Origin of the sequence: Hymenobacter translucens (assembly GCF_020685205.1) — a bacterium.
In the GTDB taxonomy this organism is placed as follows: Bacteria; Bacteroidota; Bacteroidia; order Cytophagales; family Hymenobacteraceae; genus Hymenobacter; species Hymenobacter translucens.
This window is the reverse complement of sequence record NZ_JAJERB010000007.1, coordinates 171,596-228,312: the sequence shown is the minus strand read 5'-3', so window position 1 is coordinate 228,312 and position 56,717 is coordinate 171,596. Positions and strand designations below refer to the sequence as shown.

The following is a 56,717-nucleotide window of genomic DNA, read 5'->3' as shown; positions in this document are numbered from 1 at the left end:
ATCCGCATCGACTTGGGCGTTACCTCCAGGTACTCATCCTTCTGGATGTATTCCATGGCTTCCTCGAGCGAGAACTGACGCTTGGGAATGATCTTGGCGTTTTCATCCGAGCCCGAAGCACGCATGTTCGTCAGCTTCTTGCCTTTCTGAATGTTGATGGTCAGGTCGTTGGGGCGGGTATGCTCACCGATAACCTGGCCGGCGTACACTTCCTCGCCCGGATCAACGAAGAACTCGCCACGGTCCTGCATCTTGTCGATGGTGTAGGCGGTGCCGGCACCGGTGTCCATCGAAATCAGCGAACCGGAGATACGGCCGGGAATCACGCCCTTGTAGGGCTCGTAGCTCATGAAGCGGTGGTTCATGATGGCCTCACCGGCGGTGGCGGTCAGCACGTTGTTACGCAGGCCGATCAGGCCGCGGGCGGGGATGTTGAACTCCAGGTGCTGCAGGTCGCCCTTGGGCTCCATGATGGTCAGCTCGCCCTTGCGCATCGTTACCAGCTCAATCACCTTACCGGCGGTTTCCTCCGGCACGTCGACCACGAGGTGCTCGATGGGCTCGAGGCGGTTGCCGTTTTCGTCCTCGCGGAACAACACCTGAGGCTGGCCTACCTGCAGCTCGAATCCTTCGCGACGCATGGTCTCGATCAGAACCGACAAGTGCAGAATGCCGCGGCCGTACACCAGGAAGGTGTCCTCGCGGTCGGTTTCCTTGACGCGCAAAGCCAGGTTTTTCTCGGTTTCCTTGAACAGACGGTCGCGCAGGTGACGCGAGGTCACGAACTTGCCTTCCTTACCGAAGAACGGCGAGTTGTTGATGGTGAACAGCATGTTCATCGTCGGCTCGTCGATGCTGATGGTGGTCAGCCCTTCGGGGTTTTCGGCGTCAGCGAGGGTATCACCGATGTCGAAGCCTTCGATGCCGGTTACGGCGCAGATTTCGCCCGAGCTAACCTCGGCTACTTTCGTGCGGCCCAAACCTTCGAATACCTGCAGCTCTTTGATCTTAACTTTCTTGATGGTGCCGTCGCGCTTCACGAGGCTCATGTTGGCGCCTTCCTTGAGCGTACCGCGGTGCACGCGGCCGATGGCGATACGGCCCACGAACGATGAGTAGTCGAGCGAGGTAACCTGCATCTGAGGCGTGCCGTCGAGCACCGGGGCGGGCGGAATCGAAGCAACTACCGCGTCGAGCAGCGGGATGATGCTGTCGGTTTTGGTTTTCCAGTCGGTGCTCATCCAGCCCTGCTTCGAAGAACCGTACAGCGTCACGAAGTCCAGCTGGTCTTCGTTGGCGCCGAGGTTGAACATTAGGTCGAATACCTGCTCGTGCACCTCGTCGGGCCGGCAGTTTTCCTTGTCTACTTTGTTGACGACCACGATGGGCTTGAGGCCCAGGTCGATGGCCTTGCCCAGCACGAAGCGGGTCTGGGGCATGGCGCCTTCGAAGGCATCTACCAGCAGCAGCACGCCGTCGGCCATCTTGAGCACCCGCTCTACCTCACCGCCGAAGTCGGCGTGACCAGGGGTGTCGATGATGTTGATTTTAACGTCCTTGTAGCGAACGGACACGTTCTTGGAGACGATGGTGATGCCCCGCTCACGCTCCAAGTCGTTGTTGTCGAGGATCAGATCGTCGAACTGCTGGTGCTCGTCGAAAAGCTTTGAGGCGTGAATGATTTTGTCCACGAGCGTGGTCTTGCCGTGGTCAACGTGCGCAATGATTGCGATATTCCGGATGTTCTGCATACTAAGGGTTTTGCGGGCGCAAAGGTAGACAATTCCCCGCGCAAAGCCCGCCTTAATCAATTATTACTGAGCAAAGAACACTGAGCAAGGGGCATTTAGCTCCCTGAGCCGGTAACTTATTGCCGGGCCGCAACCCGAACCGAACCCGGGCCGCGTATGTTTTGCCCACAGCAGCACCCTGCTGCTCAGCTTTTTCATCCGCCTTTATTTTTTCACTGATGCGCTCCTCCCTTCTTGTACTTCTGCTCTCGGTTCTGACCCTGGGCTCGGCCTGCTCCCAGAAAAAGCAGGGCGCCACGGCGGCTTCCACCTCGGCCTCAGCCGGCAAGCAGTATCCTACGGCTAAGCCCGTCACCCACCAGCCCAACGAGTTTCCGGTCCGCAAAACCGACGCGCAGTGGAAAGCCCAGCTCACGCCTGCCCAGTACTTTATTCTGCGCCAGCAGGGCACCGAGCCGCCGTTCAACAACAAGTACCACGACAACCACGAGAAGGGCAACTACTACTGCGCCGCCGACCACAACCTGCTGTTTTCCTCCGAAACCAAGTTTGAGTCGGGCACCGGCTGGCCGAGCTTCTGGGCCCCGGCCACCGAGGGCAGCCTGAAGGTGACTACCGACGACAGCCACGGCATGAGCCGCGACGAGATTGTATGCGCCCAGTGCGGCGGGCACCTCGGCCACGTCTTCAACGACGGCCCCAAGCCCACCGGCCTGCGCTACTGCATGGACTCCGACGCCATGATATTTGAAAAGGCGAAGTAACTGCGCTGATTACTCTTCCGGTCGGCTGTTCTGCCCTCGGGCGGGGCGGCCGACTGCTTTTCGGGTCTGGCCGATGCCAACCCCACCGTCGGGCTGTGCGTTGTAGCTCCGCGGGCAGACGATGGTCCGCGCTAACCTGAAGTGCCATGAACCGCTACGTTTCTATTTCGACCCGTGCCCTGCTGCTGGGCGGCGCCCTGCTCAGCACCGGCTGCATGTCGTCCCAGGACCAAAGGGCGGAAGTAGACCGGGTTCCGGTTCCCACGGCCATCAACTCCGACGCCCAGCGCCGGGCCGCGTACGACAACGGTACCAATGCCGGCGGGGCCGTACCTGACGCCACCCCGGGCCAGGTTCCGATCCGGGAGCAGGCCAGCGGCACGGGTGCCCGGCAGCGCATCGAGAGCGTGAATACCAACGACCCCAACACCACGACGCCCGAAACCCGGGTCCGCCGCCTGCGCGACTCCCCGGTTGATACCCTGCGCCGCCCCTAAACTACCCCCTAACGCAACCGGCCCGCTCAGTTTCCTGGCGGGCCGGTTTATTTTTGGAAGCGTCGGCAGGCTACGCCCCGGCTTCACCGGCGCTGCCGGCCTCCGGGCTGGTGGCCGGAGTCGTGGGTTTGGCCGCCGGGCGACTCCGGCGGCTCGGGGATGCAGGAGCAGCTGCGGGGGCTGAGGCAGCGGGCCGGGCCTTCTGGGCGGCACCGTTGGCGCTGCCGGCAGCCGGGCGGGCCGGGCGTTTGCGGGCAGCCGGGGCCGCGGGCTTGGTATCACCACCGGTCGAAACGCTGTCGGACGAGGAAGTGGGCGTGGCGCTGTAGTGGCGCACGATTGTATGCAAAGCTTCCTCAAACATGCGTTCCGTATCCACGTCGAGGCGGCGGGTCGCTTCACGCACTACTTCCTTCAGCTTTGCTTTCGTTTCTTTGCGAATGTTTTTCACCATCTCGCTCATGCGCAGGTCCAGCTCCCGCTGCAGCTGCTTGGCCGCCGACTTCAGGGTCTGCTTCTGATTCGCCTTTTTGTCGTCGCGCTTTTTGGTTATCGACGCCGACGCCTTGCCGGCGGCTTTATCCGCTTTGCGCTGGGCTTTCAGGGCCGGGTCTTTCTTGGGAGCCTTGGGGGCTTTTTCGGCTTTGGCCGGTTTGGCGTTTTTCATGCGTGCAGAGAGTTGGTGATACTACGGCCGACAATTTAGCTTAAACTTTCGTCGGCGGGAGCACGACAGTAGACGTAGTTGCCAGCCAAAAAGATTTACTAACCAGCTGTTTCCGTTTTCCATCCATTTCAACTCTTTTTTCAGTGGTTAATCAACGGAGCTATTTTCTGAAAGCCCGCTTTTTACCCATTCCTTTTTGCTTTTCCTGCCCATGCCTGCCGACTTTAAACGCTATACCGTAACTGCCGCTCTGCCCTACGCCAACGGACCTGTCCACATCGGGCACCTGGCCGGCGTATACCTGCCCGCCGACATCTATGTGCGCTACCTGCGGGCTGCCGGGCGCGATGTGAAGTTTATCTGTGGCTCCGATGAGCACGGCGTGCCGATTACCATCCGGGCCCAGAAGGAAGGCGTGACGCCCCAGCAGGTGGTCGATAAGTACCACGCCATCATCCGCGACTCCTTCGCCGACTTCGGCGTCTCGTTCGATATCTACTCCCGCACGTCGTCGAAAACGCACAGCGAGGTTGCCAGCGGCTTTTTCCGGAAGCTCTACCAGGAAGATAAGTTCATCGAGCAGACCTCCCAGCAGTACTACGACGAGAAAGCCGACCAATTCCTGGCCGACCGCTACATCGTGGGCACCTGCCCCAACTGTGGCAACGAGAATGCCTATGGTGACCAGTGCGAGAAGTGCGGCTCCTCGCTCAGCCCCACCGAGCTGATTTCGCCCCGCTCCATGCTCAGCGGCAACCAGCCCGTGCTGCGCGAAACCAAGCACTGGTACCTGCCCCTCGACCAGTACGAGCCCTGGCTGCGCGAATGGATTGTGGAAGGCCACAAAGCCGACTGGAAAGCCAACGTGTACGGGCAGTGCAAGTCGTGGATTGACCAGGGCCTGCACCCCCGCGCCGTGACGCGCGACCTCGACTGGGGCGTGCCGGTACCGGTAGCCGGCGCCGAGGGTAAAGTGCTGTACGTGTGGTTCGACGCGCCCATCGGCTATATCTCGGCCACCAAGGACCTGCTGCCCGACACCTGGGAAACCTACTGGAAAGATCAGGACTCCAAGCTGGTGCACTTTATCGGCAAGGACAACATCGTCTTTCACTGCATCATCTTCCCGGCCATGCTCAAGGCCCACGGCGACTACATCCTGCCCGACAACGTGCCGGCCAACGAGTTCCTGAACCTGGAAGGCGACAAAATCAGCACCTCGCGCAACTGGGCGGTGTGGCTGCACGAGTACCTGCAGGAGTTTCCGGGCAAGGCCGACGTGCTGCGTTACGTGCTCTGTGCCAACGCCCCCGAAAACAAGGACAACGACTTTACCTGGAAGGACTTTCAGGCCCGCAACAACAACGAGCTGCTGGCCACGCTGGGTAACTTCGTGAACCGCGCCGTGGTGCTCACCCACAAGTACTACGAAGGCCGGATTCCGGCGCGCGGGGAGCTGACGGAGCTGGATGAGCACGTCATCCGGGAAATGAGCGAGTACCCCGGCCGCATCGGTCAGCTCATTGATGGTTACCGGTTCCGCGACGCGCTGAATGAGCTGATGAACCTGGCCCGCCTCGGCAACAAGTACCTGGCCGATACCGAGCCCTGGAAGCTGATCAAAACCGACGCTCCGCGCGTTGCGACCATCCTCAACATCGCCCTGCAGCTCACCGCCAACCTGACCACGCTGATGGAGCCTTTCCTGCCCGCCACGGCCACCCGCCTGCTGGGCATGCTGAACCTGGAGCCCCGTCCGTGGAGCCAGGCCGGCAACTCCGAGGTGCTGGCTTCCGGCCATCAGGTTGGAGAGGCCTTTTTACTGTTCGAGAAGATCGAGGATGCCACCGTGGAAGCCCAGGTGCAGAAGCTGCTCGACACCAAGAAAGCCAACGAGCTGGCCGCCGCCGTGGCTGCTCCCGCCAAGGACGACATCAGCTTCGAGGAGTTTCAGCGCATGGACCTTCGCATCGGCACCATCGTGGCCGCCGAGAAAGTGGCCAAGACCAAGAAGCTTCTCAAGCTGAGCGTGGACCTGGGCCTCGATGAGCCCCGCACCATCGTGTCGGGCATTGCCGAGCATTTCCTGCCCGAGGCCCTGGTAGGGCAGCAGGTGCAGGTGCTGCTCAACCTGGCGCCCCGCGAAATCAAGGGCATCCAGAGCCAGGGCATGCTGCTGATGGCCGAAAACGCCGACGGCACGCTGAGCTTAATGCAGCCCAGCAGCGCCGTACGCCCGGGCTCGGGCGTCGCGTAAGTTCGGGCCACGCATCAAACCTAAAAGAGCCAACTGCTGCGAAGCGGTTGGCTCTTTTAGGTCTAGCTCGTTTGGGTTTGCGCCGTTCCGGAGAGGGAAGGGGAAAGGCTATTTCACGTTTACCACGTTCATGGCCCGCTCCAGGCCCAGGGTGCCAAAGGCCAGCACGGCGTCGGCGGCTTTCTCGATGCGCAGGGGCAGGTCAATCTGCTCATCGGCCGAGAAGGGGTTGAGCACGTAGTCGACCTGCCGGCCTTTGGGGAAGTTGGCGTCCACGCCGAAGCGCAGGCGGGCGTACTCGTCGGAGCCCAGGGTTTCCTGGATGTGCTTGAGGCCGTTGTGGCCCCCGGCCGAGCCCTTGCCCTTCAGGCGCAGCTTGCCGTAGGGGAGGGCCAGATCATCGGTTACCACCACCATCTGCTCTTTCTCCAGTTTCAGGGAGCTCAGGTAGTGGGCGGCGGCCTTGCCGCTCAGGTTCATGTAGGTGGTTGGCTTCACCAGCACGAAGGTTTTGCCCTTGTGCTTGATTTCGGTTACGAAGGCGTGCCGGCCGGTCTCGAAGCGGGCGTCGTGCTTGGCAGCCAGGTAGTCGGCCACCATAAAGCCAATGTTGTGGCGGGTATCGGCGTACTCGGGGCCAATGTTGCCCAGACCCAGAACCAGAAATTTCATGCGGCAAAGGTAAGAGGCCCGGCGTTGCGCCGGGAAGTTCGGAAAAGTAGAAAAAGCAAGAAGCCGCTGCGGACCGCAGCGGCTTCTTGATTCAGAGTCAGAAAGTGACTTCCGGTGAGGAAGACTATTTCTCGCTCATCTGGCCTTTCAGCGCACGCGGGATGGCTACCGTTGCGATGGGGGCCAGGGAGTTGGTCAGGATCGTGTAGTTCTTGGGCTCCACGCGGTTCACCTTGATGGATTTGCCGAGCTCCAGGTCCGAGATGTCAACCTCCACGTAGTCGGGCAGGTTTTCGGGCAGGGCCTTTACTTTCACTTTGCGCAGCTTCGACACAAGCTTACCGCCGGCCAGTACGCCGGGCGAAACGCCGATGAACTTCACGGGGATGTCCATCTTCACTTCTTTGCCCTCCTGCAGGAGCAGGAAGTCAACGTGCAGCAGCATCTCGTTTACGGGGTGGAACTGGGCATCCTGTACGATGGCACGGTACACGGTACCTTCTACGTTCAGGTCGACAACGTGAACTTCGGGGGTGTACAGCAATTCGCGGAAGAGGATGGCCGGGGCCGAGAAGTGGATCTGCTCTTCGCCACCGTACAGTACGCACGGCACGTAAGAGTCCAGACGCAATGCTTTAGCATCCTTCTTACCGAGATTCGCTCTTTTAAACCCTACAATCTCGAGGCTTTTCATAAGCTTGTGTTTTTGGAAAAAGTAAAATGTGTTTTGTCCAGCCAAGCTGACAATCAGCCTAAACGGGCCGCAAAGATAGGCTGATTGTTTGGCAATAGAAAGCCAGGGCTATATAAACCGCGATTAGGCTAAGCGCCCGGTCTGCTAGCGCGCAAATATCCACCCCACGAGCACCGCGAAAAACAGACAGCCGCCGAGCCCGAGCCCAATCAGGCTGAGCAGCAGCCGAAGAAGCCCCTGGCCAAAAGAGCTGGCCGACGAAACCCACTTCAGCAGAATAAACGCCGCCGCTACCAGCAGAATGGTCAACAGGCCGACAATAACCGAAAGGGTGCCCGAGCCCTTCATGCCGAAGCAGACAGTTCTTAGATGAACAAAGAGCTGATGCTTTCGTGCGTCACCACGTTGCGGATGGCGCGGGCGAACAGGTCGGCCAGGGAGATGACCCGGATTTTATGATTTTCCTCTTTCAACGGAATCGTGTCGGTGATGACCAGCTCCTCGAGCACCGACTTGCGGATCCGCTCGTGGGCCGGGCCCGACAGCACGCCGTGGGTAATTACCGCCCGCACCGACTTGGCCCCGCGCTCCATCAGCAGCTCGGCGGCTTTGCAGATGGTGCCGGCCGTGTCCACGATGTCGTCGACGAGCACCACGTTCATGCCCGTCACGTCGCCGATGACCTGCATGGAGGCAATTTCATTGGCCCGCAGGCGCATCTTGTCGCAGACTACGATTTCAGCGCCGAACTTCTTGGCAAACGCCCGGGTCCGGACCACGCCGCCCACGTCGGGGGAGGCGAAGATCAGGTTGTCGAGGTTCAGCGACTTGATATAGGGGCCCGATACCGTGGCGCCGTCCAGGTGGTCGACGGGAATGTCGAAAAAGCCCTGGATCTGGCCCGCGTGCAGGTCGCAGGTCATCAGGCGGTCGGTGCCCACGCTCTGCACGAAGTCGGCCACTACCTTAGCCCCGATGCTGACCCGGGGCTTGTCTTTGCGGTCCTGGCGGGCGTAGCCGTAGTAGGGCATCACCACCGTCACGGACGCGGCCGAGGCGCGCTTGGCGGCGTCCACCATCAGCATCAGCTCCATCAGGTTTTCGGCCGGGGGGTTGGTGCTTTGAATCAGAAATACCGCGCAGCCCCGCACGCTCTCGTTGAAGCTAGGGCCCAGCTCGGTGTCGGCGAAGCGCTGAATGCTGAGGTCCCCGAGCTGGGTGCCGTAGGAGGCGGCAATCTGCAGTCCCAGGTCGTGGGAAGCGTTTCCGGCGAATATTTTTACCTGCTGAGCCATATCAAATGAAGGAATGCTGGTGAGTGAAAACGCCAAAAACGCGAAGGGCGCCGATTCCCCACAGGAGGAATCAGCGCCCTTCGCGTCAAGTAGTTGTTGTCCGACCAGGGCTCGAACCTGGACTCTCCTGAATCAAAATCAGACGTGTTGCCGGTTACACCATCGGACAAAATCCCTCGGGCAGCGATGCCGTTTGGGTCCGCAAATGTACGACCGAATGAATCCGGCGCAAATTTCCGGGTGAAATTTTTTTCCGGGCCACCAGTGCAAATCGGGCTTCGATGAGCTGAGGAGCTGAGAATCAGGTTGGATCCGGTCGGCAAACTTTCCCGAACCCGGTCTTTGGCAAAGCGCGGATTAAGCCGTAGTTTTGCGGCCTGAAAACCTTGCACTCATCCCTATAAAATCCCGCAATGGCGAATAACGGCAAAATCACCCAGGTAATCGGTCCCGTCGTGGACGTAAGTTTCGCGGGAGAGGACACGCGCCTCCCCAACATTCTCGACGCGCTGGAAGTAACCAAAGACAACGGCCAGGTCGTGATCCTGGAGTGTCAGCAACACCTTGGTGAAGACCGGGTGCGCACCATCGCCATGGACTCGACCGAGGGCCTGACCCGCGGCGCAGTAGTTCGTGACCTGGGCTCGCCCATCGCCATGCCCACCGGCGAAGGCATCAAAGGCCGCCTGTTCAACGTGATTGGCCAGGCCATCGACGGCATTCCCCAGCCCAAGAGCGACGGACCGCTGCCGATTCACCGCCAGGCTCCCCCGTTCGAAGACCTCGCTACCTCGTCGGAGATTCTCTACACGGGTATCAAAGTAATTGACCTGCTCGCTCCCTATGTAAAGGGTGGTAAGATTGGTTTGTTTGGTGGTGCTGGCGTAGGCAAGACCGTACTCATCATGGAGTTGGTAAACAATATCGCCAAGGCCTACGCGGGTCTGTCGGTGTTTGCCGGCGTGGGTGAGCGTACCCGCGAAGGCAATGACCTGCTGCGCGAATTCATTGAGTCGGACATCATCAAGTACGGCGACGAGTTCAAGCACTCGATGGAAGCCGGTGGCTGGGACCTGACCAAGGTTGACCAGAACGAGCTGCTGAAGTCGCAGGCTACCCTGGTGTTCGGCCAGATGAACGAGCCGCCCGGAGCCCGTGCCCGCGTTGCCCTGTCGGGTCTGACGGTGGCCGAGAACTTCCGCGACGGTGACGGCACCGGTGCCGGCCGCGACATCCTGTTCTTTATCGACAACATCTTCCGCTTCACCCAGGCCGGCTCCGAAGTATCGGCTCTGCTGGGCCGGATGCCTTCGGCCGTAGGTTACCAGCCCACGCTGGCCACCGAAATGGGTGCCATGCAGGAGCGCATCACCTCGACCAAGCGCGGTTCTATCACCTCGGTACAGGCCGTATATGTGCCTGCCGATGACTTGACTGACCCGGCTCCGTCGACGACGTTTGCTCACCTGGATGCTACCACGGTACTGTCGCGTAAAATCTCGGAGCTGGGTATCTACCCCGCCGTGGACCCGCTCGACTCGACTTCCCGCATCCTGTCGGCTGACCTGATCGGTGACGAGCACTACAACACCGCCCAGCGCGTGAAGGAAATTCTGCAGCGCTACAAGGAACTGCAGGACATCATCGCCATCCTGGGTATGGACGAACTCTCCGAGGAAGACAAGCTGGTCGTTTCGCGTGCCCGTCGGGTACAGCGTTTCCTGTCCCAGCCCTTCCACGTGGCTGAGCAGTTCACCGGCCTGAAAGGGGTTCTCGTTGACATCAAGGAAACCATCCGCGGCTTCAACGAAATCATCGACGGCAAGCACGACCGTCTGCCCGAGGCGGCCTTCAACCTGGTGGGCAGCATCGAGGACGCGGTAGCCAAAGGGGAGCGTCTGATTGCCGAAGCCAAGTAAGCCGCAAGCTTCCAGCTTCAGGCTGCAAGCCTTGTTTAATTTTCTTTAACCGAACAAAAGCTTGAAGCGTGTAGCTTGAAGCTTGTAGCTCCAGAAAGATGCATTTAGAAATCATCACGCCGGACCGGAAAGTATTTGCGGGCGAGGTTGTAGCGGCGCAGTTTCCTGGTACCGACGGGCTGTTTGAAGTGCTCAACAACCACGCTCCCCTCATCAGCGCCCTGCAGCCGGGCGAGGTAGTGGTGACCAGTGCCGCCGGCCGCGAGGCTTTCCGCATCAACGGCGGCGTGGTCGAGGTGCTTCGCAACAACGTGATTGTGCTGGCCGAAGGCGTCGTAGCGTAAGCTGCTTCCTCTCTTAATTTTGTAAAGCCCCGTGACCTTTGCTGGTCACGGGGCTTTCGCATTTCAATCAATTAGGATTTGATGCATAGACGGCTATTTTTAAACGTGTTTTCTTATTTCTATCAATTCTATATTTTATCATCATGTATAAACTTCTTATTCCGCTTGGTGCCGCGTTGCTGCTGACCGGGGCCGGACACGCCCAGAACCGACCCGTCGAATTTCAAAAGTATCTGAAAGCCAACGATACTACTGCCATGCGGACGATGCTGGCCCAGTGGCAGCAGCAAGAGCCTCAGAGCCCGGATGTGTACGTGGCCCGGTTTAACTACCTGCTCAGCCGAGCGGAGCACATTGAAATCCGCATGGGTGGAAATGCGACGGGGCCGCTGAAAATGGTGGCTGAAGACAAACAGGGCCGGGTGGTCGGGGGAATTGGATCGGCCTACGACCCCAAGCTGCTCGGGCAGGCCCAGGCGGTGCTGCGCGAAGGAATCAAGCTGGCGCCCAACCGGCTGGACATGCGGTACGGACTGGCCAAATCCTACGAAGAAGGGCGGGACCCGGCCAGCGAAGTTGCCGTTCTTAAAGAAGCTCTGGCCGACCATGCTCGTTCGGGGCAGCCCTGGCAATGGTTTCATAAGGACCTGCCCGCGCCCGAAGCCGAGTTTGTGCCCGCCACGCTGGAGCAGTACGCCACCTTTTACCTACAGCAGGATGGCGACGCGCCCCTGGAAACGGCCCGGCAGCTGGCCGAGCTGATTGAGCAGTATTACCCGGCCAGCTCCCTGGGTCATTTCAACCTGGGCGTGTACTACAGCTTCAAAGGGCAGCGGGAGCGGGCCTACGCGTATCTGCAAAAGGCCGATGCGCTTCATCCAGATGATCTTTCGACGGTAGCCAACCTGGTGAAGCTGGCCATTGACCTAAAGCGCAAGCCGGAAGCAGAGCAGTACCTCGCCCGGCTGCGGAAGCTGCCGGATTCGAAAGAGGCCGTGGCGGATTTAAGCCAGCAGCTCAGGAAGCTGAAGTAGGACCCGGGCCGAGGAATGTAGCCCGGATGATTTAGCTTGCGGCATCAAAAGACCCGGCTGCCGGAACCCACCTCCGGCGCTGGTCCACCGTACCCACCTGCATGCATATCCGTCCCAAAATCACCCCGATTTACCAGTCTTCCGTTTTCAAGTTCGACGACCTCAACGAGCTGGAGCAGTACTTCGGGGAGCCCGGCAGCCGCTACCTGTACTCCCGCAACGGCAACCCCAACTCCGACGAGCTGGCCGAAGCGGTAAACAAGTTGGAAGGCGGCGCCGGCGCCGTAGCTACCGGCTCGGGCATGGCCGCCATTGCTGCCGCGATTCTGGCATACTGCCAGGCCGGGGACCACGTGCTCTGCGCCGCCGACATCTACGGGGGCTCTTCGTCTTTGCTGAACGCCGAGCTAAGCCGGCTGGGCATCAGCGTCAGCTACGTGCCGTTCGAGCAGCTCTACGACCTGGCCTCTTTCGTGCAGCCCACGACGCGCCTGCTGCTGGCCGAAACCATCAGCAACCCCCTGCTGCGGGTAGCCGACCTGCGCCGCCTCGCCGCCGAATGCCACGGCCACGGCCTGAAGCTGGTCGTCGACAACACCTTTGCCTCGCCCATCCTGACCCGGCCCCTGGCTCTGGGTGCCGACGTTACCCTGCACAGCGTTACGAAGTATATTTCCGGCCACAGCGACGTGACGGCCGGGGTGGTGGTGGCCGCCGATGCCGAGGTAGCCGCGCGGCTCCGGCAGATCGGGGTGTTCTATGGCTTTACGCTGAGTCCGATGGAAAGCTGGCTGGCCGTGCGCGGACTGAAAACCCTGCGGCTGCGGATGCGGGAGCACAGCGCCAACGCCCTGGCCATTGCAGAGTTTCTGGAACAGCACCCCCGGGTGCGGCAAGTCAACTATCCGGGCCTCGCCTCCCACCCCCAGCGGGAGCTGGCTGCCGGACAGGGGGGAGGGTTGTTTGGGGGCATGATGTCGTTTCTGCTGGCCGATGAGGCAGACGCCGTAAACTCCCTGATGCGCCGCAGCAAGCGGTTTCCTTTCGCGCCGTCCCTGGCTGGCGTCGACTCGTCGCTGTCGTATCCGCTGGGCACTTCGCACCGCTCCCTGCCGGCCGAGCAGCAGCAGGCCCTGGGCATCACCGTCGGGCTGGTGCGGCTAAGCGTGGGCATTGAGCCGGTGGAAGAGCTGCTGGCCGATCTGGGGCAGGCGCTGGCGTAGAAAAGCCGGAAAATAGCTGGTCGGGTCAACTTCCCGGCGGCCGGACCGTTTCGGGGCTACGTTCCCTTGCTTATCCGCCATGCGCCGCCAGCCCTACACCCTGCACTTCAATCCCAAGCTCAGCCTCAACGCCGACGACAAGCACGTTCGCGACGGGCTGTCCACTGTTTCCATCACCGGCGACAACCTGTGGGTGAGCTGCGACGAGCGAACCACCATCGAGCGGCTGCGCCGCACCGGCCCCCACGAGTTCGGGGAGCATTGCTCGTACAAGCTGACGGATCTGCTGGATTTGCCCGGTGATGCCGACTGCGAAATCGACATTGAGGGAATGGCCTCCGCCGGCCACTACCTGTGGATTGTGGGCTCCCACAGCCTCAAGCGCAAGGAGCCCAAGGAGGACGATGAGGATACGGCCAAGCAGATTCAGAAGCTGGCAAAGATAAAAGCCGACCCCAACCGCTACCTGCTGGCCCGGATTCCGCTGCTGCTGAACGCCGAATCCGGCAACTACGAGCTGCACAAAACGGCCCCGCACCCTACCAAGTCGGGTGAGACACTGCGGGCCGCCCAGCTGCACGGCAACGGCGAAACCAACGAGCTACTCGACCGCCTCGCCCACGACCCGCACTTGAAGGTGTTTGCCAAGATTCCCGGCAAAGACAACGGGCTGGACATTGAGGGCCTGTCGGTGACCGATGCCGGGCAGGTGTTCGTGGGACTGCGCGGCCCGGTGCTGCGGGGCTGGGCCCTGGTGCTGGAGCTGCACCTGGTGGAAGACAAGCCCGGCCGCCTGCGCATGGAAAAAGTGTCAGGGGCCGCTGAAACCTACTACCGCAAACACTTCCTCGACCTGGGCGGCATGGGATTGCGGGAGTTGCGGCAGCGGGGGCACGACATGCTGCTGCTGGCCGGCCCCACGATGGACCTTGACGGCACCATTGCCGTGTACTGCTGGCCCAATGCTACCAAGCAGACTACCGATACCCTGGTTTCGAAAAAGCGGATGAAGCGCCTGTTCGACGTACCGCACGGGCACGGCCCCACCGCCGGCAAGGACAAAGCCGAGGGCATGACCCTCTTCGACGACAACCGCGTACTGCTGGCCTTCGACAGCCCCACCGACGCGCGCAAAAAAGGCGCGGATCAGGTGGTAGTGGACGTCGTGCGCCTGCCCGAATAACGCTTTATCCCAGGGCTTCCCGCACGGCCCCCGCCACCCGGCGCAGGTCGGCATCGGTCATGGCGGAGCCGGAGGGTAGGCAGAGGCCCTGGTCGAACAGCCTTTCGCAGACCGCGCCGCCGTACATGGGAGCTTCGGCAAACAAAGGCTGCAGATGCAGGGGCTTCCAGAGCGGGCGGCTTTCGATGTTGCGGGTTTCCAGGTGGAGGCGCAGCTGCTCGGGCGTGCCGCTGGTCTGGGCCGGGTCGAGCAGCACCGTGCTCAGCCACCGGTTCGACTTGCCCCCGGTGGGCTCCGAAGGGCCAAAGCACAGGCCGGGCAGCTCGTTCAGGTGCGTGCAGTACCAGGCGTAGATTTCCCGGCGCTTTTTCACGCGGTCCTCAATCAGCTCCATCTGCCCCCGCCCGATGCCGGCCAGGATGTTGCTGAGCCGGTAGTTGTAGCCGGTTTCGGAGTGCTGGTAGTAGGGCGCCGGGTCCTTGGCCTGCGTGGCCAGAAAGCGGGCTTTTTCCACCAGCTCCGGCTGATTGGAAACCAAGGCGCCGCCCCCGCTGGTGGTGATGATCTTGTTGCCGTTGAACGAGAAAACTCCTACGTCGCCGAAAGTGCCCAGCAGCCGGCCCTCAAAGCGGGCACCCAGTGCCTCGGCGGCGTCCTCCAGCACCGGAATCCGGTATTCGGCGGCAATGCGCAGCAGCTCGGGCAGCCGGGCCGGCATGCCGTAGAGATGCACCAGCAGCAGGGCTTTGGGCGTGCAGCCCCGGGCTATCCGGTCGGTAATGGCTTCGCGCAGCCGGTCGGGGCACATGTTCCAGGTCTGCGCCTCGCTGTCGACAAACACCGGTCGGGCGCCCAGGTAGGTAATCGGGTTGGCCGTGGCTACAAACGTGAAGGACGGGCACAGCACCTCGTCGCCGGCACCAACGCCCAGCAGCAAAAGCCCCAGGTGAATAGCGGCCGTGCCCGACGACAGCGCCACGCAGTGACTTACACCGGTGTACTCGCACAGATCTTTCTCAAACCCGGCCAGGTTGGGGCCGGCCGGAGCCACCCAGTTGTCTTCAATGGCCTTGTGCACGTAATTCAGTTCGTGCCGGCCCAGGTGGGGTGGGGAAAGAAAGAGCCGGTCGTGGTCCTGACTACGCATTCGTTTTTAATTAAGAATTAGCAATTAGTAATTAAGAATTGATGCCGGTGAATCATGGTATCGAAGGTGTTGGAGCGAGGATGGATAAAGCTGTCCGTAACAGCCAGGGCAAACAATGGCGGGGCCAATTTCTGATTCTTAATTCTTAATTGTTCTAGCCGGGACGCCCACGGCGGTGCAGCCAGCGGGCAGGTCGCGCACAGCCACGGCACCGGCGCCGAGGATGGTGCCCTCGCCTATACGCACCCGGTTGATGACCGTGGCATTGGTGCCCAGGTACACGCCCCGCTCCAGGTGGGCTTCCCCACCCACGTTAGCGTGGGGCATCAGGGAGCAGAAATCCTCCAGTACAGCATCGTGGCCAACCGTGCAGCCCAGGTTGAGCAACACGTGCCGGCCCAGCCGGACGTCGGTGGTCAGAATGCAGCTTTCGGTGATAATGGTGCCGGGGCCGATGGAGAGGTGCTGAAACGGGCGGTGCGCGACGCGGGGGTGAATCAGCACCGGAAAGCGCAGCTGGGGCGACGTAAGGCGCTCTACTACGGCCGCGCGGTGCTGGCTGCTGCCCACGGCCACGGCCACAAACAAGGGCTGGGTGATGGCGTTCAGGTCGGCGGCGGTGCCCAGGTAGGGCAGATCGTGGATGGTAGGCGTAGCCGGGGCTTTATCGTCATAGAAGCCCACGACCTCCCAGGTGGCGCCGGCTTCGTTGAGGTGGCGGATCAGCGCCAGCACTTCCCGGCCCAGACCGCCGGCCCCGAAAATGGCCAGCCGACGGTGCGGCGTTTCAGCGGAGTCGGCGTACTCGGAAAAGAAAAGCTGGGTCATGCAACAGGGTCGGTAGGAGGGTGGGGAGCGGAGCCACGGAAGGCCTCGGTGGTTGCCTGGCCGGGGGCGCTGATGCCCCGGGCTCCCAGCACCCGGCCCGCCGTGCGCACCAGGATACGTAAATCCAGGCCGAACGACACGTTATCGACGTACCAGACGTCGAATTCAAACTTCTGCTCCCAGGAAATGGCATTGCGGCCGTTCACCTGCGCCCAGCCGGTTATGCCGGGTCGGACGAGGTGGCGGCGGGCCTGAACCGGCGAATACAGGGGCAGGTACTGGGGCAGCAGCGGACGGGGGCCCACTAAGCTCAGGTCCCCGCGCAGCACGTTCCAGAGCTGGGGCAGCTCGTCGATGGACGTGGCCCGCAGCCAGCGCCCCAGCGCGGGCAGGCGTTCCGCATCGGGCAGTAAAGCCCCGTGCGCGTCGCGGGCGTCGGTCATGGTCTGCAGCTTGTAAAGCCGGAACAGCCGGCCGTGAAGGCCCGGCCGGAGCTGGCGGAACAGCACCGTGCCGCCGTTCTGAACGGCCAAAGCCAACGCAGCGGGCAAAAGCAACGGCAGACTCAACAGCACCAGCGGGGCGGCCATCACTACATCGAGCAGGCGCTTGCCCCGGCGGCAGTACCAGGAAGAAAACGGATGAGCCATGCAGAAGGAGAGGGCGTGAAACAGCCTGAAAAAGCCAAAATTATCCTTTTTCTGTCGGGTAAGCTTTAGCTTGCAGCATCGGCTTCAGCTTAAACATTTTCGCGAAGCCAGGCTTACTTATCTGCTATGCTTGTTTTTCCCAACGCCAAGCTTAATCTGGGCCTGTACGTTACCAGCCGGCAGCCGGACGGCTTCCACACGCTGGAATCGGTGTTCTTGCCGTTGCCGTGGTGCGATGCCCTGGAAGTGCTGCCCGCCGAGACGACCAGCCTGGCCCTGACCGGTATTCCTATTCCCGGCGAGCCGGCCACCAACCTCTGCCTGCGCGCCTACGAGCTGCTGAAAGCGGATTTCAACCTGCCCCCCGTGCAACTGCACCTGCACAAGGTGGTGCCGATCGGGGCCGGGCTGGGCGGGGGCTCCGGCGACGCGGCCTTTACCCTCAAAGCCGTCAACGACCTGTTCAGCCTGGGTTTAGCTGCCGACCGGCTTGAAAGCTACGCCCGGTGCCTGGGCAGCGACTGCGCGTTCTTTGTGCGCAACCAGCCGGTGTTTGCCTATGGCAAAGGCGACGTCTTTGCGCCCGTCGAAGTAAACCTGTCCGGCACTGCCTGCCTGGTGGTGTACCCCCGCCTGCACATCAGCACGCCGGAGGCCTACAGCCGCATTCGTCCCCGGCCCCCGCGGCACGACCTGCGCGAAAGCCTGCGGCAGCCCCTGGAAAACTGGCGCGAAACCGTCAGCAACGACTTCGAAGACGCCCTGACGCCCTATTATCCGGTGCTGGGCCAGCTTAAAGAGCAGCTCTACGCCGCCGGCGCCGCTTACGCCAGCCTGTCGGGCTCCGGCTCGGCGGTGTACGGCCTGTTCCCGGGCCTCGACCAGCCGCCCACGCTGGAGCTGCCGGCCGAATACGTGGTCTGGAGCGGGAAGCTATAGCCTGTGTTGGTGCCTGGGCTTTTCAACGTCCGGTTTAGAGTGCCGCTTCAGAGTACACGCCGGCGTTATATCACCGCGTCAACCGGTGCCGGCTTGCGGCGGCGCTGGTACCACTGGTCGATGACGGGGTGAATCAGGACGCTGAACAAAATGACGAGTGTACCCAGGTAAAAGCCGGTCGACATGTTTTCCTGGCGGAAGCCGGGCACCTTAAACCAGTACAGCACCACGGCCAGCAGAATGCCGTACACTGGCTCCAGGTTGATGGTGAGGTTAATGACAAAGGCCGACAGCCGCTTCATCAGCTCCACCGACGTGGAGAAGGCATATACGGTACATACGCCGGCCAGCAGCAGCAGCCACACCCAGTCGGCCGGCTCCAGGCTTAGTTGCAGACCTTTTCCCTCGGTGAAGTAGCGGGAATAGACGGGAAAGAAAAGCACGATGGACAGGCAGGCGCCCAGCATCTCGTAAAACGTGAGGCGCAGGGGCGGGTGCTTCTTGACCAGCTGGGAGTTGAACACGCTAAACAGCGCCGAAATCCCGGCCGACAGAATGGCCACGCCCAGGCCGGCCAGCTGATCGAACTCCGCCTGCGACACCAGGTAAAGCCCTACCATCGTCAGCAAACCCAGCAGCACTTCGTAGGCCCGCACCCGGCGCCACAGCACCAGCGGCTCCAGCAGGGACGTCCACAGGGCCAGCGTAGCCATGCCGGCCAGGCACACGCTTACGGAGGAAAGCCGGGCCGCCAGGAAAAAGGTTATCCAGTGCGCGGCCACCAGCGCCCCGATGCCCAACAGCCGCAACGCATCCGCCGTCGGAATGCGCCAGACCTGCCGCCGGGCCGTCAGCAGCACCGCCAGCCCGGCCGTGGCCAGCAGGGTGCGCCAGAATACCAGCTCCACCGGCGGCACCGAAATGAGCTTGCCCAGAATGGCCGTGAAGCCCCAGAGCAAAACGATAAAGTGCAGACGCAGGTAGTCTTTCAGCAAGGAGCAGGGAATGATGAAGGGACGGGCTGAAGCGGGGCGTCACAGCGGTTTTCCGCCCTGCCTAGCCCGGGCCCTCCTAGCGGGGAATAAAGCGGTAAAGAACCAGTCCGATGCCGGTAAAGACAATATTGGGAACCCAAGCCGCCACCATGGGCGACATCTCGCCGACCTGGGCAAAGTTGCGGCTCATAATCACGAAGATGATAAACACGAAAGCCAGCACGAAGCCCAGGGCAATCTGCCCGCCCACGCCGGCCCGCGACTTGCGCGCGCTCATAATAACCCCGATGACGGTGAGAATTACGATGGCGAACGGGTAGGCGTACCGCTCGTGCTTTTCGCTTTCGTACACCTGGGTGTCGTCGGCGCCCCGGTCGAGCTTCTGCTGGATAAAGCGGCTCAGCTCGGGCAAGGTCAGCGTTTCGGACAGGCGGTAGGTGCTGGCAAAGTCCTTGGGATAGAGGTTCAGGGTGGTGTCGCGGGCGGGCAGAACCCGGAGGGTTTCCTTCTGGCCGTTAAAGGTGCGCACCAGCTGGGGCGCCAGGCGCCAGGCACGTTTGGTCGAGTCCCAGGTGATGACCTCCGAGGTGAGGCGCCGCTTAAGGTTGGTGCTGTCGATGGTTTCCAGCGCAAACCGGTAGCCGATATTGTTGGTGTTGTCGTAGCTCTCCATGTACACGTAGCTCTTCGGGCCCACCTTGATGTGGACGTTGCGCCCGTCGAAGCGGTAGGGGAGCTTGATGTAGGCTTTTTCAAATGCCACCCGAACCTTGTTGGCTTTCGGAATAACCCAGCCGATCAGCCCGAAGCTGACGACGGCAATGATAACGGCGCCCATCACGTAGGGCAGGAGCAGGCGCTTAAAGCTGACCCCGCTGGCCAGAATAGCCACAATCTCGGTGCGGGCCGCCAGCCGGGCCGTCACGAACACCACCGCAATGAACACGGTGATGGGGGAAAGCAGGTTGGCGAAATACGGAAACAGGTTGACGTAATACTCCAGAATAATTTTCCCGGCCGAGAGGTTGTGCTGGATGAAGTCGTCGTTTTTCTCCGTGAAGTCAATCACGCAGATAACCGTGACCAGCACCACCACCGTGAACACGAAGGCCGTGAGGAATTTCTGAATGATGTACTTGTCGATCAGCTTCATTGGTTAGCTATTAGCCATCAGCTGTCAGCTGTCAGCCATGTTCTTGAATCAAGCTAATAGCCAACAGCTATCAGCTAACAGCTTATAAACGGGTGGAGACCTGCTTTACCATCTTGTCTTTCCACTCCCGGAAGGTACCGGCCAGAATCTGTTCCCGGGCCTGCTTGACGAGCCAGAGGTAGAAGGTAAGGTTGTGAATTGAGGCAATCTGGGGGCCAAGCATTTCCTTGCTCTGAAACAGGTGCCGAACGTAGGCGCGGGAGTAAAACGTACTTACGTACCCGCCCAGCTCGGCATCAATCGGCTCGAAGTCCAGTTCAAACTTCTTGTTCGTGACATTCAGCACGCCCTGGGTGGTGAACAGCATGCCGTTGCGGGCGTTGCGGGTGGGCATCACGCAGTCGAGCATGTCTACGCCCAGCGCAATGCTTTCCAGAATGTTGGCCGGCGTGCCCACGCCCATCAGGTAGCGGGGCTTGTCCTGGGGCAGGATGTCGCACACCAGCTCGGTCATCTCGTACATCTGCTCGGCCGGCTCGCCCACGCTCAGCCCCCCGATGGCGTTGCCCGGGCGCTGCTGGTTGGCAATAAACTCGGCCGACTCCACCCGCAGGTCCTTGTAGGTGCTGCCCTGCACAATCGGAAAAAGCGTCTGCTCGTAGCCGTAGTGCCCCTCGGTGCTGTCGAAGCGGTTGATGCAGCGCGTCAGCCACCGGTGGGTCATCTGCATCGAGCGTTTGGCGTAGTCGTAGTCGCAGGGCCAGGGCGTGCACTCGTCGAAGGCCATCATAATGTCGGCCCCGATGGTCCGCTGAATGTCCATCACGCCCTCGGGGCTGAACAGGTGGGTGCTGCCGTCGATGTGGGAGCGGAACTTCACGCCGTCTTCCTTGATCTTGCGCGTGTTGCTGAGCGAGTACACCTGGTAGCCCCCGCTGTCGGTCAGGATGGGCCGGTCCCAGCCATTGAACTTGTGTAGGCCCCCGGCGGCGCGCAGCACGTCGAGGCCCGGGCGCAGGTAGAGGTGGTAGGTGTTGCCGAGGATAATCTGGGCCTGCACGTCATCCTTCAGGTCGCGCTGCTGCACGGCCTTGACGGTGCCGGCCGTGCCCACGGGCATAAAGATGGGCGTCTGAATCGCGCCGTGGGCCGTATGCACCACGCCGGCGCGGGCCTTGGAGTTCGGGTCCTGGGCTATTAAGTCGAAAGTCATTGTTGGGAGAGGAGCTGGGAGTTAGGAGCCGCTGCGCAGGAGCTAGGAGGAAAAAGAAAGTAAAGGGGAGCTAGTCATTAGTATTTATTCTAACTCCGGGCTCCTGGTCTCCTGCGCAGCAGCTCCTCCCACAAAGGTACTTCCCCCATTCCGAATGCCTACTTTTGCCCGCTGATTCACCTTCCCCGCTTTGCCTTTTCATTTTTCTCCCGCTATCTGGCTGCTGCTGGCGCTTCTGCTGGTGCAGCTTGGCTACGCGGCGTACTATTTTCTTCCCTTTGCCCTGCGCCCTACGCCGGCCGACGAGCTGCCCGATGCGGACCGCGAGCCCGTGTCGGTACTGGTGTGCGCCCGCAACGAGCTGGAAAACCTGCGGCGCCTCATGCCCCTGCTGCTCAAGCAGGACTACGCGCCGGGCTTCGAGATCATCCTGATCGACGACCGCTCGTTCGACGACACCCAGCTTTACGCCCAGCAGCTCACCCAATACTACCCCGACCGCGTCCGGCTCGTGACGGTGACGAGCACGCCGGACGGGCTGGCTCCGAAAAAATATGCCCTCACCCTGGGCATCCGGGTGGCGCGGCACGCCCGCCTGCTGTTCACCGATGCCGACTGCATTCCGGCTACCAATCATTGGATCAGGTACATGCAGCGGGGCTTCAATCAGCCCGCCGACCTCGTCGTGGGCTACTCGGCGTATGCGGCCGAACCGGGTTTCTTAAATAAACTCATCCGGTATGAAACCCTGCTCACCGGCGCACAGTATCTGTCGCTGGCGTGGCGGGGGCAGCCGTACATGGGAGTGGGCCGCAACCTGGCTTACACGCAGGCCTGCTTCCGCGCTACCAAAGGCTTTGCTTCGCACATCCGCAGCCTCAGCGGCGACGACGACCTGTTTGTGCAGGACGCCGTGCAGCTGGGCCGGCGGGTGGCCGTGGAGGACCGGCCCGCGGCCCACACGATCAGCGAGCCAGCGTCGAGCTGGGGCGGGTGGTGGCGGCAGAAGCGGCGGCACCTCTCGGCGGGGCGTAGCTACCGCCGGGCCGATCAGCTGCGGGTGGGAACCTTTATGGGCGCAAATCTGCTGTTCTATTTAGTGTCCATCCCGCTGCTGTTTTCCCGCCCCGATTGGATACCTTTGGCCGCCCTGTGGGGAGTGCGCACGGCAGTCGTTTGTGCTGCTACTACACCCCTTGGGCGTCGGCTCGACGACCAGCTGCCGGTGGCGCTGGTACCCGTGCTCGACGCTGTTTATTTTTTTCATTATCTAGCTTTGGGAATTTCATTGTTCCTCTACCGCACCCTCCGATGGAAGTAAACAATCAGGAAATACAGAAACAGTTCTCGGCCAAAGCCAAGCATGACTTTAAGCTGATCCGGGCGGCTGTTGAGCAGGGCGACGAAAAAGCCTATGCCGAGCTGATGCAGATTTACAAGAAGCCGGTGTACCATGTGGTCCTGAAAATGGTGCGCAACCCCGACGACGCTGAAGATCTAACCATCGAAGCGTTTGCCAAGGCTTTCCGCAACCTGCACAAGTTCAATCCTGAGTACGCCTTCAGCACCTGGTTATTCCGCATCGCTACAAACAACTGCATCGACTTTATTCGCAAGAATAAGATCAAGACGATGTCCATCGACTCGGCTATCAAGATTGATAACGGCGACGAAATCACCATCGACTTCCGCGACCAGAACCTGAACCCGCAGGAGTCGGCCATCAAAAACCAGAAGATCGAAATCATGCAGCACGTCGTGTCGCGGCTGCCGGATAAATATCAGCGTCTCGTCACGCTGCGCTACTTCGATGAGTTGAGCTACGAGGAAATTGCCACTGAGCTGAAGGCGCCCCTGGGCACTGTGAAAGCCCAGCTGCACCGCGCCCGCGAGCTGCTCTTCGACATGGTGAAAAACAAGAAGCACATCATCTAACCGGCTGATTGCCTGTTGTTGACAGTAAACTACCCCGACCTTTGGTCGGGGTAGTTTCGTTTTCGGCCGCTGGAGCGCTACTTCTGTGGTCCGTGGCCGCGCGTCGTGGCAGCAGGCCAGAACACGCAACTACGCGGACCCGTAGCCTGCGCTACGGGCCCGCCTGCGTACCTTTGGCCCGATGGATATCCTGTTTCGCTATTTCCCTGACCTCACCGAGTTGCAGCGCCAGCAGTTCCGGCAGCTGGAGCAGGAATTTCGCCTCTGGAATGAGCGTCTCAACCTGGTGGCCCGCCCCGACGTGGAAAACCTGGCCGAGCGCCACTTCCTGCATTCCCTGGGCATTGCCAAAGTAGTGCGCTTCCCCGCCGGCGCCGCCGTACTCGACGTGGGTACCGGCGGGGGCCTGCCCGGCCTGCCCCTGGCTATCCTGTTCCCCGAGGCCCGCTTTCACCTCGTCGACAGCATCGGCAAGAAAATCAGCGCGGTGCGCGATATGGCCCGGACTATCGGGCTGCACAACGTAACAGCCGAGCAAACCCGGGCCGAGCAGCTCAGCACCCGCTACGATTTCATCGTAAGCCGCGCTGTGGCCCGTCTGGCCACCTTCCACACCTGGATATCCCACCGCTACAAGCCCGGCTCCTATCCCAGTAGTGGCCTGTACTACCTCAAGGGCGGCGACCTTACCGAAGAAATTGCCGAATCCGGCCTGCAAGCCCAGCTGTTCGACTTGAGCACTTACTTCGACGAGGAGTTCTTCGAAACCAAGAAAGTCGTCTGCGTGCCGGCCACGAGGTCGTAGCGGCCGGTAAGCAGCCCCGGATACCACGCAGGGCGTTCTTACCCGGCTAGGCCGGGACCGCCGCCGTCAGGAACTCCACGGCCCGGCGCTCGGAGTAGTACTTGCCATCGGGGCTGCCTTCGGGGAAGCCCACGTGCCCGCCTTGGGGCGGCGTTTCCAGGAAAACATACTGGCTTTGCGCGGCCGTGTCGCGCGGAAAGCAGCTGGGCGCCAGAAACGGGTCATTCTCGGCGTTGACGAGCAGGGTTGGAATCCGGATCTGACTCAGGTAGCGGCCCGAACTGGCGTGCTCGTAATAGTCGTCGGCTGAGCGGAAGCCGTGCATAGGGGCCGTAAACCGCTCGTCGAACTGCGGAAAGTCGCGCAGCTGGTCGAGGTCGGTAAGATCGACCTGCCCCGGCAGCAGTTCCGCCTTCTGCCGCATCTTCGTCCGCAGCGACTTCAGAAACCGTTTCAGGTACACCCGGTTCTGGGGCTGGGCGATCTTCATGGAGCCGGCTTTCAGGTCGGTCGGCACCGAGAAAACCACGGCCCGCTGGACTTCTGCCGGCACCCGGTCGGGATTTTCGCCCAGGTACTTCAGCGTCACGTTGCCGCCGGCGCTGAAGCCGGTCAGGAACACGCGGCGGTAGCGGCCGGTCGCCAGGGCATAGCGCACGACAAAATCCAGGTCGTCGGTGTCGCCGAGGTGGTAGGAGCGGAGCAAGCGGTTCATTTCCCCGCTGCAGCTGCGGTAGTTCCAGGCCAAGGCATCGAAGCCGGCATCGTTCAGGGCGCGCACCATGCCCCGCATGTAGGGCCGGCTGGCGTCGCCCTCCAGCCCGTGCGACACGATGGCAAGCGTATCGGCAGTCCGTCCGGTTTGCCGCGACCAGTCCAGGTCCAGGAAGTCGCCGTCGGGCGTCTCGACCCGCTCCCGCTGGTAGCGCACTTCCGGTACTGAGCGTAGCACGCTCGGGACAATGGTCTGGAGGTGGCCGTTAAATAAATAGAAAGGCGGCTGGTAGCTGGAATGAGAAACGAGGGGCATAACCAATCAGCGGATACGTAATTTGACGGACGGTTAAAGGTAAGCGGAACTCGGCATGCATACTATAACCCTCTCAACCGCATTACTTCCATTCTAGTTGCCGTTCCCTATTTGCTATTTCAAATCAAAGCCTTACCTTTGCCACCCCAACTGAATTGAAACCGAGCAGAACGTCACTATTTCCTCCTCATGGCGAATCATAAGTCAGCCCTTAAGCGCATCCGTTCCAACGAAGCCAAGCGCGTGCTGAACCGTTACCAGGCTAAGTCTACCCGCACCGCTATCAAAAAGCTGCGTGCCCTCACCGACGCCACCGAAGCCCAGACCCAACTGCTGAAGGTAACTTCGATGCTGGACCGTCTGGCCAAGAAGAACATCATTCACAAGAACAAGGCAGCCAACAACAAGTCGAAGCTGACCAAGTTCGTGAACTCGCTGGCCGCCTAAGCAGCCAACGACTTTCTCTGCTCTTGTATAAACAAGGCCCCGCGCGCAAGTGCGGGGCCTTGTTGCGTTGCGGTGGCAGCGTATGCATTTATTTCTACCTTGGCTGCTCTATCCTTAACTCTTTACCTATGAAGCATCTGTACCCTTTCCTTATCGTTTGTGCCTGCCTGTTGGGAGTGTCAGCCCAGGCCCAGAACTGGCGGCCCTTCCGCCCCAACGGCGACGTGCACGCGTTCCGCGGCGTCTCCGCCGACACCGTCCTGACCCTGCGCCTGGATTCGGCCGCCGTCATCGGAGCCGATTCAGTTTATTTCTTTAACCGGATCATGCGGCGCCAGGGCAGCTTCCAATGGCGCAAGTCCGTCAACAACCAGTTTGGCCGGGTGATGCGCTACAACGTAGCCCAGCGCACCTATTCGCTGCACTGGGACGGCGGCCCTTCCACGGGCTTCAACCTCGACCGCGTTCTGGTGCTGAAGCCCTTTGCCTCAGTGGGCAGCGCCTGGATGAGCGTCAACACCGACGTGGCGGTGCCCACCGGCCTGCTTTCCCGCGGCACGATGCTTATTGACGGGGTCATGGACTCTATCGTCACCTTCCAGATAAATAACGCCACCAACATAATCCTCAGCAAAAACAACGGCCTGGTGTCGGCCCCGGCCTCACTGCAGCTGTCGTCGAATCCCCGCATGCTAAGCCTGGCCCGCCGCCCGTCGCCGGCCGGGCAGAGCTATTACAACCCGCTGATGCTGCTGGACCTGCAGGTGGGCGACGAACTGGGCTACTACCAGGAGCCCATTATGCAGAATCCGTTTGCCTGCTATCAGGGCTGGCTGCTTCGGCACGTCCTGTCCCGGCAGGTAACGGCGGACAGCGTGGTATACATGCTGCAGCAGCAAAGCCGGATGGTAACCAGCGGTGCCCCGGGCTGTGGGGGCAGCAGCACCACGATTTCACCGGTGAGCGTGGTACGGGTGGCGGCATCCCGGAAAACCGGCCGTTGGGCCGGCGCCGGTTTTGGCGGCGCCCCGATGCTGCCGGTCAATACCGACTTGCTGACGTACGAATACAAGATGCGCCTTTCTGGTCTGAACAGCCTTATGATGGGCCATCCTGTTGTGCCAGCACGGCCCGGACGTGCATGTGGCGGGCCAGCCGCGCTATGGCAGGAAATGCTGTATGCCAGCAGCGGTACTCCCCAGAACTATGCGCCTGGCATTGATGCGCTGGCTTGGGGGCAGTTGGTTGCAGAAGGGGTAGGGCCGGTGGCGCAGTATGAGCACCGCCTGACTTACTCGCGTCGGACCGTCAATGGCACCGTACAGACCTGCGGCAGCCGCACTGGCTTCGGTCTGCTGCCAACCAAGGCTGCCCTTGCTGCCCGTTTCCAGCTGTATCCAAACCCGGCTGCCGCCACGGCTACGTTGATGCTGCCGGAGCCCGCCCGTACCGTCACCACCATCCGTCTGCTCGATGGGCTCGGCCGGGTAGCCGTTACCCAGCAGCTGATGGCCGGCCAGGCCAGCACGGTGCTGCAGCTGCAGAGCCTGGCCGCCGGCAGCTACGTGGTGGAAGTGCAGGCCGCCGGGGAGGTGACGCAGCGCCTGCGCCTTCAGCACCAGCAGTAAACCGACTTGCATTCATACTAGAAAAGGCCCTCCTGGATCTTCAGGAGGGCCTTTTGCTTAGTCGTCAGAAAAAGCTTGCGGCTTGAAGCTTACAGCTTGCCGCTCACCCTACGCCACGCTCACCTTCACCATGTTCGCCAGGCCCTTGTCCTGAATCGGCATGGAGGCGGTGTTGATGAACACGTCGCCCTTCTGCAGGTGGCCGGTGGTGGTCAGCACGTACTTGATGTCCGACACGGTGTTGTCGGTGCTGACGAGCCGGTCGTAGTAGAAGCCGCGCACGCCCCAGATCAGGCTCAGCGCCGTCAGCAGCGGCCGGTTGTCAGTAAAGATGAAGATGTTGGCCTTGGGGCGGTACTTGGCAATCTGAAAGGCGGTGTAGCCCCGGTGCGTCATGCCGGTAATGGCCTTGGCCCCCGTGTTCTTGGCCAGATGGCAGGCCGCCGACAGCACGCTGTCGACCATGAACGTCGGCGCGGTGGGGTCGATGGGGAACCAGTGGTGAAACAGGCTGGGGCTCCGGGTTTCCACGCTCAGAATGGTACCGACCATGGAGCGGATCACTTCGGCCGGGTACGCGCCCACAGCAGTTTCAGCCGACAGCATCACGGCGTCGGCCCCGTCGAGCACGGCGTTGGCTACGTCGGAGGTTTCGGCCCGGGTGGGGCGGGGAGCGGTAATCATGCTCTCCATCATCTGGGTGGCAACAATGACGGGCTTGCCGGCCTTGTTGCACTTCTCGATAATCATCTTCTGGGCCATCGGCACCTCTTCCATCTTTACCTCTACGCCCAGGTCGCCCCGGGCCACCATGACGGCATCGGTAATGGCAATGATTTCGTCGATGTTCTTCAGGGACTCGGGCGTCTCAATCTTGGCGATGACGCGGGCCATCTTGCCGCTTTCGGTTATCAGCTGCTTGATAAAGCGGATGTCCTCGGCGCGGCGGGCAAACGACAGCGCCACCCAGTCTACGCCGTTGTCGAGGCCGAACTGCAGGTCTTCGATGTCCTTCTCGGTCATGGACGGGGCCGACACGTCGGAGTCGGGCAGGTTAATGCCTTTGCGGGGCTTGACGAGGCCACCGTAGATTACTTCCACATCCACTTCGGTTTCCCGGTCGGTGGCCAGCACCCGCAGCTCAATCTTGCCGTCGTCGATGAGGATCATGTCGCCGGGCTTCACGTCGCGGGCCAGGCCCAGGTAGATGGTGCTCAGGCGGGTGGCGGTGCTGATTTCCTTTTCGCCGCACACCAGCTTGATCTTGTCGCCCCGCTTTATCTCGACGCCCCCGCCCTCGACCTCGCCGAGGCGGATCTTGGGGCCCTGCAGGTCCTGCAGCAAGCCCACGGAGGTGCGCATGTCCTTGTTCAGGCGCCGCACCGTGTTGATGACGGCCAGATGATCTTCGTAGGAGCCGTGGGAGAAGTTGAGACGGAACACGTCCACGCCTTCGCGGATAAGCACGGCGAGCTTTTCGTACGTGTTGGAGGCAGGGCCCACCGTGGCCACAATCTTGGTTTTATTGAACGTTGGTGCAGATTCCATAAGCAGCTGGCGTCCGGCTCCAGCCGGGCGAGAAGTGAAACAAAATACAATACGTGAGTGGGTGGGGCACCTACGCGGTGACCCGGCTGGAGCCGGGCTGAACAATTCTCAAAAGAGAAGATTTTCTTTGAATTTAAGCGAGTTCGGGTCGAACTGGCATACGTACTGAACCTCGGGCAGGGCGGTGAGCTGCTGTAAAAGCTCCTCGGCGGCCAGGCTGCCGCTGCCGTTGCTGACCTGAATCAGGTAGTCGTACTCTTTGATGTCGGGAGCCAGAAACGGCTTCTTCAGCGGGGACGGATCCACCGAGCGGTTGCGCAGCAGGCGCAGGGTCAGCGTCTCGGTGGCGTGCAGGTAGTTGCTGATTACCAGCCGCCCACGGGTGAGCAGGTCGTAGATCAGGTCCTGCTGCTTGATCAGGCGCAGGCGCAAAACGTGGTTGAGCTTCCAGGCCAGCTGGTGTTCCCGGCTGGAGGAAACGATGCCAAACAAATCGAAGTCGCAGTCATAGTCAACGTCCAGCGTCAGCATTTTCATAAGGGCTCGTCCAGGTAAATCAGGGGCAAAAGTAGGACTACCGCTACCGACTTGAAACGGGGGTAGCCATAATCTTGTACCCAGAAGATTAGCCGGGGTTTGTTTGACAATGTTAGGGAAGATAGTGTTATTTGTGGCGAGTTTTCTCTAAACCCCCACGGAAATGTCTGAAATTGCAGAAAAAGTAAAGGCCATCATCATCGACAAACTCGGCGTAGAAGCGTCGGAGGTAACCCCCGAGGCAAGCTTCACCAACGACCTGGGTGCTGACTCGCTGGATACCGTTGAGCTGATCATGGAGTTCGAAAAGGAATTCAACGTATCCATCCCGGACGATCAGGCTGAGAACATCGCAACGGTGGGTCAGGCTGTCAGCTACCTCGAGGAGCACGCCAAATAAGGTACCTTTACTTCGATACCCCGCGTTAGTGCTTACCGGCCGGCCCGCCGCCGGCCGTTTTGCATTTTAGCGCTTTTTGAGTCCAGTCATTTTCTTTCGCTTCTCCCGCTAGCCTATGTCTTTTCGGAGGGTTGTCGTGACCGGCCTCGGCGCCATCACCCCGCTCGGCAGCACCGTTCCCGCATTCTGGGACGGGCTGTCGCGCGGGGTGAGTGGAGCCGCGCCCATCACGCGCTTCGACGCCAGCAAGTTCAAAACCCACTTTGCCTGCGAAGTAAAGGGCTACTCCCCCGATAACTACTTCGACCGCAAGGAAGGCCGTAAAATGGACCCCTTCACCCAGTTCGCCCTGATTGCCGCCGATGAGGCCATTCTGGATGCGGGCCTGAATGAAGGCGTCAATCGGGACCGGGTCGGCGTTATCTGGGGTTCGGGAATCGGAGGGTTGAAAACCTTCCAGGAAGAGTGCTTCAACTTCGCCAAGGGCGACGGTACTCCCCGCTACAACCCCTTCTTCATTCCCAAGATGATTGCCGACTCCTCGTCGGGCAACATCTCGATCAAGCACCGCTTCCGGGGTCCGAACTTCGTGACCACCTCGGCCTGCGCTTCGTCGTCGGACTCGATTGTGGCCGCCTTCAACTACATCCGTCTCAACCTGGCCGATGCCATGGTGACGGGCGGGTCGGAAGCTGCTATCACTGAAGCCGGCGTGGGGGGCTTCAACGCCCTCAAGGCCATGAGTGAGCGCAACGACGCCCCTGAGCAGGCTTCCCGCCCTTACGACAAGGACCGGGACGGCTTTGTGCTGGGTGAAGGCGGCGGAGCCCTGGTGCTCGAAGCCTACGAGCACGCCGTGGCCCGCGGGGCCAAGATCTACGCCGAAATCATCGGCGGCGGCATGTCGTCGGACGCTTACCACATCACGGCTCCCGACCCCGAGGGCAACGGCGTGGTGCTGGTAATGGAAAACGCGCTGCGGGATGCCGGTATCGGCCCCCAGGACGTGGACTACATCAACACCCACGGCACCAGCACGCCCCTGGGCGACGGCGCCGAGGTGAAAGCCATCCAGAAAGTGTTTGGTGAGCACGCCTACAACCTCAACATCAGCTCTACCAAGAGCATGACGGGCCACCTGCTGGGCGGCGCCGGCGGTATTGAGGCCGTAGCCAGCATTATGGCGATTCAGCACGGCATCGTGCCGCCCACCATCAACCACTTCACCGACGACCCCGAGCTGGACGCCCGCCTGAACTTCACGTTCAACACGGCCCAGAAGCGCGACGTGGAAATTGCCATGAGCAACACCTTCGGGTTTGGCGGCCACAACACGTCGGTCGTTTTCCGCAAGTTCCGCGAGTAATGTTTCGCCCGGGTCAGCCGCTTCCGCTGTTCGGCTTCTTCCGGCAGCTGCTGGGGCAGGACCGGGAATTTCGACGCGCCATCGCCACCATGATAGGCCGCACGCCTGACAACGTGCGGCTTTATCAGTTGGCCTTTACCCATTCGTCGGCGGTGCGGCAGCAGGCCGAAGCCGGCCGGCACCAAAGCAACGAACGGCTCGAGTTCCTCGGCGACGCCATCCTGGGCGCTGTGGTGGCCGAGTACCTGTTTCGCAAGTTTCCCTACGAGCAGGAAGGCTTCCTGACCGAGCTGCGCTCCCGCATCGTGAACCGGGAAAGCCTCAACCAGCTGGCGTTGAAGATCGGGCTCGACCAGCTGATCCAGCTCGACCCGTCCCAGGGCCGGGCGGCGCGGTCCCGCTCCGTGAACGGCAATGCCCTGGAGGCATTGGTAGGTGCCGTGTACCTCGACCAGGGTTACAAGGCGGCCCGCAAGTTCGTGCTCAGCCGCCTGGTGCGGCCATTCGTGGACGTAAAAGGGCTGACCGAGACTACCACCAACTTTAAGAGTAAGCTTATCGAGTGGGCCCAGCGCCAGGGCAAAGTGTTGCGCTACGAAATCAACGGGGAGCCCCGCTCGGGTGGGGTAATGGAGTTTTCGGCCACCGTGCTCATTGATGAAGAAGCTGTTGCCACCGGCATGGGCCTGAGCAAGAAGCAGGCGGAGCAGCTCGCCGCCGAGCGGGCCCTGACGGCGCTGAGGGTGTAAGTCCACGTCGGATTCTGCACTGCCGGGTGCCCGCCGAGCATTTGCCGGTGACGGTTCTATCCTCGAAAAAGAAAGCTGTGAATTTATTGCGAAGCCCTGCCAGTAGCTACTGGTGGGACTTCGTGCTTTTGACCGAGCCTTATTTGGTCGCAACAGGGGCTGTTTGATGCAGCTTGCGCCGGCCGCAGCGGCGAAAAGTGAGGTTTTCATGGTTTTCCACAACTTGCGGCCCCGAAAAGCAGTTGATTCCTGAAACCTTGTACTTATGCGAATAGCCGGCGCCGCCCTCAACCAGATTCCTTTTGACTGGCATCACAACCTGCGCACCATCCGCCTGGCCATTGAGCAGGCCCGGGAAGCCGGGGTGGAGCTGCTGTGCCTCCCGGAGCTGTGCCTGACCGGCTACGGCTGCGAAGACCTGTTTCTGACTGACTGGCTGCCGGAGGCCGCTTTGGAGTACCTGCAGCAGATCCGGCCCTGGACCGAAGGCATCTGCGTAGCAGTAGGACTTCCCATCCGGCAGAACCGCATCACCTACAACACCGCGGCCGTGCTGCGCGACGGGCAGATCCTGGGCTTTGCCGCCAAGCAGTTTCTGGCCAACGACGGCGTGCACTACGAGCCCCGCTTCTTCAGCTCCTGGCCCGCCGGGCAGGTAGGCAAGGTGGAATGGAAAGGGGAGGAGTGGCCGCTGGGCGACATGGTTTTCGAGCACAACGGCGTACGGTTCGGCTTTGAAATCTGCGAGGATGCCTGGCGCACCGACGATTTGCGCCCCGCCGCCCGCCTGCGCGGTCGGGTCGACCTGATTGTAAATCCGTCGGCCAGCCACTTTGCCATGAGCAAGACGGATTTGCGCTACAAGCTGGTCCTGAATGCCTCCCGAAACTTCGAGTGCACCTACCTCTACGCCAATCTGCTCGGCAACGAGTCGGGCCGCATCATTTACGACGGCGAAATCCTGGTGGCCCGCAACGGCCATTTGCTCTTGCGCAATCAGCTGATGAGCTTCAAGGAAGTGGACATGGAATTTGTCGACGTCGACTTCAGCACCCCGCTGGAGCGCGCGCCGGAAATCACCCCGCTGCCCGAGCCCGACGAGTACCGGGAGCTCAACCAGGCGCTGAGCCTGGGCCTCTACGACTACCTGCGCAAGGCCCGCAGCAAGGGCTTCGTGCTCAGTTTGAGCGGGGGCGCCGACTCCTGCATGTGCGCCGTGGCCGTGGCCGAGATGGTGCGCCTGGGCGTGGCCGAGCTGGGCGCCGAGGAGTTTATGCGCCGCGCCGGCAGCTTTACGGAAGAGGAAATCCTTCGGCTTTCGGCCCCGGCTCCTGAACCCACCGCCGCCGGCCCGAAAGACGCCTCGCTCGAAGAGCCCACGGGCGGACAGCAGACGGTCAATCAGCAACTCACCCGCCGCCTGCTCACCTGCGCGTACCAGGGCACGGTGAATTCCTCCGACGATACCTTCAACTCGGCCAAAGCCCTGGCGGACTCACTGGGCGCGGTGTTCTTCAACTGGGGCATCGACGAGGAAGTGAAAAGCTATGTGGGCAAGATCGAGCACGCCCTGGGCCGGCCCCTGACCTGGGAAACCGACGACCTGCCCCTGCAGAACATTCAAGCCCGGGTACGCGCCCCCGGCATCTGGATGGTGGCCAACGTGCTCAACTGCCTGCTCATCACGACCTCCAACCGCTCGGAAGCCTCGGTGGGCTACTGCACCATGGACGGCGACACGGCCGGCAGCATCTCGCCCATTGCGGGCGTCGACAAGGACTTCGTGAAGAAGTGGCTGCGCTGGGCCCAGGCCGAGCTGGGCTACGAAGGGCTGGCCCCGGTGAACGGCCTGCAGCCTACCGCCGAGCTGCGGCCCCTGGAGGAAAAGCAGACCGATGAGCGGGACCTGATGCCCTACGTGCTGCTCAACCGCATCGAGCGGCTGGCCTTCTACGACCGGCTCAGCCCCCGGCAGGTGCTGGCAACCATCACCCAGGAAGAAAAGAGCACCGACCCGGAGCTGCTCAAAACCTACGTGAAGCGGTTTTACACCCTGTGGTCCCGCAACCAGTGGAAGCGGGAGCGGTACGCCCCGGCCTTTCACCTTGACGACTACAACGTGGACCCCCGTTCCTGGCTGCGCTTCCCCATCCTGAGCGGGGGCTACCAGGCCGAACTCAACGCCCTGTAGCGTCCGGTGGATGGTAGCTGGGTTCTGGAAAGCCGTGAATTGCTGGCTTATGCGAATTTAACCTCTTGCACTACAGGTGCTTGTGATAAACTTGTGCCGGCATCCGCAAGTTTTCGGCACTAACGCGGCCTAAGCCAACACCATGTCGGTAGTCGCAGCAGAAGCTGGGAGCTGAACAGGCATCGTTTCTATCCTTCCGCCTTGCTGGTGTATACGCTTCCACTATTGATCGTTGAGGATTCCGGGCCTTCCGGGCCGGGGGTTGTTGCTTCCGCTGATGCCGAGCTGGTGGGGCAGCTGCAGCAGGGCAGCGAGGCGGCGTTCCGGACGCTGGTGGAGCGGTATCAGAACCGTATCTACCGCACGGTATTCGCCTTGTTACGCTCCCCGGAGGAGGCCGAAGATGTCGCGCAGGAGGTGTTCGTGGAAGTTCATCAAACGATTAACCGGTTTCGGGGCGATGCTGCGCTGAGCACCTGGCTTTACCGGTTGGCTACTTCCCGGGCCCTGAAGCACCGGCAGCGCGCCCGGGCCCAGAAGCGCTTTGCCTATTTCACCAGCCTGCTGGGCTTCGACAACCAGGTGCTGCACGAGCCGGCGGACCATGCGCACCCACAGGCCAAAATTGAGGGACAACAGCAGCTCGAGCTTTTGCTTACGCATATCGGCCGGCTACCCGATCAGCAGCAGGTGGCCTTTACCTTGCGCTACGAGCAGGAGCTGACTTATGAGGAAATAGCAGCGGTTCTCAATACGACCGTGCCGGCGGTAGAGTCCCTGCTGTTCCGGGCCCGCAAAACGCTTCGCACTTCTCTTACTCCATCCCCGCGTCATGTCTGATCTAGCCCCTCGCCCCGATACCGATGAGGAATGGGAAAGCCTGCTGCGGGAGTGGCGCGCCCAGTCGAACGTCCAGCCCCGGCCGTTTTTTTACAGCCGGGTGCGGGCCCGGCTCGTGGGTGAGGCAGCGGAGGCGCGCCCAATCCTGCCTGCCTGGCTGCGGTGGCCCAGCTATGCGGCCATGGTGGGGATAATCCTGCTGCTAAGCGGCGACGGGGCCGTAGTGCCCTCCGCTGCTACCCGCCCCCAGCCGTATCTGAGCGGGCCGCCCACCGCTTTACCCGCGCGCTGACCGGCTGCCGTCGCAGGAGGGGCTCCCGAGCCGGGGCCAATACCGCGGGGCAGCAGGCAAAGCAGGAAGCTGAATGTCTGAGTACCTTTGAGCTCTTTCCATCTTTTCGTAACAACGCTACCTATGCTTGCCTTTATCACCTGGGACGTGTCGCCCATCATTGCCGAAATCGGGCCCCTGACCTTGCGCTGGTACGGCCTGCTGTTCATGTCGGGCTTCGTGGTGGGCACCTTCGTGCTGTCGCACATCTACAAGTCGGAAGGGGTGTCGCCGCGCTGGGTGGATGTGATTACGCTGTACATGCTGGTGGGCACCATTCTCGGCGCCCGCCTCGGCCACGTGTTTTTCTACGACTGGGCCTCGTACAAAGACCATCCGCTGGAAATCTTCAAGATCTGGCACGGCGGCCTTGCCAGCCACGGCGCCACGCTGGGCATCCTGCTGGCCGTGTGGCTGTTCAGCCGCAACAATAAGTTTGATTACCTCTGGACGCTGGACCGCATCGTGATTGTCGTGGCCATCGGCGGGGCCCTGATCCGGATGGGCAACCTGATGAACTCCGAAATTGTGGGTAAGCCCACCGACGTACCCTGGGCGTTTGTTTTCCCGCGCGACACCGAGCATCTGCGGCCCGTGGGCATCGGAGAAACGTTACCGGCCGGTGCTCTGCAGGTGATGCCCGAGCCCGGCTCGTCCCCGATGGTGGCCGTGCCCCGGCACCCCACCCAGATCTACGAGGCGCTGTTCTGCGTGTTCCTGCTCATAGTGCTCTACGCCATGTGGAACCGTAAGAAAGAGCACACCCCGCGCGGGCAGCTGTTCGGGCTGTTTGTCGTGCTGCTGTTCAGTTTCCGCTTTCTGGTGGAGTTTCTCAAGGAAGACCAGGTGGCCTTTGAGCGGGGCATGAGCCTGAATATGGGTCAGTGGCTGAGTCTGCCGCTGATTCTGGTGGGCGTGTGGGTGCTGCTGCGGGCCGGCAAGAACCCCGACAACCCCTACGGCTACGCTCCCCGCGACCTGAACGCCGAAGAGGCCGGCAAGTCATCCGTACGGGTTAAGATGTAGCTTCGTAAGCTGCCTGCTCTACTTTTCGTAACCAAAAGAGCCCGTTCAGTAAGCTGAACGGGCTCTTTTGGTAGTAGGCAAGGCTACAGCTTGTACTCGTACAGGGTGCCCTGCTCGGTACTGATGTAAAGCGTACTGTTGTCATCCTTGCGAAACACAATGCCTTCGGTCTGGCCGGCGCCCTTCAGGGAAACGCGGCGCGGCGCGGCTTTCAGAGCGGCTTCGAAACTGCCGCCCTCCAGCACAAACAGCGCCTCCTGGGCCAGCAACACGATTCGGCGGCCATCGGAGCTGACATCTGCCCCGGTCACCTCGCCGGGGATGGTCAGGCTGGCCAGCAGGCGGGGCTGCTGCTCCCCGGCCTTGTCGGATAGGCTGTACACCTTGCTGGTGCTGTGGTTGGCCCGGTCTTTCGTGAACAGGTAAATCCGGCCGCCGTGCCAAAGAGCGGCTTCGCAGTCGAAGTTGCGCTGCTTCTTGCTGGGCGGAAATGCTTTCTGGTCGGGGTACGCGAAGATGATCTTGCCGATTTCCTGGGAGCCGGGCGTCACGCGGTAAATGGCCAAGTCGCGGCGGGTGTTGTTGTTGTTGCCGGCATCAATGACGAACAGCGTGCCTTTGTCGTCCTGGGCCAGGTCTTCCCAGTCGGTGTTGGGAAAGGGCAGGGTAGACTTTTCAAGCAGGCGGCCGGTCATGTCAATCTTGTAGAGCACGGGCGCGTTGCCCGCGTCGGCGTGGGTGTAGAAGGTGCCGGCAGTTTCGGCCCGGGCCAGCCCCGAGCTTTCGGATACGCCCCCGCTTAGGGAGCCAATCCGGCGCAGTCCGGGCACGGCAGCTTCGGTAAGCTGGTCTTCAAGACTTTCCTTTTTGTCTTTGTCTTTTTTGCCGCCTTTGCCGCCCTTCTCGCTTTGGGCTTCGGAGCAGCCGGTGGTAAGCATAAAAGCCAGCAGGGTGCTGCCAATCAGAATAGAACGCATAGAAAAATGGAGTAAGCTGAAAAAAAGCCCGGCCCAAATGGTCCAGGCGCGAAGTTGGCTATACGGGCCCGGGTTGGTTTAAGGTACGGGGTCGTAGCCGTGGCCGCCCCAGGGATGACAGCGGCTGATGCGGCGCAGGGCCAGCCGCCCGCCCCGCCAGGGCCCGTGCTTCTGCACCGCCTCGGCCGCGTAAGCCGAGCAGGTGGGCTGGAACCGGCAGCTGGGCGGCGTAAGCGGAGAAATCAGGTGGCGGTACACCCAGATCAAACCCAGGAAAAGTTGACGGAACAGAAAGCGCATGCGGGTGGGGGCTAGGTACCCGCAAATGAACAGCTTTTCCGTAGTTTTGGCTGTTTCAAAGCCGGGGCCTGGATGCCCCGAATTCCCACTCCATTCTCATATTTCAGTTACTCATGCTACCAAAGAACTGGGCCAAGGCCCTGCTGCTGGTGATGCTCCTGCCCCTGGCGGCCCGTGCCGACGAAGGCATGTGGCTGCCCCTCTTCGTGAAGCGCCTCAACCACGCCGACATGCAGAAGAAAGGCCTCAAGCTCACCGCCGAGGAAATCTATGACATCAACAATGCCTCCCTCAAAGATGCCATTGTGCAGCTGGGCGGCTTCTGCACCGGCGAGTTCGTCAGCGGGCAGGGCCTGATGCTCACCAACCACCACTGCGGCTACGATGCGCTGCAGAGCCACAGCACCCCGCAGAACAACATTTTGCAAAACGGCTTCTTTGCCGCTAACCCGGCCGAGGAGAAGTCCAACCCCGGTTTGTTTGTCGACATTCTGGTGCGCATGGAAGACGTGACGGCCAGGGTGCTGGAAGGCGTGACGCCCCAGGCCCCTGAGCAGGAGCGCATGACCACCATCCGCAAGCGCCAGCAGGAAATGGCCGAGGCCGCCAAGGAAAACGGGCAGTACGTAGCCTACGTGCGCGACATGTTCGGCGGCAACGAGTACTACCTGTTCGTGTACCAGCGCTTCGGCGACGTGCGTCTCGTGGGTGCCCCGCCCGAAGCGGTAGGCAAGTTCGGTGGCGACACCGACAACTGGATGTGGCCCCGCCACACCGGCGACTTCTCGATGTTCCGCGTGTACGCCTCCAAGGACAACAAGCCCACCGCCGGCTACTCGGCCAGCAACGTGCCTTACCATCCCAAGAAGCACCTACCCGTCAGCCTGCAGGGTGTGAATGAAGGCGACTTCGCCATGGTGTTCGGCTTCCCCGGCCGCACCCAGCGTTTCCTGCCCGCCGCCGGCCTGCAGCTCACGCTCGACCAAAGCAACCCGGCCCGCATCAAGCTGCGCGACACCCGTCTGAAGATCTGGAAAGAAGACTCGGACGCCGACCCGACCGTCCGCCTGAAGTACGCCTCGAAGTACGCGAGCATTGCCAACTACTGGAAGTACTTTATCGGCCAGAACGAAGGCATGAAGCGCCTGAAGACGGTGGATCAGAAGAAAGCCGAAGAGGCATCCCTGGCCCAGTGGATTGCCGCCGACCCGGCCCGCACCCCGGTGTACGGCGACGCGCTGCCCGCCATCACCCAGGCCTACACCGGCATCCGGGAGTACAACCTGAGCTCCCAGTACGTGAATGAAGCCGCCTTTGGCACCGAAATCATTGCCACGGCCTCGCGCCTGATGCCGCTTTACACCATGCTCAAGGCCCCGCAGGTGGAGAAAACGGCCCTGGACAAGGCCATTGCCGATCTGAAGGAGCCACTGGCTGACTTCTATAAGGACTACAACCTCTCGACCGACAAGAAGGTGTTCACGGCCCTGATGCAGCTCTACGCCCAGGACGTGCCCAAGGAGCAGCTGCCCGACGTGTTCCAGACCGTGCAGAAGCAGTACGGCGGCTCGATGGCGAAGTACGCCGACTACGTGTACGCCAACTCCTTTGTGGGCTCCGAAGCCAAGATGAATGCCTTTCTGGCCAACCCCACGCTGGCCAAGCTGGAGGCCGACCCAGCGTTTAAGACCTACCTGTCGGTGTACAACAACTACACCCAGACCATCCTGCCCAAAATGCAGGCCTACCAGAGCAGCCTAACGCGGGCCAACCGCCTGTACGTGGCCGCGCTGCGGGCTAAGAACACCCAGAAGGTGTACTCGCCGGACGCCAACTCTACGCTCCGCCTCAGCTACGGCACGGTGCGTCCCTACCAGGGCCGCGACGCGGTGAGCTTCGACTACAAAACCACCGCCCAGGGCATCGTGGAAAAGGAAGACCCCACTAACCCCGAGTTTGTGGTGCCCACCAAGGAACTGCAGCTGATTAAGGCCAAGGACTTTGGCCGCTACGCCGGCAAGGACGGGCAGCTGCCGGTAGCCTTCATTACCGATAACGACATCACCGGCGGTAACTCCGGCTCCCCCGTTATCAACGGCCGAGGCGAGCTGATCGGCGTCGCCTTCGATGGCAACTGGGAAGCCATGACCGGCGACCTAGCCTACGACCCCGAGCTGAAGCGCTGCATCAACGTGGACATCCGCTACGTGCTCTGGTGCATCGAGAAGCTGGGTGGCGCCAAGCACATCGTCGATGAGATGACCGTGGTCAACAACGGCCCCAACCCCGGCGTGGGTCCCCAGGCCCAGGTCAACGGCCTGCCGCTGCCCGCCGGCGAGGTGAAGAAGATCAAAGTGAAGCGCAAGAAGAAAGACACCGCCGACGCCAGTGCTTCGGTAAACTAGTCTTGCTTTGACAGCAAAAAGCCCCGGTGCCAGTGCGGCGCCGGGGCTTTTTTTATGGGCGGAGGGGGCTATTTCACCTGCTCCGTCAGCTTTTTTTTCCACTCTTCCCAGTCGGGCATGAGGCGGGTTTGCAAGTCGTAGAACTTGCTGGAGTGGTTGGGCACCAGCAGGTGGCAGCACTCGTGCAGCAGCACGTAGTCGAGGCAGCCGGGCTGGGCCTTTACCAGGTCGATGTTCAGGCGGATGCGGTTGGTTGTGGCCGTGCAGCTGCCCCAGCGGGTGCGCATGCGGCGGGCCAGCAGGGTAGGGCGGGGCAGATTAAACTCGGCGAAGCGCGGCCATACCCGGTCCAGCGCCGCCGCGAAGATGGCCGGAGCCTGCTGCCCGTACCAGGCGCTTAGCAACTGGGCGGTTTTCTCCGGGCTGTGGGGCGCCGGATACGCCAGCACCAGCTGCTCCTGCCGCAGCGCTACCCGGGCGCGGGCGGCTTGCTCCACCATCAGCGGGTATAGCTTGCCCTCGAACAGGTGCTGCTCCCCGGTTTCAAACAGCAGCGGCGGCCGCTCGGGCTGCTGGCGCTGAAAGGCCGCCTGGTGCTTGAGAATCCAGTCGGCGCGGCGCAGCACCTGGGCAGCCACCCAGCTGCGGGTGGTGCCGGCCGGGGCCGTGATGCGCACCGAGCCGTCGGCCCGGACCTGCAAACCCAGGCTCAGGCGGGGCCGGAAAACCAGGCGGTAGACGATGTCATGGTCGCCGTAGCGCACCGTTTCCAGGGTGCCTCCGGCCGGGGAGGTGGCAGTGGTCAAAACGAAACAAACGAAAGCGTACTGTTCTAAAATAGGGTAACAAAGGTGGGCCGGAAAAAGTGGTAACCGGCCGTGAGGGATGTTGCTGAATTTTATCTAAACTCCGGCTGAAATCTAGCTTATCCGTTCGGGCGGCCCCGGCGGCATTGTCATATAGTTTATCAGTACGGGCCTATGAGACTACTCTACCCTGTCGTATCGATTATGGTTTGGCTGACGCCGCAGCTGCTGGCCGCCCAGGGGAGCGGGCCCGGCCTGCGGGGCGCGCGGGCCGCCGCCCTCGGCAACGCCTCCGCCACGCTTACCGACGTGTGGGCCATCGGCAACAACGTGGCCGGCCTGGGTCAGGTAGCCCAGCCTACCGTCGGCTTCTACGCCGAAAACCGCTACCTCAGCCGGGCCCTGAATACGGCGGCTCTGGCCGTAGCTGTACCCATTGGCCCGCAGCAAGCCAACACCGCGTCGGCCCGGGGCGTGGCGGGCCTGGAGGCGCAGCGCTTCGGCGACAAGCTTTACAACGAAACGCGCGTGGGAGCCGGGTACGGCTATCGGGGTGGGCTGGTCAGCATCGGAGCCCGGGTCGACATGCTGCAGATCAGCATCGAGGGACTGGGCAGCCGCCGCGCCGTGGCCGTGTCGCTCGGCGGGCAGGCTGAGGTGGTGCCCAAGCACCTGTTCTTTGGGGCCTACCTCTACAATCTGAATCAGGCGAAGCTGGCCGAGTACCGCGACGAGCGGGTGCCGACCGTGCTCAAAGCCGGCCTCTCGTACCGGCCCACCGACAAGGTGATGCTGAACGTGGAAACCGAAAAGGACGTGCAGCAGGCCGCCGACTTCAAGGCCGGTATCGAGTACCAGGTGCTGGAGTCGCTGGCGGTGCGGGGCGGCTTCGCGTCCCTTACCCGGCAAACCACGGCCGGGGTTGGGTTCCGGGGCGGCCGGCTGCAGATCGACTACGCCGCCGCCTGGCATGCGGCCCTCGGGCTAAGTCAGCACCTGGGCGTGAGCTTACGGTTTGAAAAGCCATGAGGTCGGGATGGAAAATCAGGTGGCTGCCGCCGGTGGCCCTGGTCCTGCTGCTAAACGCGGTAGGCCCCGCGCTGGGGCAGGAGTACGTGCGCCCGGCCGTGGACCTCGACCGGCTGGTGCAGGAGCTGTTTGCCGAAATTCAGAGCGACAACGTGCCCTACGAGGATCTGTACGAAACGCTGCTGCAGTACTACCAGACCCCGCTTAACCTGAACACCGCCGGCCGGGAAGAGCTGCGCGGGCTGCTGCTGCTGTCGGAAAACCAGATTTCAGCTTTGCTCCAGCACCGCCAGGCCCGGGGTGAGCTGCTGAGCCTGTACGAGCTACAGTCAGTAACGGGCTTCGACCTGCGCAGCATCTACCGGGTGGCACCGTTTGTAACGGTGCAGCAGGGCAACGCCAACCGTACCCGCGGCCCGCTCTGGCAGCGGGTGCTGCACGAGGAAAACAACTCCCTGATGCTGCGCTACGAGCGGGTGTTGCAACAGCGCACCGGCTACACGCCCCCCGATACCACCAGTTCAGGGGCGCTGACCAGCCGCTACCTCGGTTCGCCTGACAAGCTGATGCTGCGCTACCGCGTCAGCCATACCCGCGACTTCAGCTTTGGCGTCACGGCCGAGAAAGACGCCGGAGAACCCCTGGCCTGGCGCCCCAACGACAACCGTTACGGCGCCGACTTCTACTCGGCTCACTTGATGATTCAGGAGCGGGGCCGGCTGAAAACCCTGGTGTTGGGCGACTACCAGTTGCAGTTCGGCCAGGGACTGCTGCTTTCCTCGGGCCTGCAGGTGGGCAAAGGGGCCGAAACCATTACCACCATCCGCCGCAGCAGTCTGGGCGTGCGGGCGTACTCGTCGGTACTGGAAAGCACGTTTTTCCGGGGCGGGGCGGCTACCATTAGCCTGGCCCGGGGCTGGGAGCTGACCGGCTTTTTGTCCTCCAAGCGCGTGGATGCCAACCAACAGCTGGCTGCCGACTCCCTCGCCGCCTTCGATGAGTACTCCACCGGCATCCTGCTGACCGGCTTCCACCGCACCGCGACCGAAATTGCCAACCGCCGGCGCCTCCGGGAGCAAATCAGCGGCGGAAACCTGGGCTACACCAGCCCCAGCGGCAAGCTGGCCCTGGGCACGACGGTGGTGAACACCCAGTACGGTACGCCCCTGCAGCGCAGCCCGGATCTTTACAACGCCTACGAGTTTCGCGGCCGGCACAACCTGGCGCTGGGCGTCCATTACTCCTACGTGGTGCGCAACGTGCTGCTGTTCGGTGAAACGGCCCGGAGCAGCAGCGGTGGAATAGGAACCGTAAATGGGGTGCTGGCCAGCCTCAGCCCCAGCCTGGACGTGTCGGCCCTGTTTCGGTCCTACGCCCGCGACTTTCACACGTTTTACGGCCAGGCCCTGAGCGAAAACACCCGTAACATCAACGAAAGCGGGCTGTACCTGGGCCTGAAGCTGCGGCCCATTGCCCGCTGGGAGCTGTCGGCGTACTACGACCAGTTCCGGTTTCCCTGGCTGCGCTACCAGGTCGGCGCCCCATCCGGCGGGCACGACTGGCTGGTGCGGGTAGCCTACACGCCCTCGAAAACCAGCATCCTGTACGCCCAGATGCGCATGCGCGTCAAGGAGCAGGATGCCGACGAGCCGGGTGGGCTGCTGCCCCGGCCGGTCCCGACGGAGCGGCGCAGCCTGCTTTTGTTCTACGACACTAAACCCTCGCTCAGCTTCAGCTTGCGCACCCGCCTGCAGGGTACCCACTACCGTGAGGATGCCTCGGCGTGGAGCACGGGCTACGTTCTGTCCCAGGATGCCGCCGTTACCATCACGCCCCGGGTGCAGCTTAGTGCCCGCTATGCTTTGTTCGACACCGACGATTACGACACCCGCCAGTACATCTTCGAGCAGGACGTACTGTACGCCTTCTCGGTGCCGCCCCTGTACGGTCGGGGCACCCGCCTCTACGGCATTGCCGAAATCAAGTGCAGCCGTCACCTTACGCTCTGGCTGCGCTACGCCGAAACCCACTACCGCAACGTGACGACAGTAGGCTCGGGGCTGGAAGAAATTCAGGGGCCCCGCCGCTCCGAAGTCAAGGCCCAGCTGCGGTACAAGTTCTAGCGGCGGCATCACGGATAGCCTGCGGCTTTTCCTGAGCCCGGGAGGTAAATAAAAAAGGCGGCTCCTGAATCAGGAGCCGCCTTTTTGTGGGGTAAGGTGTCGTGTGCTTACTGCTTGAGCAGGCGCGTCACGGCAGAGCCCGACGGCATGTCGATGTGCAGCTGATAGACGCCCTTGCTGAGCTTGCTCAGGTCGAGGCGGTGCTGCAAGGGAGAAGCGGTCTTGTTCAGGGTTTCGGTGGCTACCGTCCGGCCCAGCGCATCGGTTACCCGCAGGGTGATGGCACCCCGCTGGCTGTTGTCCACATTCACCTGGAAGATGCCGGTGCTCGGATTGGGGAACACCTCGATGCCGCGCAGCAGGGCCTCGTTCCGGGTGCCCAGCACGTTGGCCGTGTTGGTGAAGGCCGAAGTGCCGACGGAGTTGTAGGCGCGGACGCGGTAGAAGTAGCTGCCCGACGTCGTCACGTTGTCATCATACGAAGTGGCGCCGGCCGAGGCTACCCGGGTCAGGAACTGGAAGTTCGTGGCGCTGCCGAAGGAGCGCTCAATCTCGAAGCCCTCGGCATTGTTGGGGCTCGGCGTGGTCCAGACCAGGGTATTGGTGCTGGAGCCGCCGCTAAAGCCGCTGTTGAAGGCAACCAGAGTAGCGGGGGCATTGGGCGCATCAGCCACGGCGCACAGCTCCAGGGTCCAGGCAGTCAGGCGGCCGCCGTTGGCAATAACGTTGTCCGTTACACTCAGCGTCCAGTTACCGTTGGCCGGTTCGCCCAGCAGCGCGCTCAGCGGAGTGACGGGGCGGACGGTACCTCCCGCAGTCAGCGGACAGGTAATAGGCGTCGTAGCCTGGTCATCAAACGTCAGGGTCATATCCGTGTTACCGGGGCAGTTGCGCGAGAACAGCGTGGCAGTACGGCCCGTAGGGCTGGTCAGGATAATCCGCAGCTCGCTTACATCGGGGTGAGTAATGGTCAGGTTGCGCACCCGGATCTGGGTAACCAGTTCGCTCGAGGTTACCGGAATAACCGAGGTAACCGTGGGCGTAGCGCCGGCAAACAGAATGCGGGGCACCTGGGTGGCGGCCAGGGTCTGGCAGGTTTCGGTGCCGGTCAGGAACTCGGCCCCTGCCGAGAAGGGAGTTGTACCGCACTCACTCGTGGCCCGTACGCGCCAGTAATAGGTGGTGTTGGCCGCCAGGGCCAGGCTGGGGTAGTACGTGGTGCCAATGATGCCCGACTCCAGCAGCACGGAGGTGGCGAAGGTGCTCGACGTCGAAACCTGCACCTCGTAGGAGGTGGCATTGGGAACGGGTGCCCAGGTGAAGCCCGGGCGGCTGCCCACGCGGCGGCCGGCACCCACCGGAGAAATCTGGAAGGGAGCAATGGTTGCCAGGCCCTTGACGGTAACCTGCAGCTGCTGGGTCTGCGTCTGACTGCCGCTGGTGCCCACCAGGTCGATGGTATACGTACCCGAGGGCGTGTTCAGACCTGCTGTCAGCGTCACGAGCGTGTTGCTGCCGGTGTTCACCGTGGGGTTGGCATACGAAACCGTGAATCCGGTGGGCAGGTTGGCAGCCGACAGCGTAACGGGGCCCGTGAAGCCCTGGATGGCGCCCACGTTGAGGTCAATGCCTGTGGAAGTACCGGGGCAGAGGGCCGGCGTGGTGCCGCGCACGTACTGCGGGTCCAGAAAGAAGGTGGGCCCGTTGGGTGCCTGAATCGTGAAGTTGTTGTTGGAAATGTCGAAGAACACGTTGCCGGTAGCCTGGATCTTGAGGCGGGCCCGGCTCGAGTTACCGGCGCTGACGGGGACCGTAACCGACTCATTGCCGTCATTGGGCGTGGCCGAGGCCAGCACGATGGGGTAGGTCTGCCCCCCGTCCATCGACAGCAGAATATCTACGTTGGCCGCGTTGATAGGTGCGCGGTCGGTGCTGGCGACATTCCAGGCCACGCGCTGGGGCGCTCCGGCCAGCCAGCTCACCGTGGAAGCATCCGGGTAGTTCACCAAGAACGGCCCGGCGGTGGGAATTACCGCTACGTTCATCGAGTCGTAATCAACGCCGCCCCCGCCCACGCGGTTGTCGCGGGCTACCAGGCGGAAAATCAGCCGCCGGCCATACGAAGGCAGAATCTCACCGAGCGTCTGCCGGTTGTTCAGCAGGTCGCTGAGCTGGGGAAAGGTGCGGGTAGGGCTGGGCACGGGCGAGAACACCCGGAAGATCGGGGCGTCCCCCTCCGGCGAGTTGGGGGAGCCGGCCGGGCCCAGGTTGTACTGCTCCCAGGAATACGTCAGTGGGTCATTATCGGCGTCCGTGGCCGAGCCGGTCAGGGCGAAGGGCGTACCAATCGGAATCCGGTAGTTGGGGCCGGCATTAACCACGGGCACGTTGTTGTTGGTAGGCGTATTCACGCTGCAGTTGCCGGCACCGTTGATATGGGCCACAATCTGGTCGAAGCTGCGGGAGTGGAAGTACGGGTCGCTGTTCGGCTGCGTATCCTCGGGCCGGCAGGTACCGGCGTAGCCCATAATGGTGCTGCCGCTGCCGGGCTCATAGGACGAAGCGGCAGCGCGGGTGCCGGGGTTGGTGCAGTTGCCGGCCGTACCGCTGTTGAACGTGTGGTCGGCGCCGAACTGATGGCCCATTTCGTGGGCTACGAAGTCAATGTCGAAGGCATCGCCCACAGGGTTGGGGAGGCCGGTTACGCCGCGGGCTTTACCACCCAGGCAGACAGAAGGCTTCTGGGCAATACCGCCGCCGCCGGTGCTGAACACGTGACCGATATCGTAGTTGGCGCTGCCGATAATACGGTCCACGGTGGACTGGTTTTCGTCCAGCATCGTGGGTCCGTCATTGTTGGTGTAGGGGTCCGTGTTACGGTCGGTGAAAATCAGGTTCTGGTTGCCGGGTACGATAACCAGGCGCACGGCCAGCTCCTTCTCGTACACCCCACTCACGCGGTTGACGGAGGTAGTGATGCCGGCCATGGCGCCGGTTACGGTTCCGCCCTTGGTAGCGGCGTACTCTCCGGTGCAGGCAATGGCCAGGCGGTAGGTGCGCAGGGTGGTGCCGTTCGGGATGCGGGCCTGCGTCGTGGGCAGGCCGGGCGTGGTGCCCACCACGTCGGTGTTAAGGCAAACCGCGCCCAAGGTACCGGGCGACATCGAGCGTTTCTCAAACACCAGGTGGTGGGTGACGTCGCCGGCGGCAGCCGGGTCAATGAAAACCGTTCTGCTGCCAATCAGAATCATGGCGTGAAAACCAGCCGGTGTTACGTCGAGGCGGGCTGTTGCGGAAGGATCGTCGATGCCCTGGGCCTCGTAGGTTTTAATCGTGGGAAACAGCGCCGCCAGCTGGGGATGCATCACGGCTACCTCTACCACCCGGAAGCGGCCGGAGGTGCCGTCGGGCAAAGGCAGCGACATTACCGTGGTGGACCGGCGGGCGCCGGCGCCCTGGGCGGCGGGTGCCTGGTCAAGCACGCTGCGGACGGCCGCAAGCTGGAAGGCAACCGGGCGGTAAGACGAGAGGGCAGCCGTGGTCGTGCGGGCTGCGGCGGGCAGCTGGGCGTCGTCGGACCACAGCACCCGCTGGGCGGTGGCTCCGCGGGGCGTGCCGGCGGCGGCCAGCAGCAGAGCACCCGCCAGGGCTGGCCGCCAGCTGCGCGGAATAGTAAAGGTTGAAAGCATAGAGATGGGGATGGAAAAAGGAAACGTAAGGGGTGGCACGGAGTCGGTGCTGTAAAGGCCCTAAGATACAGGTTTTTGAGAATTGACGGACGCCCAAACCCGGTTGGGTGCTGGTAGACTGACCTGAAACGAACCCTGCGGGTTGCTTGCCCGAACCCACAAAAAAGCCCGGCTCCGACGGTAGGCGGCAGCTGGTAGGCCGGTGGTGGGCTCGGCATTCTTTCCGGAAAAAGCAACACGTGCCCGGGTAATGGTCAGCGCGCACCGGCAGCCCCGATGCCCGGACGGCACCAAAACAAGAAGCCCTCCGCTTTTGGCAGAGGGCTTCCCATAAGAAGGTCGCTTGACGTTAAATATCCGTTTTCACGAGCACCAGCTGAGCTTTGTCGCCCACGCTGATCCGGCGGCGGAATTCCTGGTAGGCTGCATACTGGGTCCGCGAGAACCGGGTAGCCGGCATCTGCAGGCGGCGCACGTACAGCAGGCTGCCGTCGGGCAGGGCCTGTAGCTGGGTGGAGTAGGTGCCAAAGTCGGTCTTGACCTGTACCGGTCCGGGCAGGCTTTCGGGCTTAAAGCCCGCCGGCATATGAATCCGCACCGTGTCGGCGTGGGTGAAGGCGTTTTCAAGCCAGATGTCCGTGTGCCGCTCCCCGGTCATGGGCCTTGGTGCCGGCAGGCGGCTGAGCAGGTTAGGCGTCAGAAACACCCGCTTGCCGCTGGGAGGTGCGTAGCTGGGCAGGGACAATTCGAGCTTCTCCACAATGGCGGGCAGGGCCGCCTGGCGGTTGGCGGTCAGGCTGAACTTGGTGATGCTGAAGCTGGACAGAGGCAGCCGGTCGGCAATGCGTTTTTTCTGGTCGGTGGCGTTCAGGTTGTGCATCAGCTGCTCGTAGGAGTCCTGCTCCATACCGGTCCGAACGGTGCGGACGGAGGCTGTAGCGCTGCCCTGCGGATCGATGTACACATCGGTGGTCCGCTCCCGACGGTTGTCGGCGGCGCCGTACTGCGGCGTGCGCACCAGCTTGCCCCCGGCGGGCGTAAGCAGCAGGGCGTGGCGGTTGCCGGTAAAGGAGCCCATGTAGCCGAAGGCCGTGCTCTGGCTGGTGCATTCCAGCCATACGGTATCGGGCCGGGCCGACTTCTGCAAGGGCACGCACAGGACCACGTGGTTGAACTGGCTACTGGGGAAGGCTGTCTGAATGTCCGGCTTGTCGGCCCGCACCAGGGCGCAGTAGGCCGTCACGTCCGCCGCTTTCAGCAAGGCCATGCAGTAGTTGGTCAGGGCTTTGCAGTCGCCGTAGCCATTGGTGCTCACCGTGGCGGCAGGAATGGTCTGCCAGCCGCCGATGCCAAGCTGGATGGAAATGTAGCGGGTGTTGGCCTGCAAATACTCGTACACCTTGCGGATGCGGACCCGCTCGTCGGCTTCGCCCTGCACCAGGGCTGCAATCTTGGCTTTAACGGGTTCGGGCAGCACGTCGCGGCCGGCGTTGAGTTCGTAGCTCCACCGGCCCAGGTTCTGCCAGGAGTCCAGCTTGCCGTGATAACCCTGCACCTCAAACTCGCTTGGGGCCGTCCGCACGCACGGGGCCACCTCCGAAATGGGCGGCCCATCGGGCTCTTCTTCCAGGGCGGTCAGGTTCCGGACCGACCACGCGTACACGTCGAGGGCTTTTTCCTGGGTGTGGGCCACGCTTACGCCGGTCGGCAGATGAAACTCCTTGTAGCGCAGCGGCAGGAAATCGGGGGTAATAACCGTGAAGGTGGATTGCTCCACGGCCACTTCTTCCTGCTCCTGGGGCTGCCAGTTCGAGTAGAACAGCGGATTGCTCGATACGATTTCGTACTCGAACTCCACCGTGTAGGGGTAGATGGGCTGGCGCAGGTCAGCCACCCGGCCGCGGTTATCGTTGGCCAGGCTGAAGCCGTCGGAAAGGCTGAAGTCCTTGATATCCGATGATTTAAGCTGGCGCACCGACTTGCCGGCGGCATTGTAGAGGGTGCCGCGCAGGTAGGAAACGGTGTTGAGCTGGTCGTAGGGCACCAGGATATAGCCCCACTCACTGCCCGCCTCATCCAGTACCGTCACCACCCGGCGCACCGTCGAAACCGTCCGGCTCACCGACTTCACCGTCAGCACCTCATCCTGGTCCCGGATAATGGCATGGGCATTCACGCGCAGCCCGGCCGCCAGCGCGTCCACGCTGTAGTCGGGTTTAATTCCGCTGGCCCGGGCCTCCGGGGCAGCCAGGAGTCCGCCCAGCAGCAGAAAAACAGAGGAAGTAATTCGCATGGCGGCTTAGGACTTCTTTTTCAGCACGATCTGCTCGGCCTGCTTGGCCAGGGCCCGGGTGTAGAACTCGCGCAGCGAGGCATACTCCTCGGCCGAGTACACGGCCTTGCGCAGGTTCAGCCGGCTCACGATCTGCAGGGTGTTCTGGTTGGGCGCGATGTTGTACACGAACCGGCCGCCGTTGTCGGGCAGCTCCAGGGCGATGGGCTTGGGCAATTCTTCCACCACGTAGCCGGCGGGCAGGGTCAGGGTCACCATCAGGGTTTCGTCCATCGGGGCCCCGAAGTCGACCGGGAACATGCGGCCTTCGCGCACAAACGGGTTCTTCTCGTCGCTCAGGCTGCGCAGCGGGTTTAGGTAAAGCGTACCGGCGGGGGCATCGCCACCCGGGGACGTAAACTCATAGTCCATGGCCAGGGGCTTCTGCACGGTGGCGCGCTCGGCAAAGGTGTACTTGGGAATGCTCCAGCCTTCGTGCCCCTCAGCCATTTCCTCCACGTACTTTTTCTCGCCCAGCTTCTCGATCCGGCCGCGGTGGTACAGGGCCGAGTAGCCGCCGTGCTCGTGGTGAATCTTGCCGCTCAGGCCGCCCTTCTCGTCGAGTACGAGATTGATCTGCCGGTACTCGGTAAAGTGCTGACTGGGCGTAAGGTCCACCCACGCCGACTCCTGGTCGTTGGGTAGCACCAGGCGGCCGGCTCCGTTCAGGCAGCGGGCGGGCAGCATCCCGCAGGGAGCCAGGTCCTCGGTGGCATCCACCAGCAGTTGCTTGTTGTCGGGCAACACCACGCTGGCTACTACATAGTTGAAGTTCGCGAGCATAACAAAGCTGGTGTTGATCATGCCGTGGCTGCGGGTGCTCAGCACCAGGGGGTGAACCGTAAGGCCGGCTTCGCGCAGCAAAGCAATCAGCAGCAGGTTCACGTCGGCCGAGTTGCCGCTGTGCTTGTCGAAGGAGGCGCGCAGGCTGTTGGAGGCGTACAGGCGGTCCATTCCGTTGTACTTCACTGATTTGCGCGCCAGGTCGTGGATAGCGGCAATGCGGGCCTGGGGGTCGGCGTGCTGCGCTACGATGGTGGCCACCTTGTCCTTCAGGAAGCCGCCCCGGCTCAGCTGACCGCCGAATTCGTCGTCTTCGAGCAGCTCTTTGGAAATCTTGTTCCAGTCGCCGGCCACGTTGATGTAGGGCCGCCCCGGCATCTTGGTGCCGGCCAGCTCGAAGTTGATGCGGGCCATGAAGTTGTTGGCCGTCGTCATGTAGGGCTCTTCCCGGAAAGCGGGCAGGTCCTTCATGGCCCAGCGGAAGTTATCCACTTTGGGGGTGAGCGTCTCGGTGCTGGCCTGCTCCCGGCCACTGCCGTGAGTGAATTCGCCGCTGAACCCGCCGGCCGAGCGAATGGTCATCTGGGTGGTGCCTTCGGTGTGCTCCTGCACGGCCAGGGACTGGTAGCCCTGCATCAGCTTTTTGTAGTCGAAGTACTCCGGGATGCTTACCCGGTACTCGCTCCAGCGCACCGGAATCTCGTGCTCGAACTGCCAGTCCTGGAAGTTGAACAGAAAGTCGGAATTCACGATGTAGGTGTACTCGATGATGCTGCCTTCGCGCACGTTGGGCATCGTGAACTTGCGGATGATGTTGTTAGGCGTCAACTGCTCACTGAACACGGCCGTCGACTCCAGCTTGTCCTTCACCAGCTGGCCGCCCACCACGTTGTACGTGAAGCCGCGCAGGTTGACAAGCTTTTCCTCCTGGGTATTCTTTTTATAAAGCGGCACCTTCACGGTGGCCCAGTCGTAGCCCGACTTCTTCAGGATCTTGATGCGCGTGACCCGCTCAAAGGATACCCGGAAGCTATTGTTGACCAGATCAATCCGGCTGCGGCCGTAGTCGCACAAAATGACGGCCTCGGCGGCGCTGTCGGCCACGAAGTTCTTTTCGTCGAGGTCTTTGAGCTCGACCTTGCCAAACTTGATCGGGTCGGCCTGCCCGAAGGCCGGAAGCTGGGAAACGCAGCCCAGCACAACGGCCAGGCTCAGGCATCGGAGTAAAGTTGAAGCCATAAAAAAAAGGAAAACAGATAAGTGAATCACGCCAGCTTCTGGCGCCTGGAATACTTACTAGCAAACATCCTGATCAAGCCGGAAAATGACCGATGACCAGCATAAGGGCATGAAGGGTAGGATAAAAGTGCAACTGTTTCCTGAGTAAAACAAATTCGAACGTAGAAACCCAGGTAGAAAAATACCGAATGGTTGAGCTTGCGCGCGGTTAAACGGCTGACTGCTACCAACTCCCTGCCGGTCTGGAGTTCGGGTGGTCAATGCCCTCCCTGGCGGTGCAAGCGGGAACAACAGGAACCCGGCAGAACAATAGCTCCCGCCAACCGGCATGCTGCCCGCTTTGGTACGTTGGGCCGTCAGCCCCGTGCCGCCGCTCTGGTTCCTCAGGACTTCTTTTTCAGCACGATCTGCTCGGCCTGCTTGGCCAGGGCCCGGGTGTAGAACTCGCGCAGCGAGGCATACTCCTCGGCCGAGTACACGGCCTTGCGCAGGTTCAGCCGGCTCACGATCTGCAGGGTGTTCTGGTTGGGCGCGATGTTGTACACGAACCGGCCGCCGTTGTCGGGCAGCTCCAGGGCGATGGGCTTGGGCAATTCTTCCACCACGTAGCCGGCGGGCAGGGTCAGGGTCACCATCAGGGTTTCGTCCATCGGGGCCCCGAAGTCGACCGGGAACATGCGGCCTTCGCGCACAAACGGGTTCTTCTCGTCACCCAGGCTGCGCAGGGGGCTTAAGTAGAGCACGGAGGCCGGAGCATCGGCGCCGGGAATGGCGAAGGTGTAGTCGAGCGTCAGGGGCTTGTGCAGGGCGTCGCGCTCGGCAAAGGTGTACTTGGGAATGCTCCAGCCCTCATGCTGCTGGGCCAGCTCCTCCACGTACTTCTGCTCGCCCAGCTTACGAACTTTGCCGCGCTGACTCAGCGCGGCGTAGCCGCTGTGCTCCTGGTGCACCTTGCCGCTCAGGCCGCCTTTCTCATCCAGCACCAGATTGATCTGCCGATACTCCGTAAACCGCTGGGCCGGGGCCAGATCAGTCCAGGCCAACTCGTTAACCTGGGGCAGCACCAGGCGGCCCGAGCCGTTGAGGCAGCGCATCGGCAGCAGACCGCAGGGGGCCAGCTCCTCGGTGGCATCCACCAGCAGCTGCTTGCCGTCGGGCAACGTCACGCTGCCTACCACATAATTGAAGCTCGACAGCATCGGGAAGCTGGTATTGATTACGCCATGGTCGCGGGTGCTCAGCAGCAGGGGGTGAACCGTAAAGCCGGCTTCGCGCAGCAAAGCAATCAGCAGCAGGTTCACGTCGGCCGAGTTGCCGCTGTGCTTGTCGAAGGTGCTGCGGAGCGTTTTGGAAGTGTAGAAGTGGTCCGAGCCGTTGTACTTCACTGACGTGCGCACCAGGTCGTGAATGGCGGCAATGCGGGCCTGAGGGTCAGCATTTTTGGCCACCAGCGCCTTTACTTCGTCTTTCAGAAAGCCGCCCCGGTCCAGCTGGGCCCCGAAGTTTTCGTTTTCCAGCAGCTCCTTGGAAATTTTGGCCCAGCTGCCCGATACGTCGCGGTAAGGCTCTTCGGGAAATTTCATGCCAGCCAGCTCAAACTTCATACCCGCCATAAAGTTGCGGGGGCTCGTCATGTAGGGCTCTTCGCGGAAAGCAGGCAGGTCCTTCATGGCCCAGCGGTAGTTTTCGACGCTGACACTGTTGTTACGGACTCCGCTGTATCCCCGCAGCGGCATCTGGGTAGCCCCGGTAGTCTTTTCCTGCACGGTCAGCGGGTAGTAGCCCTGCATCAGCTTTTTGTAGTCGAAGTACTCCGGAATGCTGGCCCGGTACTCGCTCCAGCGCACGGGAATCTTATGCTCAAACTGCCAGTCCTGGAAGTTGAACAGAAAGTCGGACCCGATGGTGTAGGCATATTCAATGATGCTGCCTTCGCGCACGTTGGGCATCGTGAACTTGCGGATGAAAAAATTAGTGGAGTTCTGCTCGGTGAAGATGGCCGTCGACTCCAGCTTGTCTTTCACCAGCTGGCCGTTCACCACGTTGTACGTGAAGCCGCGCAGGCTGCTGAACCGCTCCTGGGTACCGCCGAACTTTACCAGCGGCACTTTCACGGTAGCCCAGTCGTAGCCCGACTTCTTCAGGATCTTAATGCGCGTGATCCGCTCGAAGACCAAGTGGAAGCTGTTATTGACCAGCTCTACGTGGCTGCGGCCATAATCGCACAGAATGACGGCCTCGGCGGCACTGTCGGCCACGAAGTTCTTTTCGTCGAGGTCTTTGAGCTCGACCTTGCCAAACTTGATCGGGTCGGCCTGCCCGAGGGCCGGAAGCGGGGAAACACTGCCCAGCATCAGGGCCAGGCTCAGGCACCGGAGTAGAGTTGAAGCCATAAGTGAAAAAGGAGTAACCGGATAAGTGAACCGCGGAGCTGCGGGCGGATTAACAGCTTAAAAGCAAAGAATCAGAGCCAGCCCCACATGGCGGGCCGGGAGTATAGTTGCAATAAGGGTAGGCTAAAAGTGCAGTGGTTTTCCGAGCAATGCAAAAGCGGCGCAGTGAAATGCTAAACTCAATCCCGCTCTTCTTCTGAAAGCCACTGGCCCGCGTCGGCGCGTCGGCTTATCAGTCAGCTATAAACCGACCGACAAGCCGACGCGCCTACGCGGACGGGCTTTCCGGTTTCCGGGACCTGACGCCAACAAGCAGGTAGATCAGGGCGGCCAGCACCAGGCTCATGCTCAGCCCGTGCACGTAGGGCAGGCGGCTCGTTTCGTTGCCGAAAATCCAGCCGGCCAGCAGGGCGCCCAGGCCGATGCCGACCTCCAGGGCAATGTACATGGTGGCCACGGCCCGCCCCCGGCGGGTTTCGTCGCTGAGGTCGATAGTCCAGGCGTACAGGGTAGGGGAGTTCAAACCCGCCGCCGTACCAAAGGTGACGGCTGCGGCCAGGAACAGCGGCACCGACTGCGCCAGGACCAGCATCCCGAGCGACACGACCATCAGGGCGGCCGATGCCCGCAGCACGGGCAGGCGGCCGTAGGTATCGGACGCCCGGCCGGCTACGAGGCGCACGACCAGCGAAGCTCCGGTAAAGCAACTGAAAAACAGGCCTTTGTCGGCCGGCTTCAAGCCCAGCGCCAGGCTCTGGTCGGGAATGACGGTGAGCACCGCGCCGAAGGGAAACAGGCAGAGCAGCGTTACCAAAGCCGGGGCAAATACTTTCGGCTCCAGAATCTCGTCCCACTCCAGGCGCAGCAGCTTCCAGCTAAAGCGCTGCCGCTGCTCCACGGGCAGGGTTTCGGTCATGGTGCCCTGGACCACCAAGCTCAGCAAAGCCAGCCCCGACGAGCAGTAAAAGAGCGTGTTCAGGGACGTGGCGGCCGTTAGTTGGGGGCCGATGGCGGGGCCCAGGGCCATGCCCAGGCTGCCGGCCACCCCGAGTAGCCCCATGGCTTCGCCCCGCCGCTCGTAGGGAATGATGTCGGCAATAAAGGCAGCGGTGCCGGTGGGCTTGAAGCCGGTGCTGAAGCCGTGGAGCAGGCGCAGCAGCAGAAAGCCCGCCACGGTGCTCACCCAGGGGTAGAAAAAGCCGCAGATAAAGCACACCAGCGACCCGAATACCATCACCGGAATCCGGCCCACGGTATCGGCCAGCTTGCCGCTGAAGGGCCGGGACAGGCCGGCCGTAACGGTGAAAAGCGCAATAATCAGCCCCTTGTACTCGGCCCCGCCCAGCCGCGTGAGGAAATCGGGCAGCTCGGGCAGCAGCATGTTAAAGCTCATGAAGAACAGAAACGAGCTGAGACACATCAGCCAGAAGCCGATGGTGTAAACCTTGCCCGGGGTGGCGGCCGGAATATCGCGCTTTGAGGTACTCAATGAACTTTCTATGTTTCAGGGTAAGCGGAGGCAGGCCGGAATGACGAGCAATTTGCCACCCTTCTGGTGGCCTTGCGGTAAGCGTCCAGTAATTCCGCCTCGTTGATACCCAGGTAGTGGTTAAAGCTCGACCAGGGCTGATGGCCCGTCGTCATCATCACCTGGGAGCTAGGCACGCCCTTGGCAATCCTGAGCGTCACAAAGGTCTTGCGGCCCAAATGATACGGCAGGGTCAGCCGCATGATGCCGCCCGGAAGCTGCACATGCGGCAGTAAAGGTACGGATAGCGCACGCGTGGTAAGCAGTTTTTAGCTACATGCCCCGTAGGCCCGCAGCAGCGAGGCCGGCTTGAACACGTCGTTGTCTAGCAGTAGGATGATGCATATCATGCCTTAGCCGCCTTGACGTGGCCCACCGCGCGTGCAGCCGGGCCGGACGCAGCAAAGGAAGTCCCTAAGGTCAGCCTGCATCACTAGTTCGGTAAAGCTGGCTAATCTCATCACTCCGGAGCCGTAACGTACGCGCTGGCTTATTACTGAAAAGCCAAAAAAATCTATCTTGGAGGCAAACGTGGTTTGCTTCGCGCCAGCAGGTAAAAAGCGCATTTTGCCACCCCTTTCACGACTATTCAATGACTTGTCTTTTTACCGTTGCCCGGCCCCGGCGTGTCCGACAGGCGACCCGCCTTGTTCCCCAACTGTTCGGGCTGCTGCTCTTCCTGCTGCTAACCAACTCTGCTCGGGCACAGGCCCCCGCCTTTGCCCAGGCCGCGAGCCTGAACCTGAGCGGGGGCAACGGCTATTCCTACAGGCATGGGGTGGCGACCGACCCGGCTGGCAACCAGTACGTGTCGGCCACCTTCAGCGGTACCCTGGTGCTGGGCGGCACCACGCTGGTCTCGGCAGGGAATGGCGACGACGTCTTCGTGGCTAAGCGCAGCGCCGTCACCGGGGATTGGCTATGGGCCGTGCGGGTTGGCGGCAGCACCGGAGATACCAGTTTCGGAATGGCCGTTGACGCGGATGGCAACGCCCTGGTTACCGGGAACTTCACCAGTGTCGCCAGCTTCGGCACCGGCCCAACGGCTACGACCC

49 protein-coding genes and 1 tRNA gene (2 of these 50 running past the window's edge) are annotated in these 56,717 nt (G+C 61.8%); 25 read left to right on the top strand and 25 right to left on the bottom strand.

The genetic code is table 11. The features are described from left to right. Positions 1-1,751 carry the 5' portion of a translational GTPase TypA gene (typA, locus tag LJY25_RS16240; protein ID WP_227609410.1) on the bottom strand. Its footprint begins 58 nt before the window's first position, so the window shows 1,751 of its 1,809 coding nt (coding positions 1-1,751); it begins with the start codon at positions 1,749-1,751; the stop codon falls past the left edge of the window. Positions 1,752-1,969: 218 nt separating this feature from the next. On the opposite strand from typA, the gene msrB reads away from it, so the two are divergent. Next, positions 1,970-2,515 carry a peptide-methionine (R)-S-oxide reductase MsrB gene (gene msrB, locus LJY25_RS16235; protein ID WP_227609409.1) on the top strand — a complete coding sequence of 182 codons (546 nt, stop codon included), beginning with the start codon at positions 1,970-1,972 and terminating at the stop codon, positions 2,513-2,515. 146 nt (positions 2,516-2,661) lie between these two features. Beyond that, positions 2,662-3,012 carry a hypothetical protein gene (locus LJY25_RS16230; protein ID WP_227609408.1) on the top strand — a complete coding sequence of 117 codons (351 nt, stop codon included), beginning with the start codon at positions 2,662-2,664 and terminating at the stop codon, positions 3,010-3,012. 70 nt (positions 3,013-3,082) lie between these two features. Here LJY25_RS16230 and LJY25_RS16225 read toward each other — a convergent pair whose 3' ends face one another. Next, entirely contained in the window at positions 3,083-3,679 is a 597-nt protein-coding gene (locus LJY25_RS16225) for a hypothetical protein (protein WP_227609407.1), read from the bottom strand. Between the two features lie 211 nt (positions 3,680-3,890). On the opposite strand from LJY25_RS16225, the gene metG reads away from it, so the two are divergent. After that, a complete protein-coding gene (gene metG / locus LJY25_RS16220; RefSeq protein WP_227609406.1) occupies positions 3,891-5,936 on the top strand; it encodes a methionine--tRNA ligase in 2,046 nt (681 codons plus the stop codon). 108 nt (positions 5,937-6,044) lie between these two features. On the opposite strand, the gene pth is transcribed toward metG, so the two are convergent. The 5 genes from pth to LJY25_RS16195 all read right to left on the bottom strand — a co-directional run bounded on the left by pth (position 6,045) and on the right by LJY25_RS16195 (position 8,766). Next, complete coding sequence (gene pth, locus LJY25_RS16215) at positions 6,045-6,608, bottom strand: aminoacyl-tRNA hydrolase (RefSeq protein ID WP_227609405.1); 564 nt, start codon at positions 6,606-6,608, stop codon at positions 6,045-6,047. A gap of 124 nt (positions 6,609-6,732) precedes the next feature. Beyond that, a complete protein-coding gene (locus tag LJY25_RS16210; RefSeq protein WP_227609404.1) occupies positions 6,733-7,302 on the bottom strand; it encodes a 50S ribosomal protein L25/general stress protein Ctc in 570 nt (189 codons plus the stop codon). A 144-nt stretch (positions 7,303-7,446) separates the two neighbouring features. Then, entirely contained in the window at positions 7,447-7,650 is a 204-nt protein-coding gene (locus LJY25_RS16205) for a hypothetical protein (RefSeq protein WP_227609403.1), read from the bottom strand. 17 nt (positions 7,651-7,667) lie between these two features. Then, positions 7,668-8,597, bottom strand: coding sequence for a ribose-phosphate pyrophosphokinase (locus LJY25_RS16200; protein ID WP_227609402.1), 930 nt, complete (start codon positions 8,595-8,597; stop codon positions 7,668-7,670). A gap of 96 nt (positions 8,598-8,693) precedes the next feature. Beyond that, positions 8,694-8,766 (bottom strand) — tRNA-Gln (locus LJY25_RS16195). A 244-nt stretch (positions 8,767-9,010) separates the two neighbouring features. Between LJY25_RS16195 and atpD the strand changes: the two genes are divergently transcribed. The 5 genes from atpD (at position 9,011) to LJY25_RS16170 (ending at position 14,300) form a co-directional block, all read left to right on the top strand. Continuing rightward, complete coding sequence (gene atpD, locus LJY25_RS16190; protein ID WP_227609401.1) at positions 9,011-10,516, top strand: F0F1 ATP synthase subunit beta; 1,506 nt, start codon at positions 9,011-9,013, stop codon at positions 10,514-10,516. 98 nt (positions 10,517-10,614) lie between these two features. Beyond that, positions 10,615-10,860: an ATP synthase F1 subunit epsilon gene (atpC, locus tag LJY25_RS16185; protein ID WP_227609400.1), complete on the top strand. Its 246-nt coding sequence runs from the start codon at positions 10,615-10,617 to the stop codon at positions 10,858-10,860. Positions 10,861-11,003: 143 nt separating this feature from the next. Further along, positions 11,004-11,894 (top strand): tetratricopeptide repeat protein, encoded by an 891-nt coding sequence (locus tag LJY25_RS16180; RefSeq protein ID WP_227609399.1) that lies wholly within the window; start codon positions 11,004-11,006, stop codon positions 11,892-11,894. A 101-nt stretch (positions 11,895-11,995) separates the two neighbouring features. After that, on the top strand, positions 11,996-13,117 hold the full coding sequence (locus LJY25_RS16175; RefSeq protein WP_227609398.1) for a trans-sulfuration enzyme family protein: 1,122 nt from the start codon (positions 11,996-11,998) through the stop codon (positions 13,115-13,117). 79 nt (positions 13,118-13,196) lie between these two features. After that, on the top strand, positions 13,197-14,300 hold the full coding sequence (locus LJY25_RS16170; RefSeq protein WP_227609397.1) for a DUF3616 domain-containing protein: 1,104 nt from the start codon (positions 13,197-13,199) through the stop codon (positions 14,298-14,300). 4 nt (positions 14,301-14,304) lie between these two features. On the opposite strand, the gene LJY25_RS16165 is transcribed toward LJY25_RS16170, so the two are convergent. The 3 genes from LJY25_RS16165 to LJY25_RS16155 all read right to left on the bottom strand — a co-directional run bounded on the left by LJY25_RS16165 (position 14,305) and on the right by LJY25_RS16155 (position 16,925). Next, complete coding sequence (locus LJY25_RS16165) at positions 14,305-15,447, bottom strand: DegT/DnrJ/EryC1/StrS family aminotransferase (RefSeq protein WP_227609396.1); 1,143 nt, start codon at positions 15,445-15,447, stop codon at positions 14,305-14,307. A 138-nt stretch (positions 15,448-15,585) separates the two neighbouring features. Beyond that, entirely contained in the window at positions 15,586-16,275 is a 690-nt protein-coding gene (locus LJY25_RS16160; protein ID WP_227609395.1) for an acetyltransferase, read from the bottom strand. Then, positions 16,272-16,925: a sugar transferase gene (locus LJY25_RS16155; protein ID WP_227609394.1), complete on the bottom strand. Its 654-nt coding sequence runs from the start codon at positions 16,923-16,925 to the stop codon at positions 16,272-16,274. Before LJY25_RS16155 ends, LJY25_RS16160 begins: the two co-directional genes overlap by 4 nt. A 126-nt stretch (positions 16,926-17,051) precedes the next feature. On the opposite strand from LJY25_RS16155, the gene ispE reads away from it, so the two are divergent. Next, positions 17,052-17,864 (top strand): 4-(cytidine 5'-diphospho)-2-C-methyl-D-erythritol kinase, encoded by an 813-nt coding sequence (gene ispE, locus LJY25_RS16150; protein ID WP_227609393.1) that lies wholly within the window; start codon positions 17,052-17,054, stop codon positions 17,862-17,864. 65 nt (positions 17,865-17,929) lie between these two features. Here ispE and LJY25_RS16145 read toward each other — a convergent pair whose 3' ends face one another. From LJY25_RS16145 to tgt, 3 genes are all read right to left on the bottom strand, one after another. Further along, positions 17,930-18,859, bottom strand: a complete 930-nt coding sequence (locus tag LJY25_RS16145; RefSeq protein ID WP_317206607.1) for a DMT family transporter — start codon at positions 18,857-18,859, stop codon at positions 17,930-17,932. Positions 18,860-18,935: 76 nt separating this feature from the next. Next, positions 18,936-20,012 (bottom strand): LptF/LptG family permease, encoded by a 1,077-nt coding sequence (locus LJY25_RS16140; protein ID WP_227609392.1) that lies wholly within the window; start codon positions 20,010-20,012, stop codon positions 18,936-18,938. Positions 20,013-20,094: 82 nt separating this feature from the next. After that, entirely contained in the window at positions 20,095-21,225 is a 1,131-nt protein-coding gene (tgt, locus tag LJY25_RS16135) for a tRNA guanosine(34) transglycosylase Tgt (RefSeq protein ID WP_227609391.1), read from the bottom strand. A gap of 190 nt (positions 21,226-21,415) precedes the next feature. Here tgt and LJY25_RS16130 point away from each other — a divergent pair, with 190 nt between their 5' ends. The 3 genes from LJY25_RS16130 (at position 21,416) to rsmG (ending at position 23,965) form a co-directional block, all read left to right on the top strand. Next, entirely contained in the window at positions 21,416-22,546 is a 1,131-nt protein-coding gene (locus LJY25_RS16130) for a glycosyltransferase (protein WP_227609390.1), read from the top strand. Beyond that, positions 22,537-23,160 carry an RNA polymerase sigma factor gene (locus LJY25_RS16125; RefSeq protein ID WP_227609389.1) on the top strand — a complete coding sequence of 208 codons (624 nt, stop codon included), beginning with the start codon at positions 22,537-22,539 and terminating at the stop codon, positions 23,158-23,160. Before LJY25_RS16130 ends, LJY25_RS16125 begins: the two co-directional genes overlap by 10 nt. A 181-nt stretch (positions 23,161-23,341) precedes the next feature. Further along, a complete protein-coding gene (rsmG, locus tag LJY25_RS16120; RefSeq protein ID WP_227609388.1) occupies positions 23,342-23,965 on the top strand; it encodes a 16S rRNA (guanine(527)-N(7))-methyltransferase RsmG in 624 nt (207 codons plus the stop codon). 46 nt (positions 23,966-24,011) lie between these two features. Here rsmG and LJY25_RS16115 read toward each other — a convergent pair whose 3' ends face one another. Further along, positions 24,012-24,995: a YheT family hydrolase gene (locus LJY25_RS16115; RefSeq protein ID WP_227609387.1), complete on the bottom strand. Its 984-nt coding sequence runs from the start codon at positions 24,993-24,995 to the stop codon at positions 24,012-24,014. Between the two features lie 189 nt (positions 24,996-25,184). On the opposite strand from LJY25_RS16115, the gene rpsT reads away from it, so the two are divergent. Both rpsT and LJY25_RS16105 read left to right on the top strand, forming a co-directional pair. Next, positions 25,185-25,442, top strand: a complete 258-nt coding sequence (gene rpsT / locus LJY25_RS16110) for a 30S ribosomal protein S20 (RefSeq protein WP_227609386.1) — start codon at positions 25,185-25,187, stop codon at positions 25,440-25,442. Positions 25,443-25,570: 128 nt separating this feature from the next. Further along, entirely contained in the window at positions 25,571-27,070 is a 1,500-nt protein-coding gene (locus LJY25_RS16105) for a T9SS type A sorting domain-containing protein (RefSeq protein WP_227609385.1), read from the top strand. A gap of 108 nt (positions 27,071-27,178) precedes the next feature. On the opposite strand, the gene pyk is transcribed toward LJY25_RS16105, so the two are convergent. Then, positions 27,179-28,618: a pyruvate kinase gene (gene pyk, locus LJY25_RS16100; RefSeq protein WP_227609384.1), complete on the bottom strand. Its 1,440-nt coding sequence runs from the start codon at positions 28,616-28,618 to the stop codon at positions 27,179-27,181. Positions 28,619-28,726: 108 nt separating this feature from the next. After that, positions 28,727-29,155: an IPExxxVDY family protein gene (locus tag LJY25_RS16095; protein ID WP_227609383.1), complete on the bottom strand. Its 429-nt coding sequence runs from the start codon at positions 29,153-29,155 to the stop codon at positions 28,727-28,729. Between the two features lie 163 nt (positions 29,156-29,318). Here LJY25_RS16095 and LJY25_RS16090 point away from each other — a divergent pair, with 163 nt between their 5' ends. The 7 genes from LJY25_RS16090 (at position 29,319) to lgt (ending at position 36,058) form a co-directional block, all read left to right on the top strand. Next, the gene (locus tag LJY25_RS16090) at positions 29,319-29,555 is read left to right on the top strand and encodes an acyl carrier protein (protein ID WP_100334675.1); all 237 of its coding nucleotides are present in this window, start codon (positions 29,319-29,321) and stop codon (positions 29,553-29,555) included. A gap of 115 nt (positions 29,556-29,670) precedes the next feature. Then, positions 29,671-30,921, top strand: a complete 1,251-nt coding sequence (fabF, locus tag LJY25_RS16085) for a beta-ketoacyl-ACP synthase II (protein ID WP_227609382.1) — start codon at positions 29,671-29,673, stop codon at positions 30,919-30,921. Then, positions 30,921-31,670: a ribonuclease III gene (rnc, locus tag LJY25_RS16080; RefSeq protein ID WP_227609381.1), complete on the top strand. Its 750-nt coding sequence runs from the start codon at positions 30,921-30,923 to the stop codon at positions 31,668-31,670. Before fabF ends, rnc begins: the two co-directional genes overlap by 1 nt. Positions 31,671-31,935: 265 nt before the next feature. After that, on the top strand, positions 31,936-33,861 hold the full coding sequence (gene nadE, locus LJY25_RS16075; RefSeq protein WP_227609380.1) for an NAD(+) synthase: 1,926 nt from the start codon (positions 31,936-31,938) through the stop codon (positions 33,859-33,861). A gap of 225 nt (positions 33,862-34,086) precedes the next feature. Beyond that, on the top strand, positions 34,087-34,701 hold the full coding sequence (locus tag LJY25_RS16070; protein ID WP_227609379.1) for an RNA polymerase sigma factor: 615 nt from the start codon (positions 34,087-34,089) through the stop codon (positions 34,699-34,701). After that, the gene (locus tag LJY25_RS16065; protein WP_227609378.1) at positions 34,694-34,993 is read left to right on the top strand and encodes a hypothetical protein; all 300 of its coding nucleotides are present in this window, start codon (positions 34,694-34,696) and stop codon (positions 34,991-34,993) included. The genes LJY25_RS16070 and LJY25_RS16065 overlap by 8 nt, the downstream gene beginning before the upstream one ends. A 123-nt stretch (positions 34,994-35,116) precedes the next feature. After that, entirely contained in the window at positions 35,117-36,058 is a 942-nt protein-coding gene (gene lgt, locus LJY25_RS16060) for a prolipoprotein diacylglyceryl transferase (RefSeq protein WP_227609377.1), read from the top strand. An 83-nt stretch (positions 36,059-36,141) separates the two neighbouring features. On the opposite strand, the gene LJY25_RS16055 is transcribed toward lgt, so the two are convergent. Together LJY25_RS16055 and yidD are read right to left on the bottom strand one after the other, a co-directional pair. Further along, the gene (locus LJY25_RS16055; RefSeq protein WP_227609376.1) at positions 36,142-37,035 is read right to left on the bottom strand and encodes an SdiA-regulated/phytase-like domain-containing protein; all 894 of its coding nucleotides are present in this window, start codon (positions 37,033-37,035) and stop codon (positions 36,142-36,144) included. Positions 37,036-37,113: 78 nt separating this feature from the next. Further along, the gene (gene yidD / locus LJY25_RS16050) at positions 37,114-37,335 is read right to left on the bottom strand and encodes a membrane protein insertion efficiency factor YidD (RefSeq protein ID WP_227609375.1); all 222 of its coding nucleotides are present in this window, start codon (positions 37,333-37,335) and stop codon (positions 37,114-37,116) included. A gap of 113 nt (positions 37,336-37,448) precedes the next feature. Here yidD and LJY25_RS16045 point away from each other — a divergent pair, with 113 nt between their 5' ends. Further along, positions 37,449-39,740: a S46 family peptidase gene (locus tag LJY25_RS16045; RefSeq protein WP_227609374.1), complete on the top strand. Its 2,292-nt coding sequence runs from the start codon at positions 37,449-37,451 to the stop codon at positions 39,738-39,740. Positions 39,741-39,808: 68 nt separating this feature from the next. Here the strand turns inward: LJY25_RS16045 and LJY25_RS16040 are convergent, their stop codons facing one another. Beyond that, positions 39,809-40,546: a M48 family metallopeptidase gene (locus LJY25_RS16040; protein ID WP_227609373.1), complete on the bottom strand. Its 738-nt coding sequence runs from the start codon at positions 40,544-40,546 to the stop codon at positions 39,809-39,811. A 174-nt stretch (positions 40,547-40,720) separates the two neighbouring features. On the opposite strand from LJY25_RS16040, the gene LJY25_RS16035 reads away from it, so the two are divergent. Continuing rightward, on the top strand, positions 40,721-41,575 hold the full coding sequence (locus tag LJY25_RS16035; protein ID WP_227609372.1) for a PorV/PorQ family protein: 855 nt from the start codon (positions 40,721-40,723) through the stop codon (positions 41,573-41,575). After that, positions 41,572-43,698: a helix-hairpin-helix domain-containing protein gene (locus LJY25_RS16030; RefSeq protein ID WP_227609371.1), complete on the top strand. Its 2,127-nt coding sequence runs from the start codon at positions 41,572-41,574 to the stop codon at positions 43,696-43,698. Before LJY25_RS16035 ends, LJY25_RS16030 begins: the two co-directional genes overlap by 4 nt. A 107-nt stretch (positions 43,699-43,805) precedes the next feature. Here the strand turns inward: LJY25_RS16030 and LJY25_RS16025 are convergent, their stop codons facing one another. From LJY25_RS16025 to LJY25_RS16000, 6 genes are all read right to left on the bottom strand, one after another. Then, positions 43,806-47,387, bottom strand: a complete 3,582-nt coding sequence (locus LJY25_RS16025; RefSeq protein WP_227609370.1) for a reprolysin-like metallopeptidase — start codon at positions 47,385-47,387, stop codon at positions 43,806-43,808. Between the two features lie 349 nt (positions 47,388-47,736). Then, positions 47,737-49,680 carry a DUF3857 domain-containing protein gene (locus tag LJY25_RS16020; RefSeq protein WP_227609369.1) on the bottom strand — a complete coding sequence of 648 codons (1,944 nt, stop codon included), beginning with the start codon at positions 49,678-49,680 and terminating at the stop codon, positions 47,737-47,739. A gap of 6 nt (positions 49,681-49,686) precedes the next feature. Beyond that, positions 49,687-51,741, bottom strand: a complete 2,055-nt coding sequence (locus tag LJY25_RS16015) for a DUF3857 and transglutaminase domain-containing protein (RefSeq protein ID WP_227609368.1) — start codon at positions 51,739-51,741, stop codon at positions 49,687-49,689. Positions 51,742-52,124: 383 nt separating this feature from the next. Continuing rightward, complete coding sequence (locus LJY25_RS16010; RefSeq protein ID WP_227609367.1) at positions 52,125-54,134, bottom strand: DUF3857 domain-containing protein; 2,010 nt, start codon at positions 54,132-54,134, stop codon at positions 52,125-52,127. A 268-nt stretch (positions 54,135-54,402) separates the two neighbouring features. Beyond that, positions 54,403-55,623: an MFS transporter gene (locus LJY25_RS16005; protein ID WP_227609366.1), complete on the bottom strand. Its 1,221-nt coding sequence runs from the start codon at positions 55,621-55,623 to the stop codon at positions 54,403-54,405. A gap of 8 nt (positions 55,624-55,631) precedes the next feature. Further along, positions 55,632-55,886, bottom strand: a complete 255-nt coding sequence (locus tag LJY25_RS16000; protein ID WP_227609365.1) for a hypothetical protein — start codon at positions 55,884-55,886, stop codon at positions 55,632-55,634. 368 nt (positions 55,887-56,254) lie between these two features. Here LJY25_RS16000 and LJY25_RS15995 point away from each other — a divergent pair, with 368 nt between their 5' ends. Further along, positions 56,255-56,717, top strand: the 5' portion of a protein-coding gene (locus LJY25_RS15995) for a hypothetical protein (RefSeq protein WP_227609364.1). It continues 1,286 nt past the right edge of the window; only the first 463 of its 1,749 coding nucleotides appear in the window; it begins with the start codon at positions 56,255-56,257; its stop codon lies off the right edge, out of view.

What these genes read in the sequence shown, in the direction of transcription:
- LJY25_RS16055 (WP_227609376.1), bottom strand. Translation starts at nt 37,035, where the DNA reads ATGCGTTCTATTCTGATTGGCAGCACCCTGCTGGCTTTTATGCTTACC.
- LJY25_RS16115 (WP_227609387.1), bottom strand. Translation starts at nt 24,995, where the DNA reads ATGCCCCTCGTTTCTCATTCCAGCTACCAGCCGCCTTTCTATTTATTT.
- LJY25_RS16210 (WP_227609404.1), bottom strand. Translation starts at nt 7,302, where the DNA reads ATGAAAAGCCTCGAGATTGTAGGGTTTAAAAGAGCGAATCTCGGTAAG.
- atpD (WP_227609401.1), top strand. Translation starts at nt 9,011, where the DNA reads ATGGCGAATAACGGCAAAATCACCCAGGTAATCGGTCCCGTCGTGGAC.
- LJY25_RS16020 (WP_227609369.1), bottom strand. Translation starts at nt 49,680, where the DNA reads ATGCGAATTACTTCCTCTGTTTTTCTGCTGCTGGGCGGACTCCTGGCT.
- LJY25_RS16095 (WP_227609383.1), bottom strand. Translation starts at nt 29,155, where the DNA reads ATGAAAATGCTGACGCTGGACGTTGACTATGACTGCGACTTCGATTTG.
- LJY25_RS16140 (WP_227609392.1), bottom strand. Translation starts at nt 20,012, where the DNA reads ATGAAGCTGATCGACAAGTACATCATTCAGAAATTCCTCACGGCCTTC.
- ispE (WP_227609393.1), top strand. Translation starts at nt 17,052, where the DNA reads ATGCTTGTTTTTCCCAACGCCAAGCTTAATCTGGGCCTGTACGTTACC.
- pyk (WP_227609384.1), bottom strand. Translation starts at nt 28,618, where the DNA reads ATGGAATCTGCACCAACGTTCAATAAAACCAAGATTGTGGCCACGGTG.
- LJY25_RS16175 (WP_227609398.1), top strand. Translation starts at nt 11,996, where the DNA reads ATGCATATCCGTCCCAAAATCACCCCGATTTACCAGTCTTCCGTTTTC.
- fabF (WP_227609382.1), top strand. Translation starts at nt 29,671, where the DNA reads ATGTCTTTTCGGAGGGTTGTCGTGACCGGCCTCGGCGCCATCACCCCG.
- LJY25_RS16160 (WP_227609395.1), bottom strand. Translation starts at nt 16,275, where the DNA reads ATGACCCAGCTTTTCTTTTCCGAGTACGCCGACTCCGCTGAAACGCCG.
- lgt (WP_227609377.1), top strand. Translation starts at nt 35,117, where the DNA reads ATGCTTGCCTTTATCACCTGGGACGTGTCGCCCATCATTGCCGAAATC.
- rsmG (WP_227609388.1), top strand. Translation starts at nt 23,342, where the DNA reads ATGGATATCCTGTTTCGCTATTTCCCTGACCTCACCGAGTTGCAGCGC.
- LJY25_RS16125 (WP_227609389.1), top strand. Translation starts at nt 22,537, where the DNA reads ATGGAAGTAAACAATCAGGAAATACAGAAACAGTTCTCGGCCAAAGCC.
- LJY25_RS16045 (WP_227609374.1), top strand. Translation starts at nt 37,449, where the DNA reads ATGCTACCAAAGAACTGGGCCAAGGCCCTGCTGCTGGTGATGCTCCTG.
- LJY25_RS16230 (WP_227609408.1), top strand. Translation starts at nt 2,662, where the DNA reads ATGAACCGCTACGTTTCTATTTCGACCCGTGCCCTGCTGCTGGGCGGC.
- LJY25_RS16180 (WP_227609399.1), top strand. Translation starts at nt 11,004, where the DNA reads ATGTATAAACTTCTTATTCCGCTTGGTGCCGCGTTGCTGCTGACCGGG.
- LJY25_RS16010 (WP_227609367.1), bottom strand. Translation starts at nt 54,134, where the DNA reads ATGGCTTCAACTCTACTCCGGTGCCTGAGCCTGGCCCTGATGCTGGGC.
- LJY25_RS16155 (WP_227609394.1), bottom strand. Translation starts at nt 16,925, where the DNA reads ATGGCTCATCCGTTTTCTTCCTGGTACTGCCGCCGGGGCAAGCGCCTG.
- LJY25_RS16225 (WP_227609407.1), bottom strand. Translation starts at nt 3,679, where the DNA reads ATGAAAAACGCCAAACCGGCCAAAGCCGAAAAAGCCCCCAAGGCTCCC.
- rnc (WP_227609381.1), top strand. Translation starts at nt 30,921, where the DNA reads ATGTTTCGCCCGGGTCAGCCGCTTCCGCTGTTCGGCTTCTTCCGGCAG.
- LJY25_RS16200 (WP_227609402.1), bottom strand. Translation starts at nt 8,597, where the DNA reads ATGGCTCAGCAGGTAAAAATATTCGCCGGAAACGCTTCCCACGACCTG.
- tgt (WP_227609391.1), bottom strand. Translation starts at nt 21,225, where the DNA reads ATGACTTTCGACTTAATAGCCCAGGACCCGAACTCCAAGGCCCGCGCC.
- yidD (WP_227609375.1), bottom strand. Translation starts at nt 37,335, where the DNA reads ATGCGCTTTCTGTTCCGTCAACTTTTCCTGGGTTTGATCTGGGTGTAC.
- LJY25_RS16090 (WP_100334675.1), top strand. Translation starts at nt 29,319, where the DNA reads ATGTCTGAAATTGCAGAAAAAGTAAAGGCCATCATCATCGACAAACTC.
- LJY25_RS16015 (WP_227609368.1), bottom strand. Translation starts at nt 51,741, where the DNA reads ATGGCTTCAACTTTACTCCGATGCCTGAGCCTGGCCGTTGTGCTGGGC.
- pth (WP_227609405.1), bottom strand. Translation starts at nt 6,608, where the DNA reads ATGAAATTTCTGGTTCTGGGTCTGGGCAACATTGGCCCCGAGTACGCC.
- LJY25_RS16035 (WP_227609372.1), top strand. Translation starts at nt 40,721, where the DNA reads ATGAGACTACTCTACCCTGTCGTATCGATTATGGTTTGGCTGACGCCG.
- LJY25_RS16105 (WP_227609385.1), top strand. Translation starts at nt 25,571, where the DNA reads ATGAAGCATCTGTACCCTTTCCTTATCGTTTGTGCCTGCCTGTTGGGA.
- LJY25_RS16165 (WP_227609396.1), bottom strand. Translation starts at nt 15,447, where the DNA reads ATGCGTAGTCAGGACCACGACCGGCTCTTTCTTTCCCCACCCCACCTG.
- msrB (WP_227609409.1), top strand. Translation starts at nt 1,970, where the DNA reads ATGCGCTCCTCCCTTCTTGTACTTCTGCTCTCGGTTCTGACCCTGGGC.
- atpC (WP_227609400.1), top strand. Translation starts at nt 10,615, where the DNA reads ATGCATTTAGAAATCATCACGCCGGACCGGAAAGTATTTGCGGGCGAG.
- LJY25_RS16065 (WP_227609378.1), top strand. Translation starts at nt 34,694, where the DNA reads ATGTCTGATCTAGCCCCTCGCCCCGATACCGATGAGGAATGGGAAAGC.
- LJY25_RS16030 (WP_227609371.1), top strand. Translation starts at nt 41,572, where the DNA reads ATGAGGTCGGGATGGAAAATCAGGTGGCTGCCGCCGGTGGCCCTGGTC.
- metG (WP_227609406.1), top strand. Translation starts at nt 3,891, where the DNA reads ATGCCTGCCGACTTTAAACGCTATACCGTAACTGCCGCTCTGCCCTAC.
- nadE (WP_227609380.1), top strand. Translation starts at nt 31,936, where the DNA reads ATGCGAATAGCCGGCGCCGCCCTCAACCAGATTCCTTTTGACTGGCAT.
- LJY25_RS16205 (WP_227609403.1), bottom strand. Translation starts at nt 7,650, where the DNA reads ATGAAGGGCTCGGGCACCCTTTCGGTTATTGTCGGCCTGTTGACCATT.
- LJY25_RS16170 (WP_227609397.1), top strand. Translation starts at nt 13,197, where the DNA reads ATGCGCCGCCAGCCCTACACCCTGCACTTCAATCCCAAGCTCAGCCTC.
- LJY25_RS16025 (WP_227609370.1), bottom strand. Translation starts at nt 47,387, where the DNA reads ATGCTTTCAACCTTTACTATTCCGCGCAGCTGGCGGCCAGCCCTGGCG.
- rpsT (WP_227609386.1), top strand. Translation starts at nt 25,185, where the DNA reads ATGGCGAATCATAAGTCAGCCCTTAAGCGCATCCGTTCCAACGAAGCC.